53 protein-coding genes, 1 other RNA gene and 1 pseudogene (2 of these 55 cut by a window edge) are annotated in these 56,456 nt (G+C 66.8%); 41 read left to right on the top strand and 14 right to left on the bottom strand.

Annotation, left to right across the window (positions count from 1 at the left end; all coding sequences use genetic code 11):
* Positions 1-751, bottom strand: partial view of a LysR family transcriptional regulator gene (locus WKW82_RS09200; RefSeq protein WP_340341964.1) — the 5' portion only. 164 nt of this gene lie to the left of the window's left edge; only the first 751 of its 915 coding nucleotides appear in the window; the start codon lies at positions 749-751; the stop codon falls past the left edge of the window.
* Positions 752-932: 181 nt separating this feature from the next.
* Between WKW82_RS09200 and WKW82_RS09195 the strand changes: the two genes are divergently transcribed.
* The 4 genes from WKW82_RS09195 to WKW82_RS09180 all read left to right on the top strand — a co-directional run bounded on the left by WKW82_RS09195 (position 933) and on the right by WKW82_RS09180 (position 7,943).
* The gene (locus WKW82_RS09195) at positions 933-1,790 is read left to right on the top strand and encodes an alpha/beta hydrolase (protein WP_340341963.1); all 858 of its coding nucleotides are present in this window, start codon (positions 933-935) and stop codon (positions 1,788-1,790) included.
* 160 nt (positions 1,791-1,950) lie between these two features.
* A complete protein-coding gene (locus WKW82_RS09190; RefSeq protein WP_340341962.1) occupies positions 1,951-3,189 on the top strand; it encodes an efflux RND transporter periplasmic adaptor subunit in 1,239 nt (412 codons plus the stop codon).
* Between the two features lie 31 nt (positions 3,190-3,220).
* Positions 3,221-6,457, top strand: coding sequence for an efflux RND transporter permease subunit (locus tag WKW82_RS09185; RefSeq protein WP_340341961.1), 3,237 nt, complete (start codon positions 3,221-3,223; stop codon positions 6,455-6,457).
* A 19-nt stretch (positions 6,458-6,476) separates the two neighbouring features.
* Positions 6,477-7,943, top strand: coding sequence for an efflux transporter outer membrane subunit (locus WKW82_RS09180; protein WP_340341960.1), 1,467 nt, complete (start codon positions 6,477-6,479; stop codon positions 7,941-7,943).
* Between the two features lie 35 nt (positions 7,944-7,978).
* On the opposite strand, the gene WKW82_RS09175 is transcribed toward WKW82_RS09180, so the two are convergent.
* From WKW82_RS09175 to WKW82_RS09160, 4 genes are all read right to left on the bottom strand, one after another.
* Positions 7,979-9,016 (bottom strand): DctP family TRAP transporter solute-binding subunit, encoded by a 1,038-nt coding sequence (locus WKW82_RS09175; RefSeq protein WP_340341959.1) that lies wholly within the window; start codon positions 9,014-9,016, stop codon positions 7,979-7,981.
* A 28-nt stretch (positions 9,017-9,044) separates the two neighbouring features.
* Positions 9,045-10,343 (bottom strand): TRAP transporter large permease, encoded by a 1,299-nt coding sequence (locus WKW82_RS09170; protein ID WP_340341958.1) that lies wholly within the window; start codon positions 10,341-10,343, stop codon positions 9,045-9,047.
* Positions 10,344-10,562: 219 nt separating this feature from the next.
* Positions 10,563-11,117 carry a TRAP transporter small permease gene (locus WKW82_RS09165; RefSeq protein WP_340341957.1) on the bottom strand — a complete coding sequence of 185 codons (555 nt, stop codon included), beginning with the start codon at positions 11,115-11,117 and terminating at the stop codon, positions 10,563-10,565.
* A gap of 121 nt (positions 11,118-11,238) precedes the next feature.
* The gene (locus WKW82_RS09160) at positions 11,239-11,613 is read right to left on the bottom strand and encodes a GFA family protein (RefSeq protein WP_340341956.1); all 375 of its coding nucleotides are present in this window, start codon (positions 11,611-11,613) and stop codon (positions 11,239-11,241) included.
* 50 nt (positions 11,614-11,663) lie between these two features.
* Here WKW82_RS09160 and pyrC point away from each other — a divergent pair, with 50 nt between their 5' ends.
* From pyrC to htpX, 5 genes are all read left to right on the top strand, one after another.
* Complete coding sequence (gene pyrC / locus WKW82_RS09155; RefSeq protein ID WP_340341955.1) at positions 11,664-12,707, top strand: dihydroorotase; 1,044 nt, start codon at positions 11,664-11,666, stop codon at positions 12,705-12,707.
* Positions 12,704-13,501 carry an NYN domain-containing protein gene (locus WKW82_RS09150; RefSeq protein WP_340341954.1) on the top strand — a complete coding sequence of 266 codons (798 nt, stop codon included), beginning with the start codon at positions 12,704-12,706 and terminating at the stop codon, positions 13,499-13,501. The genes pyrC and WKW82_RS09150 overlap by 4 nt, the downstream gene beginning before the upstream one ends.
* 37 nt (positions 13,502-13,538) lie before the next feature.
* On the top strand, positions 13,539-14,396 hold the full coding sequence (locus WKW82_RS09145) for an NYN domain-containing protein (protein WP_340341953.1): 858 nt from the start codon (positions 13,539-13,541) through the stop codon (positions 14,394-14,396).
* Positions 14,397-14,441: 45 nt separating this feature from the next.
* Positions 14,442-15,200, top strand: coding sequence for a DUF3025 domain-containing protein (locus WKW82_RS09140; RefSeq protein ID WP_340341952.1), 759 nt, complete (start codon positions 14,442-14,444; stop codon positions 15,198-15,200).
* 104 nt (positions 15,201-15,304) lie between these two features.
* Positions 15,305-16,180 carry a protease HtpX gene (htpX, locus tag WKW82_RS09135; RefSeq protein ID WP_340341951.1) on the top strand — a complete coding sequence of 292 codons (876 nt, stop codon included), beginning with the start codon at positions 15,305-15,307 and terminating at the stop codon, positions 16,178-16,180.
* Between the two features lie 123 nt (positions 16,181-16,303).
* Here htpX and WKW82_RS09130 read toward each other — a convergent pair whose 3' ends face one another.
* Entirely contained in the window at positions 16,304-16,867 is a 564-nt protein-coding gene (locus WKW82_RS09130) for a VUT family protein (protein WP_340341950.1), read from the bottom strand.
* Positions 16,864-18,537, bottom strand: coding sequence for an NAD(P)/FAD-dependent oxidoreductase (locus WKW82_RS09125; RefSeq protein ID WP_340341949.1), 1,674 nt, complete (start codon positions 18,535-18,537; stop codon positions 16,864-16,866). The genes WKW82_RS09130 and WKW82_RS09125 overlap by 4 nt, the downstream gene beginning before the upstream one ends.
* Positions 18,538-18,622: 85 nt before the next feature.
* Between WKW82_RS09125 and WKW82_RS09120 the strand changes: the two genes are divergently transcribed.
* Together WKW82_RS09120 and WKW82_RS09115 are read left to right on the top strand one after the other, a co-directional pair.
* Positions 18,623-18,889, top strand: coding sequence for a ribbon-helix-helix protein, CopG family (locus WKW82_RS09120; protein ID WP_340334765.1), 267 nt, complete (start codon positions 18,623-18,625; stop codon positions 18,887-18,889).
* Positions 18,864-19,286, top strand: coding sequence for a type II toxin-antitoxin system VapC family toxin (locus WKW82_RS09115; RefSeq protein WP_340341948.1), 423 nt, complete (start codon positions 18,864-18,866; stop codon positions 19,284-19,286). Before WKW82_RS09120 ends, WKW82_RS09115 begins: the two co-directional genes overlap by 26 nt.
* Before the next feature lie 81 nt (positions 19,287-19,367).
* Here WKW82_RS09115 and cysK read toward each other — a convergent pair whose 3' ends face one another.
* Positions 19,368-20,288, bottom strand: coding sequence for a cysteine synthase A (gene cysK / locus WKW82_RS09110; protein ID WP_340341947.1), 921 nt, complete (start codon positions 20,286-20,288; stop codon positions 19,368-19,370).
* Between the two features lie 65 nt (positions 20,289-20,353).
* Between cysK and rnpB the strand changes: the two genes are divergently transcribed.
* The 3 genes and pseudogenes from rnpB to WKW82_RS09095 all read left to right on the top strand — a co-directional run bounded on the left by rnpB (position 20,354) and on the right by WKW82_RS09095 (position 21,515).
* Positions 20,354-20,695, top strand: an RNA gene (gene rnpB, locus WKW82_RS09105) — RNase P RNA component class A.
* Between the two features lie 119 nt (positions 20,696-20,814).
* Entirely contained in the window at positions 20,815-21,096 is a 282-nt protein-coding gene (locus WKW82_RS09100; protein ID WP_340341946.1) for a type II toxin-antitoxin system Phd/YefM family antitoxin, read from the top strand.
* Positions 21,093-21,515: pseudogene (locus WKW82_RS09095) on the top strand (PIN domain-containing protein). Before WKW82_RS09100 ends, WKW82_RS09095 begins: the two are co-directional and overlap by 4 nt.
* A 2-nt stretch (positions 21,516-21,517) precedes the next feature.
* Here the strand turns inward: WKW82_RS09095 and WKW82_RS09090 are convergent.
* Positions 21,518-22,267, bottom strand: a complete 750-nt coding sequence (locus WKW82_RS09090; protein WP_340341945.1) for an RNA pseudouridine synthase — start codon at positions 22,265-22,267, stop codon at positions 21,518-21,520.
* On the bottom strand, positions 22,264-23,937 hold the full coding sequence (locus WKW82_RS09085; RefSeq protein ID WP_340341944.1) for an MBL fold metallo-hydrolase: 1,674 nt from the start codon (positions 23,935-23,937) through the stop codon (positions 22,264-22,266). Before WKW82_RS09085 ends, WKW82_RS09090 begins: the two co-directional genes overlap by 4 nt.
* 244 nt (positions 23,938-24,181) lie before the next feature.
* Here WKW82_RS09085 and WKW82_RS09080 point away from each other — a divergent pair, with 244 nt between their 5' ends.
* From WKW82_RS09080 to WKW82_RS09070, 3 genes are read left to right on the top strand one after another with little or no spacing between them, the layout of a single operon-like run.
* Complete coding sequence (locus WKW82_RS09080; protein WP_340341943.1) at positions 24,182-24,562, top strand: VOC family protein; 381 nt, start codon at positions 24,182-24,184, stop codon at positions 24,560-24,562.
* Between the two features lie 45 nt (positions 24,563-24,607).
* Positions 24,608-25,795: an amidohydrolase family protein gene (locus WKW82_RS09075; RefSeq protein ID WP_340341942.1), complete on the top strand. Its 1,188-nt coding sequence runs from the start codon at positions 24,608-24,610 to the stop codon at positions 25,793-25,795.
* 10 nt (positions 25,796-25,805) lie between these two features.
* Positions 25,806-26,291, top strand: coding sequence for a nucleoside deaminase (locus WKW82_RS09070; RefSeq protein ID WP_340341941.1), 486 nt, complete (start codon positions 25,806-25,808; stop codon positions 26,289-26,291).
* 109 nt (positions 26,292-26,400) lie between these two features.
* On the opposite strand, the gene dkgB is transcribed toward WKW82_RS09070, so the two are convergent.
* Together dkgB and WKW82_RS09060 are read right to left on the bottom strand one after the other, a co-directional pair.
* Entirely contained in the window at positions 26,401-27,216 is an 816-nt protein-coding gene (gene dkgB, locus WKW82_RS09065; protein ID WP_340341940.1) for a 2,5-didehydrogluconate reductase DkgB, read from the bottom strand.
* 30 nt (positions 27,217-27,246) lie between these two features.
* On the bottom strand, positions 27,247-28,449 hold the full coding sequence (locus WKW82_RS09060; RefSeq protein WP_340341939.1) for an MFS transporter: 1,203 nt from the start codon (positions 28,447-28,449) through the stop codon (positions 27,247-27,249).
* A gap of 97 nt (positions 28,450-28,546) precedes the next feature.
* Between WKW82_RS09060 and WKW82_RS09055 the strand changes: the two genes are divergently transcribed.
* On the top strand, positions 28,547-29,485 hold the full coding sequence (locus WKW82_RS09055; protein WP_340341938.1) for a LysR substrate-binding domain-containing protein: 939 nt from the start codon (positions 28,547-28,549) through the stop codon (positions 29,483-29,485).
* On the opposite strand, the gene WKW82_RS09050 is transcribed toward WKW82_RS09055, so the two are convergent.
* Complete coding sequence (locus WKW82_RS09050) at positions 29,449-30,045, bottom strand: GNAT family N-acetyltransferase (protein WP_340341937.1); 597 nt, start codon at positions 30,043-30,045, stop codon at positions 29,449-29,451. The genes WKW82_RS09055 and WKW82_RS09050 overlap by 37 nt on opposite strands.
* Before the next feature lie 145 nt (positions 30,046-30,190).
* Between WKW82_RS09050 and WKW82_RS09045 the strand changes: the two genes are divergently transcribed.
* Entirely contained in the window at positions 30,191-30,535 is a 345-nt protein-coding gene (locus WKW82_RS09045) for an I78 family peptidase inhibitor (protein WP_340341936.1), read from the top strand.
* A gap of 42 nt (positions 30,536-30,577) precedes the next feature.
* Here WKW82_RS09045 and WKW82_RS09040 read toward each other — a convergent pair whose 3' ends face one another.
* Entirely contained in the window at positions 30,578-31,321 is a 744-nt protein-coding gene (locus tag WKW82_RS09040) for a hypothetical protein (protein ID WP_340341935.1), read from the bottom strand.
* On the opposite strand from WKW82_RS09040, the gene dapF reads away from it, so the two are divergent.
* From dapF to WKW82_RS08930, 22 genes are all read left to right on the top strand, one after another.
* Positions 31,320-32,195 (top strand): diaminopimelate epimerase, encoded by an 876-nt coding sequence (gene dapF / locus WKW82_RS09035; RefSeq protein ID WP_340341934.1) that lies wholly within the window; start codon positions 31,320-31,322, stop codon positions 32,193-32,195. The genes WKW82_RS09040 and dapF overlap by 2 nt on opposite strands.
* Positions 32,192-32,881: a DUF484 family protein gene (locus WKW82_RS09030; protein ID WP_340341933.1), complete on the top strand. Its 690-nt coding sequence runs from the start codon at positions 32,192-32,194 to the stop codon at positions 32,879-32,881. The genes dapF and WKW82_RS09030 overlap by 4 nt, the downstream gene beginning before the upstream one ends.
* Positions 32,878-33,507 carry a YdcF family protein gene (locus WKW82_RS09025; RefSeq protein ID WP_340341932.1) on the top strand — a complete coding sequence of 210 codons (630 nt, stop codon included), beginning with the start codon at positions 32,878-32,880 and terminating at the stop codon, positions 33,505-33,507. The genes WKW82_RS09030 and WKW82_RS09025 overlap by 4 nt, the downstream gene beginning before the upstream one ends.
* Positions 33,508-33,531: 24 nt before the next feature.
* Positions 33,532-34,518 carry a tyrosine recombinase XerC gene (locus tag WKW82_RS09020; protein ID WP_340341931.1) on the top strand — a complete coding sequence of 329 codons (987 nt, stop codon included), beginning with the start codon at positions 33,532-33,534 and terminating at the stop codon, positions 34,516-34,518.
* The gene (locus WKW82_RS09015; protein ID WP_340341930.1) at positions 34,515-35,723 is read left to right on the top strand and encodes a class I SAM-dependent rRNA methyltransferase; all 1,209 of its coding nucleotides are present in this window, start codon (positions 34,515-34,517) and stop codon (positions 35,721-35,723) included. Before WKW82_RS09020 ends, WKW82_RS09015 begins: the two co-directional genes overlap by 4 nt.
* 241 nt (positions 35,724-35,964) lie before the next feature.
* Positions 35,965-37,011: a CobW family GTP-binding protein gene (locus WKW82_RS09010; RefSeq protein WP_340341929.1), complete on the top strand. Its 1,047-nt coding sequence runs from the start codon at positions 35,965-35,967 to the stop codon at positions 37,009-37,011.
* 292 nt (positions 37,012-37,303) lie between these two features.
* The gene (gene dksA / locus WKW82_RS09005; RefSeq protein ID WP_340341928.1) at positions 37,304-38,131 is read left to right on the top strand and encodes an RNA polymerase-binding protein DksA; all 828 of its coding nucleotides are present in this window, start codon (positions 37,304-37,306) and stop codon (positions 38,129-38,131) included.
* Positions 38,132-38,143: 12 nt separating this feature from the next.
* Positions 38,144-39,715 (top strand): STAS domain-containing protein, encoded by a 1,572-nt coding sequence (locus WKW82_RS09000; protein ID WP_340341927.1) that lies wholly within the window; start codon positions 38,144-38,146, stop codon positions 39,713-39,715.
* Positions 39,716-39,762: 47 nt separating this feature from the next.
* Positions 39,763-40,308: an ATP-dependent protease subunit HslV gene (gene hslV / locus WKW82_RS08995; protein WP_340341926.1), complete on the top strand. Its 546-nt coding sequence runs from the start codon at positions 39,763-39,765 to the stop codon at positions 40,306-40,308.
* Between the two features lie 17 nt (positions 40,309-40,325).
* Positions 40,326-41,654, top strand: a complete 1,329-nt coding sequence (hslU, locus tag WKW82_RS08990) for an ATP-dependent protease ATPase subunit HslU (protein WP_340341925.1) — start codon at positions 40,326-40,328, stop codon at positions 41,652-41,654.
* Positions 41,655-41,911: 257 nt separating this feature from the next.
* Positions 41,912-42,343: a division/cell wall cluster transcriptional repressor MraZ gene (gene mraZ / locus WKW82_RS08985; RefSeq protein WP_340341924.1), complete on the top strand. Its 432-nt coding sequence runs from the start codon at positions 41,912-41,914 to the stop codon at positions 42,341-42,343.
* 8 nt (positions 42,344-42,351) lie between these two features.
* Entirely contained in the window at positions 42,352-43,278 is a 927-nt protein-coding gene (rsmH, locus tag WKW82_RS08980; protein ID WP_340341923.1) for a 16S rRNA (cytosine(1402)-N(4))-methyltransferase RsmH, read from the top strand.
* Between the two features lie 7 nt (positions 43,279-43,285).
* Entirely contained in the window at positions 43,286-43,621 is a 336-nt protein-coding gene (ftsL, locus tag WKW82_RS08975) for a cell division protein FtsL (RefSeq protein ID WP_340341922.1), read from the top strand.
* A 191-nt stretch (positions 43,622-43,812) separates the two neighbouring features.
* Entirely contained in the window at positions 43,813-45,561 is a 1,749-nt protein-coding gene (locus tag WKW82_RS08970; protein WP_340341921.1) for a peptidoglycan D,D-transpeptidase FtsI family protein, read from the top strand.
* The gene (locus WKW82_RS08965) at positions 45,561-47,060 is read left to right on the top strand and encodes a UDP-N-acetylmuramoyl-L-alanyl-D-glutamate--2,6-diaminopimelate ligase (RefSeq protein ID WP_340341920.1); all 1,500 of its coding nucleotides are present in this window, start codon (positions 45,561-45,563) and stop codon (positions 47,058-47,060) included. The genes WKW82_RS08970 and WKW82_RS08965 overlap by 1 nt, the downstream gene beginning before the upstream one ends.
* The gene (locus tag WKW82_RS08960) at positions 47,060-48,487 is read left to right on the top strand and encodes a UDP-N-acetylmuramoyl-tripeptide--D-alanyl-D-alanine ligase (RefSeq protein ID WP_340341988.1); all 1,428 of its coding nucleotides are present in this window, start codon (positions 47,060-47,062) and stop codon (positions 48,485-48,487) included. The genes WKW82_RS08965 and WKW82_RS08960 overlap by 1 nt, the downstream gene beginning before the upstream one ends.
* A gap of 18 nt (positions 48,488-48,505) precedes the next feature.
* Positions 48,506-49,684 carry a phospho-N-acetylmuramoyl-pentapeptide-transferase gene (gene mraY / locus WKW82_RS08955; protein ID WP_340341919.1) on the top strand — a complete coding sequence of 393 codons (1,179 nt, stop codon included), beginning with the start codon at positions 48,506-48,508 and terminating at the stop codon, positions 49,682-49,684.
* Between the two features lie 7 nt (positions 49,685-49,691).
* Positions 49,692-51,863: a UDP-N-acetylmuramoyl-L-alanine--D-glutamate ligase gene (murD, locus tag WKW82_RS08950; protein ID WP_340341918.1), complete on the top strand. Its 2,172-nt coding sequence runs from the start codon at positions 49,692-49,694 to the stop codon at positions 51,861-51,863.
* Positions 51,860-53,155, top strand: a complete 1,296-nt coding sequence (gene ftsW / locus WKW82_RS08945) for a putative lipid II flippase FtsW (RefSeq protein ID WP_340341917.1) — start codon at positions 51,860-51,862, stop codon at positions 53,153-53,155. The genes murD and ftsW overlap by 4 nt, the downstream gene beginning before the upstream one ends.
* A gap of 79 nt (positions 53,156-53,234) precedes the next feature.
* Entirely contained in the window at positions 53,235-54,299 is a 1,065-nt protein-coding gene (gene murG, locus WKW82_RS08940; RefSeq protein ID WP_340341916.1) for an undecaprenyldiphospho-muramoylpentapeptide beta-N-acetylglucosaminyltransferase, read from the top strand.
* The gene (gene murC, locus WKW82_RS08935; protein ID WP_340341915.1) at positions 54,296-55,753 is read left to right on the top strand and encodes a UDP-N-acetylmuramate--L-alanine ligase; all 1,458 of its coding nucleotides are present in this window, start codon (positions 54,296-54,298) and stop codon (positions 55,751-55,753) included. Before murG ends, murC begins: the two co-directional genes overlap by 4 nt.
* Positions 55,747-56,456, top strand: the 5' portion of a protein-coding gene (locus WKW82_RS08930) for a D-alanine--D-alanine ligase (RefSeq protein WP_422823448.1). The gene runs 352 nt beyond the window's last position; only the first 710 of its 1,062 coding nucleotides appear in the window; the start codon lies at positions 55,747-55,749; the stop codon falls past the right edge of the window. The genes murC and WKW82_RS08930 overlap by 7 nt, the downstream gene beginning before the upstream one ends.

The following is a 56,456-nucleotide window of genomic DNA, read 5'->3' as shown; positions in this document are numbered from 1 at the left end:
TGTGCGGCACCGCCTGGAAGCTCACGCATTGCGAGATGCCGAAGCCCGCCAGCACGGAAGCCAGGTGCGCATTGCTCTCGTTCACCGACACGCGGTATGTCACCGCCAGCTCGATGCGCTCGTCGCCCTTGTTGAACTCGTGCGGGTAGTTGCGCCGCGAGTTCGACGCGAAGAATCCGACGACATGGTGCCGCTTTTCCAGCTCGCTCGGATGCTGCGGCATGCCATAGCGTGCGATGTACGCCGGTGAGGCGACCGTCACGAAGGGCATCGTGCCGATTCGCCGTGCCACCAGCGACTGGTCCTGCAGGTCGCCGGCACGGATCACGCAGTCGACGTTCTCGCCGATCAGGTCCACCGGCCGGTCGGTCACACCCAGGTCGACCTGGATGTCGGGGTACTGGTCGCAGAAGGTCTGCAGTGCCGGGATGATGATGAGCTTGGCAGTGGATGAGCCCACGTCCACGCGCAGCCGGCCCTTGGGGCTGGCCTGCGCATTGGTCATGCTCGACTCCAGGTCGTCGAAGTCGTTGAGCAGGCGGGCGGCGCGCTCGTAGTAGGCGGCGCCGTCGGGCGTGACCGTGACGCGGCGCGTGGTGCGGTTCAGCAGCTTCACCTGGACGCGCTCCTCCAGCGCCTGAATCTGCTTGGTGACGGTGCCCTTGGGCAGGTCCAGCGAATCGGCGGCGCGGGTGAAATTGCCGGCTTCGACGACGCGCACGAAGGCGCGCATCGCGTGAATGGGGTCCATGGGGTCAGCTCCTGAAACCCAGGCCAGGCGGCCGGGGGAGCGGGATTCTCACACGCAAGAAAACCCGCGATTGTTCGTCGGACGGAAACAGAGTGAGAGGTTTGGTGGTGATTTCAAGCCGCCGCAAGCGCCTAATATTCAAACCATCGCAGTTTCGTATTACCCCTTCACAGGTCCGCCCATGTCACCCCGTTCAACCACTCCCGCCGAAAGCATCGAAGCGCCGGGCGTGGCCGAGTGCGACATGAAGATCGACCTGCCCAAGCGCGATCCGGTCAAGGTGCGCATCTACGGCGAGCGCTCCGGCGTGGCCAATGCGCCGCTGATCCTGCATTTCCACGGCGGCACCTTTGTGTGCGGCGACCTGGACGACGGGCGCATGGTGGCGCGGCTGCTAGCCGACACCGGTGCGGTGGTCGTGTCCTTCGCCTATCCGCTGGCCACGCAGAGCCCGTTCCCCGGCGCCATCGAAGTGGGCTTCGATGTGCTGGAGTGGCTCTACAAGAACCGGACGAAGCTGGGCGGCAAGGGCGCCCGCGTGTTCCTCGCCGGCGAGGAAGCGGGCGGCAACCTGGCCGCCGCGGTGGCGCTGATTGCGCGGGACCGCGGCCATCCGCCGCTGGCCGGCCAGATCCTGCTGTCGCCCATGCTCGACCCCTGCGTCGGCACGCCCTCGCTGCGCAAGGCGACGGACGATGTGCCGCAGTGCAAGTGGGCCGCGGGATGGGCCAAGTACCTCGGCAAGCCGAAGGATGCGATGCATCCCTACGCGGTGCCTGGTGCGTCGTTGCGACTCGGCCAGTTGGCGCCCACGCTGGTGCTGGTCGGGCAGGACGACGCGATGCGCGACGAGGCGCTGACCTATGCGGGCCGCTTGCGCGAGGCCGGCAACGAGGTGCAGAGCATCGTGCTGCCGCCCGCCTCGCAATGGGCCGAAGCCTTGTCGCAAGGTGCGACCGGCGAGTGCCCGTGTGCTGTGACGGTGAAACAGCACTTCCGCGAGTTTTTCAGCGCGACGACGCCGCCCCCGGCGGAGTGACCACGACAGACGACTGAGTTGGCGCAAAAGAGCGCCAGCCGCTGCATTCCCGGCCGACGGAGACCTCGGCCTTTGACATCACAGAACAAAACGCCTTCCGGCGCCATGAGCGCCGGGCGGCCATCGCTTTCCCGAAATTGACCCCAAAGGACGAAACATCATGACCAAGCAACAAATTTCCTCCGCAGCACGCAAGGGTCTCTGGCCGACGGTGACCGCGCTGACCGCGGCCGTGGCCCTCGCCTCGGGCATCGTCTTCGTCGGCCTGCACACCGAGCAGGTGGGCGCCAGCAACCCGCCACCGGCGCCGCAAGCGATTCCGGTGTCGGTGGCAACTGTTGCCAACAGCGAGATCACCGAATGGGACGAGTTCTCGGGCCGCCTTGAAGCGGTGGAGCGCGTCGACGTGCGCTCGCGCGTGGCCGGCGCCGTGCAGGCGGTGCACTTCAAGGAAGGCTCGCTGGTGAAGCAGGGTGACCTGCTCATCACCATCGATCCGGCACCCTATGCGGCGGAGGTCGATCGCGCTGAAGCGCAGGTCGCCGCCGCCCAAGCCCGCGTCTCGCAGGCCACCAGCGAGCAAGGCCGCGCCACGCGCCTGTGGAACGAACAGGCCATCGCGCAGCGCGAACTCGACGAGCGCAGCAACGGCAAGCGCGAGGCTGAAGCGAATCTGCGCGCCGCCCAGGCCGCGCTGCAGACCGCACGCCTGAGCCTTGGCTACACGCAAGTGAAGGCGCCGGTGGCAGGCCGCATCGGCAAGGTCGAGGTGACCGTCGGCAACCTGGTGGCCGCCGGCCCCGGTGCGCCGGTGCTGACCACGCTGGTGTCGGTGAGCCCGATCTACGCGAGCTTCGATGCCGACGAGGGCGTGATCGTCAAGGCGCTGAAGGACATGCCCGGCGGCGCCAGCGCACGCAACCTGATCAGCCAGATCCCGGTGCAGATGGGCACGGCCGCGAGCAGTGGCACGCCCTTCGAAGGCAAGCTGCAGCTCATCGACAACCAGGTCGACGCCAAGAGCGGCACGGTGCGTGTGCGCGCGGCCTTCGACAACAAGGACGGCGCGCTGATCCCCGGCCAGTTCGCCCGCATCCGCATGGGCCAGGCCAAGAGCAGCCATGTGATGCTGGTGAGCGAACGCGCCATCGGCACCGACCAGAGCAAGAAGTTCGTGATGGTCGTCAACGGCGACAACAAGACCGAGTACCGCGAGGTCACGCTGGGTGCGCCCGCCAATGGATTGCGCGTGGTGGCCACCGGCCTGAAGACGGGTGAGCGCGTCGTGGTCAACGGCCTGCAACACGTGCGCCCCGGTGCATTGGTTGCACCGCAAGCCGTGCCGATGGATGCGACCGCTGCCGCACCTGCAACGCCCAAGCTGGCCTCGAATTCGTAAGCGCCTCGCGCGCCTGCCCTGAAAGAACAACATGAACCTTTCCAAGTTCTTCATCGACCGGCCGATCTTTGCCGGCGTGCTGTCGGTGCTGATGCTCATCGCCGGCCTGATCGCGCTGCGCGGCCTGCCGATCTCGGAATACCCCGAGGTCGCGCCGCCATCGGTGGTCGTCCGCGCGCAGTACCCCGGCGCCAATCCGAAGGTGATCGCCGAAACCGTGGCCACGCCGCTGGAGGAATCGATCAACGGTGTCGAAGGCATGCTCTACATGGGCAGCCAGGCGACCACCGATGGCGTGATGACGCTGACCGTGACCTTCCAGCTCGGCACCGACCCCGACAAGGCCCAGCAACTCGTGCAGAACCGCGTCTCGCAAGCCGAGCCGCGCCTGCCGGAAGAAGTGCGCCGCCTCGGCATCACGACCGTGAAGAGCGCGCCCGACCTGACGATGGTGGTGCACCTCGTCTCGCCGAATGACCGCTACGACATCAACTACCTGCGCAACTACGCGGTGCTGAACGTGAAGGACCGGCTCGCGCGCATCCCGGGCGTGGGCCAGGTGCAGATCTTCGGCGGCGGCGAGTATTCGATGCGCGTCTGGCTCGACCCGCAGAAGGTCGCGCAGCGCGGCCTCTCCGCGAGCGACGTGGTCGCCGCCATCCGCAGCCAGAACATCCAGGCCGCGGCCGGCGTGGTCGGCGCATCGCCGGGGCTGAGCGGCGTCGACATGCAGTTGTCGATCAACGCCCAAGGCCGCTTGCAGAACGAGGAAGAGTTCGGCGACATCATCGTGAAGACTGGCAGCGACGGCGCAGTCACGCGGCTGCGCGACATCGGTCGGCTGGAACTCGGCGCGGCCGACTATTCACTGCGCTCGCTGCTGAACAACGATGCGGCCGTCGGCATGGGCGTCTTCCAGGCGCCGGGCTCGAATGCGCTCGACATCTCGGCCAATGTGCGCAAGACCATGGACGAGCTGTCGAAGAACATGCCCGAAGGCGTGGAGTACCGCATTGCCTACGACCCGACGCAGTTCGTGCGCGCATCGATCGAGTCGGTGATCCACACGTTGCTCGAAGCCGTCATGCTGGTGGTGCTGGTGGTGATCCTGTTCCTCCAGACCTGGCGCGCGTCGATCATCCCGCTGCTGGCCGTGCCGATCTCGGTCATCGGGACGTTTGCGGTGCTGCATGTGCTGGGCTTTTCGATCAACGCGCTGAGCCTGTTCGGGCTGGTGCTGGCGATCGGCATCGTGGTGGACGATGCGATCGTGGTGGTGGAGAACGTCGAGCGCAACATCGAGGCGGGGCTGACGCCGCGCGAGGCAACGTATCGCGCGATGAAGGAAGTGTCGGGGCCGATCATTGCGATCGCGCTGGTGCTGGTGGCGGTGTTCGTGCCGCTGGCTTTCATCAGCGGGCTCACGGGGCAGTTCTACCGGCAGTTCGCGGTGACGATTGCGATCTCGACGGTGATCTCGGCGATCAATTCGCTGACGCTGTCGCCTGCACTCGCGGCCTTGCTGCTGCGCGGCCATGACCAGCCCAAGGACGCGTTGACGCGTGGCATGGACAAGGCCTTCGGCTGGCTGTTCCGCGGCTTCAACAAGTTCTTCCACCGCGGTTCGGAGGCCTACAGCTCCGGCGTCAAGGGCGTGATCTCGCGCAAGACGATCATGCTCGTGATCTACCTCGCGCTCATCGGCGTGACCTTCGGCCTGTTCAAGGCGGTGCCGAGCGGCTTCGTGCCGGCGCAGGACAAGCAATATCTGATCGGCTTCGCGCAGTTGCCCGACGGTGCCACGCTGGACCGCACCGAGGACGTGATCCATCGCATGGGCGACATCATGAAGAAGAACCCGAACGTGCAGGACGCGATCGCGTTCCCAGGCCTGTCGATCAACGGCTTCACCAACAGCTCCAACTCGGGCATCGTGTTCGCGACGCTCAAGCCCTTCGACGAGCGCAAGCGCGTCGACCAGAGCGGCGGCGCCATCGCGGGCCAGTTGAACCAGCAGTTCGCCGGCATCCAGGACGCCTTCATCGTCATGTTCCCGCCGCCGCCGGTGGCGGGCCTCGGCACCACGGGCGGCTTCAAGCTGCAACTGGAAGACCGCGGCTCCGTGGGCTACGAGCAGATGGACGCGGCGGTGAAGGCCTTCATGGCCAAGGCGCAGAAGGCGCCGGAGCTCGCCGGCCTGTTCACGAGCTGGCAGGTCAACGTGCCGCAGCTCTATGCCGACATCGACCGCACCAAGGCGCGCCAGCTCGGCGTGCCGGTGACGGACATCTTCGACACGATGCAGATCTACCTCGGCAGCCTTTATGCGAACGACTTCAACAAGTTCGGCCGCACCTACAGCGTGCGCGTGCAGGCCGACGCGCCGTACCGTGCGCGCGCCGAGGACATCGGCCTGCTGAAAGTGCGCTCCAACTCGGGCGAGATGGTGCCGCTGTCGGCGCTGATGAAGGTGTCGTCCAGCTTCGGGCCGGAACGCGCGATGCGCTACAACGGCTACCTCGCGGCCGACATCAACGGCGGCCCGGCGCCGGGCTATTCCTCCGGCCAGGCGCAGGACGCGATCGAGCGCATCGCCGCAGAAACGCTGCCCAAGGGCGTCAGCTATGAATGGACCGAGCTGACCTACCAGGAGATCCTGGCCGGCAACTCCGCCTTCCTCGTGTTCCCGCTGGCGATCCTGCTGGTGTTCCTGGTGCTGGCCGCGCAGTACGAAAGCCTGACGCTGCCGATCGCGATCATCCTGATCGTGCCGATGGGCCTGCTCGCCGCAATGACCGGTGTGTGGCTCTCGAACGGGGACAACAACGTGTTCACGCAGATCGGGTTGATCGTGCTGGTGGGGCTGAGTGCGAAGAACGCGATCCTGATCGTGGAGTTCGCGCGGGAGCTGGAGTTTGCCGGGCGAACGCCGGTGCAGGCGGCCATCGAGGCGAGTCGACTGCGGCTGCGCCCGATCCTGATGACCTCGCTGGCCTTCGTGATGGGTGTGCTGCCGCTGGTGCTGTCGACCGGCGCGGGTTCGGAGATGCGCAGCGCGATGGGCGTGGCGGTGTTCGCCGGGATGATCGGCGTGACGGCCTTCGGCCTGTTCCTGACGCCGGTGTTCTATGTGGTGCTGCGTCGGCTGACCGGCAACAAGCCGCTCAAGCTGCATGGCGAAGTGCCGCACCTTGAAGCCTTCAAGACGGGCAGCGGTGGCGGTGCGCTGCATGCGCAGCCTGCGGCGCCGCATCAGTCGCATGAATGAGTGAGCCAGGAGTCCTGACATGACAACAAGTATTTCTTCCACGCTGCGCGGTGCCTTGCTGCCGCTGGTCGCCGCACTCGTGCTGGCCGGCTGTGCCTCGACGGCGGACCTCTCGTCCGGTGTCACCACGCCGGCGCAATTCAAGGAGCAGGCCGTCGTTGCAGCGCCCAAGGCCGCGACGCCGGTGCAGGCCGACGGTGCCTGGTGGCGTGCCTTCAACGATAGCGAACTCAATGCGCTGGTGGACCGTGCCGCGACCGCCAACACCACCGTGCAACAGGCCGCAGCACGGCTGGCCGAGGCCCGCGCGATTGCACGCTCAGTGGATGCCGATCGCTCGGTGCAGGTGGGCCTGGGCGCGGGCGCTGTCCGCGGCGCCGGTCTGGACCGCGGCGACGGCAGCAGGCGACCCGCCACGCTCATCACGGCGGGCGCGACCGTGTCGTATGAACTCGACCTGTTCGGCCGCCTGTCGGGCGCGAGCAATGCTGCCGCACTCGATGCGCAATCGCGCGAGGCCTTGCTGCAGAGTGCGCGCCTGCTGGTGCAGGCCGAAGTCGCGCAGACCTATCTCGCACTGCGCGCGCTCGACGACGAACGCGCCATCGTGCGCGACACGGTCGAGGCCTATCGCGGCACCTTGAAGCTCATCGAGAGCCGCTACCGCGCCGGCGACCTGGCCGAGCTCGACGTGGCGCGCGTGCAGACCGAACTCGCCTCCAACGAATCCGACGCGCTCGCGCTCGACCGCCAGCGCGCCCAGGTCGAGCACGCGCTGGCCGTGTTGACGGGGGCCGTGGCTTCGCAGTTCAGCGTCAGCACGGTGGCCTGGACGACCGCGCTGCCAACCATTCCCGCCGGCTTGCCATCGACCGTGCTGGAACGCCGCCCTGACGTGGCGGCCGCACAAAGGACGGTCGAGGCCGCGCAGGCGCGCGTCGGCGTGGCCAAGACGGCCTGGTTCCCGACCTTCTCGTTGACGGGGGCGGGCGGCTATGCGTCCGCCGATCTCGGCGATCTGCTGAAGTGGTCGGCGCGCTCCTGGGGCATCGGTGCGCTGGCTTCGCTGCCGTTGCTCGATGGCGGCCGGCGCGAGGCGGGCGTGAAGGGCGCCTCGGCGCAACTCGACGGCGCATTGGCGAGCTATCGGGAACAGGTGCTGGTCGCCTTCCGCGAAGTCGAGGACCAGCTTGCGGCGCTGCGCCTGCTCGACGAGCAGTCGGTGGTGCAGGCCCGCGCCGTGGCCTCGGCCACGCGTGCGACCGTGCTGAGCGACGCCCGCTACCGCAACGGCTACGTCAGCCAACTCGACCTGCTCGATGCGCGCCGAAGCGAACTGCAGAACCGGCGCCAGCAGCTGCAGGTGAAGTCGGCGCAATACCAGGCGACCGTCGGTCTCATCAAGGCCTTGGGCGGCGGCTGGGAGGCGCCGACGGTGGTCGGCGATGCAGATACAAGGCCTGTGATCGCCATCGCACGGCAGTGATTGAACACTCGGGTGAGCATGCCGCCGTGCGTGGCCTACTGCTTGCGCGCGGTGATCGCCTTCTCAGCCTTGTTCACCAAGTCCGCCCCCACAGTCCCCTTCCACTTCGCATAAACCGGCCGAGTCGCCTTCACAAACGCCTCGCGCTCCGCAGGCGTCAGCTGTGTCACCGTCACGCCCATTCCTTCGATCTCCTTCAACAGCGGCTTGCCGGGCTCGACCAGCCCCTTGCGCGCCAGCCCAATCTCCTGCTTGCCCGCATCGATCGCAGCCTGCCGCACGATCGCCTGATCGGCCGGCGTCCACGATGCCCAGATTTCCTTGTTCACCACGAAGATCAGCGGGTCGGCGACGTTGCCCCAGGTCGTCATGTACTTCTGGCCGACGTTCTGCATCTTCAGCACGGTGAACAGGAACAGCGGGTTCTCCTGCCCGTCGACCGCACCGCTGGCCAGCGCGGGTTGCGCATCGGCCCAGCTCATTTGCGTCGGGTTGGCGCCCAGCGCGGTGAACATGTCGGCGAACAGGGGCGAGCCGACCACGCGGATCTTCATGCCCTTCAGGTCGTCCGGCGACTTGATCGGCTTCTTCGAGTTGGTGACCTCGCGATACCCGTTCTCGCCCCATGCGAGCGGCACCACGCCGGCCTTCTCGATGGTCGAGAAGATCTCCTTGCCCACCTCGCCCTGCGTCAGCGCATCGATGGCCGCGTAGTCGGGCATCAGGAAGGGCAGCGAGAACAGGTTGAGCTGCTTGACCTGCGGCGACCAGTTGATGGTCGAGCCGACCGCCATGTCGATCACGCCCTGGCGCAGCGCGCTGAACTCGCGCGTCTGGTCGCCCTGGATCAGCGACACGCCGGGGTACAGCTTGATGTTGATGCGGCCCTGCGTCCGCTCCTTCACCAGGTCCGCCCAGATCTTGCCGGCCTGACCCCACGCGGTGGGCGGCGCCAGCACGAGCGACAACTTGTATTCAGGCTTGTAGGCGGTTTGCGCCGGTGCAGCCACCGAGAAAGTGGCGAGCGCAGTGGCAATGGCGGCTAGGCCGAGCAGTGAGCGACGGAACGTCATGAAAGCAGTCTCCTTCTAGAACCAAAAATCAGTAGCCAAGCTTGGCGGGAAGCCACAGCGCCAGTTGCGGCCAGGCGATCACGGCGACCATCACCAGGAACATCGCGAACAGCATCCAGCCAACCCAGCGCACGGTGTCTTCCATGCGCACGTTGGCGATGCGGCACGACACCATCAGGTTCACGGCCAGCGGCGGCGTGAACTGACCCAGCGCCACCTTCAGCGTGAGGATCACCCCGAACCACACCGGGTCCCATTTGTAGAACTGCACGATCGGCCAGAGCAGCGGCACGAAGATCAGGAAGATCGAGACGCCGTCGAGGAACATGCCGACGGTGATCAGCATCACGATCAGCAACGCCAGCACGCCGTATTCGCCGAGGCCGGAATTGGTGATCGCCTTGGCCACCGGGTCGATCACGCCGAGCGTCGCGAGCGAGTACGCGAAGATGCCCGCGAGCGACACCACCAGCAGGATCACCGCCGACAGTTCGCCCGATTCGCGCAGGATCACGAACAGGTCGCGCACCTTGATCGTGCGGTAGATCACCATGCCCACGAACAGCCCGTAGAACACCGCGACCACGGCCGCCTCGGTCGGCGTGAACCAACCGGCGCGCATGCCGCCGAGGATCAGGACCGGCGCGGCCAGGCCCCAGGTGGCTTCACGAAAACTCTTCCAGAACTCGGGCCGCGGCAGCGTCGCCTCGAGCGCGCCCATCTTGTTCGAGCGCGCCATCCACACCGCCGGGATGATGAGCGCCAGCCCCGCCAGGATGCCAGGGATCATGCCGGCCGCGAACAGCGCCGGCACCGACGCGGCCGGCACCATCACCGAGTACACGATGAAGGCCACCGAAGGCGGGATCAGGATGTCGGTCGCAGCCGCCGCACCGACCACGCTGGCCGAGAACGCAGGCGGGTAGCCGGCGCGCGTCATCGCCGCAATCATCACCGCGCCGACGGCAGCCGCATTGGCCGGGCCCGAGCCCGAGATGCCACCGAGGAACATCGCCACCAGGATCGCGACCAGCGGCAGCATGCCGGGCCCGCGCCCGACGATGGCAATCGCGAAGTTCACCAGCCGCAACGCCACGCCCGAGCGGTCGAAGATCGAGCCGACCAGCACGAACATGGGAATCGCCAGCAGCGGGTACTTGCCCAGGCCCGCATAGAAGTTCTGCGGAACGGCCAGCAGCCCGAACCATTGCGCATCGCCATTGGCCAGCGCGATGCAGCCCGCGCCCGCCAGGCCCAGCGCCGCGCCGATCGGCACGCCGACCAGCATCATCACGACGAAGGCGACGAAGAGGATGGTGGCGATCATTTCGATGCCCGCCCGGCCGCCCGAAGGGCATCGAGCGCCCCCTCGGGGGGCAGCGATACACGCAGTGATGAGCGTGGGGGCTCCAGTTCGTCCCGCCCGGCCGCCCGAAGGGCATCGAGCGCCCCCTCGGGGGGCAGCGATACACGCAGTGATGAGCGTGGGGGCCTCATTGCGATGCTCCATCGATCGGCAGCAGCGAATCACACGAAGCGAACGCGTTCATTCCGCCTCCCCGTCATCACGCCGTCCACGCCGCACGAACAACCCGCAGGCCCGCAACGCGATCGCCGTCGACACGATCGGCAGCCAGATCGAATACCACCACTGCGGCACGCCGATGCCGGGCGATGTCTCCTCGAACTTGTAGTCGTCCCACACCATCCGCAGGCTCAGCCCGGCGATCAGGAAGAACAGCGCCGCCACCATCACCGCGCCGAATTGCGACAGGCGCTTGCGCCGCGCCATCGAGCCGCTCTCCGAGAAGTACTCGATGCGGATGTGCCGATCCCGCGCCACGGCGGCCGAACCGGCCACCATCGCCAGCAGGATCATCAGGAACACAGAGAACTCCTCGGTCCAGGCGAAGGAGGCGTCGGTGACATAGCGCACCACCACGTTCGCGAAGGTGATGCAGGCCAGCAGCCCCATGATGATCACGGTGGCCCAGTCCTCGATGGCCAGCGGCACCTTGACGGGTTCGTCGGCGGCTTTGATCTCGGGGGGTAGGGGGCTGGCGGCGTCCAGCACGGGGCCGGATTCGGTGGGGGAAGACATCAGAGGGAAATGGGGAAGAGCAGTGCCCGCCAGTCGGGCATGTGGGCGCCGAATGCTAACTGCAGTGACATTTCGGGCCCATAGGGCTTACCTTGAACCGGCTTTCCTGCCCTGGTCGCAGCTACTTCAGCTTGCCGACTTCCTGCTCCCAATGGCGCCCGTCGAAGGGCACGATCTCCGGCGATTCGGCCTGCAGGTCGTAGTCGTCCAGGCAGCGCACGTTCACCGTGTAGAGCTCCGGCGCGGCGCGTGGTCGGGTAAAGGTGTGGATGCCGCAGGCGGTGCAGAAATGGTGCTTCGCGACGCGCGTGCCGAACTGATAGGTGCCCAGCCTGGCCTCACCGCCGAGCAGCCGGAAATTCTCCGGCGCCACGCGGTGATGCAGGATGCCCTTCTTCGTACACACCGAGCAATTGCATTGCGTGACGCGATCGATCACGGTGTCGATCTCGAAACGGATGGCGCCGCAATGGCAGCTTCCTTTATAGGTAGGCATGGGCCGATGCTACGTCGCGGCACCGCCCGATGCGATGGGAGAATCGCCCCATGACCCGCCCCGTAGACACCCTCACCATCACCCGCCCCGACGACTGGCATCTGCACGTGCGCGACGGCGCCGCGCTCGAAGCCGTCGTGCCGCATTCGGCGCGCCAGTTCGGCCGCGCGCTGATCATGCCCAACCTGCGTCCGCCGGTGACCACGGCGCAGCAGGCGATGGACTACCGCGAGCGCATCCTCGCCGCGGTGCCTGAAGGCACGAAGTTCGAGCCCGTGATGTCGCTCTACCTCACCGACAAGCTGCCACCCGAGGAAATCGCCCTGGCCGCAGAAGCCGGCGTGCGCGCCCTCAAGCTCTACCCCGCAGGCGCCACCACCAACAGCGATGCCGGCGTCACGGACATCCGCAAGACCTACAAGACGCTGGAGGCGATGCAGAAGCACGGCCTGCTGCTGCTGATCCACGGCGAAGTGACCGACCCGAGCATCGACCTGTTCGACCGCGAAGCCGCTTTCGTCGACCGCGTGATGATCCCGCTGCGTCGCGACTTCCCCGAACTCAAGATCGTGTTCGAGCACCTGACCACGAAGGAGGGCGCCCACTACGTGCGCGACGCCGGTCCGTTCACCGCCGCGACCATCACCGCGCACCACCTGCTGTACAACCGCAACGCCATCTTCACGGGCGGCATCCGTCCGCACTACTACTGCCTGCCGGTGCTCAAGCGCGAGACGCACCGGGTTGCGCTGGTCGAAGCGGCCACCAGCGGCAGCGACCGCTTCTTCCTCGGAACCGACAGCGCCCCGCACGCCGCGCACCTCAAGGAGCACGCGCTCGGTTGCGCCGGCTGCTACACCGCGCTCACCGCCATCGAGCTGTATGCCGAGGCCTTCGACAACGCCGGCGCACTCGACAAGCTCGAAGGCTTCGCGAGCTTCCACGGCCCCGACTTCTACGGCCTGCCGCGTCACACCGACACCGTCACCCTCAAGCGCGAAGCCTGGACCGTGCCGGAGACCGTGCCCTATGGCGATGCCACGCTCAAGCCTTTGCGCGGCGGCGAGACATTGAACTGGAAACTTGTGCAATGAGTGCCCTCGGGGCCGGTGCATCCACGACGGCAAAGAATCTGGCTGTCTTCATCGACGCAGACAATTTGAACGATGCGACTGCGCTCGATCATGTGCTGCTGACGGTCCGCGCCTTGGCGGACCGCGTTGTCTACCGACGAGCGTACGGGCGGCCCGAAAGCCTCAAGAGTATTCATGCGGTTCTGTGGCGCCACGGCGTTCGGCCTGTCGCGAACCTGATCGTCGACAAGACCACGACTGACAGTGCGTTGGTCATCGATGCCGTGGAGGCGGTGTGCACGAATGATATTGATATCGTCGCGATTTGTTCGGGCGATGCCGACTTCGTCCCCCTCGCCACCTGGTTGAGAGAGAAGGGCTGCCGCGTGCTTTGCTACAGCCTGGCCAACAAGATATTCGCCAATTCCGAGAGCTTCTACGACGATGTCGTGCTTCTGGATGTTGTCGAGCCAGAGTCGCCGCCCGACTCGGAGGCGAAGGTAGCAGTGCCGGCCCAGGCTTCGCCAAGGCAAGCCACCGTCGCGTCGGCTGAGCCACTTCCGAATCAAGTGAAGCCAACGCAGCCGGCAGCCCCGTCGGCCGTGGTGGCTGTGCCCTCAGTGAAGAAAATCCTGGCCGTCCTTCCTGAACTCAGGACCAAGGAACCCTTGCATCTCAGCAAGGCGGCGAGGAAGCTTCGCGATGCAGGCGTGCTCGGCGAGAAATCGAGTTCGACGCCGCTCTTCCGGCGTTTTCCCGCACAGTTTGAACTGCTCCCTCCTGAGCAACCAAACACCGTCAAGTACCGAGGCTGACGAACTCCAGGAACTGGATTGCTGAAAAATGAATGCCATGCCCAAAGTGATGCTCCTGATCGACGCCGACAACGTCTCGGCCGACGTGATGGAGCAGGCGGTGCACAAGGTGCTGGCCGAGCACGGCCACCTGCACATACGGCGCGCCTACTGCACGGCCGAAGTCGCCTTGAAGCATCAGATGCTGTTCAAGCGCCTCGGCGTGCGGCCGATGGTGAACCTCGCGGCCGGCAAGAACAGCACCGACATCGCGCTCGCCGTCGATGCGATGGACCTGGCCGTGAACGAGCGTCCGCAAGTGGTGTACCTGGTGTCCTCGGACTCCGACTTCGCGCCGCTGGTGATCCGGCTGCGCGAGAAGGGCTGCCGCGTCTGCGGCATCGGGCAGCAGGGCAAGACCGGCGACGAGACCACCACGGCCTACGACGCGTTCACCGATTTGCAGCATCACGGCAAGGGTGATCGCGCCGGCGCTCCGTCGGTGCCAGCCGCACGCACCGCTAGCCGCAAGACTTCAGCGAAGGCCGCGGCAAGCAGGGCTGCGAGCGGTTCTGCGAGCGGCGCCGCAACCGGCGCTGCAGCTGAAGCCCCGGCGAAGTCGCCGCGCGCCAAGGCCGCGCCCGCCGGCAAGAAGTCCGCTGCCAAGTCCGCTGCGAAGAAAGCCGCAAAGGCATCGGCCGCATCGGAGGCCGCCGAATTCATCCTCCAGGCCGTGCCCGCCTTGCGCGGCGGTACCGAGGTCGCGCTCAACGACGTGGCGCAGGCGCTGCGCGCGGCCAAGCTGCTGGGCAAGCGTGCGAGTTCCATCAAGCTGTTCGAGCAGCTTCCAGCGGAGTTCGCCGTGCTGCAGCACCCCGACCGCATCCGCTGGATCGGCGCGCCCGCACTCCAGTGACCCGTAGCCGTCCGTTCGCAAGGGTCTGCCGCACCGGCGAGGCGCATGGCGGCGCTGACGGCCCATAGCTTGGCGCCCATCGACTGGTCCCGCGAATGGCTGGCACCCTGGCGTGTGCCGGGCGAATCGCTGGAGGCCACCGCCACCCACACGTCAACCGCGCAAGCCTTGCAGGGCGCGGCGCCGCCGGGCTCGCCGCGTTTCGTGCCGCATGACCAACTGCCTGCCGGCGAAGCCTACGAAGCCTTCATCCATCGAACCGGCGCCGTGCCCACGCGCGACAACCTGCACGACTTCTTCAATGGCCTTGTGTGGCTGAAGTTCCCGCAATCCAAACGCCGCCTGAACCAGTTGCAAGCGGCTGAGATCGCGCGCACCGGCATCGGCGCCACGCGCGGGCCCTTGCGCGATGCACTCACACTGTTCGACGAAAACGGCGCCGTGCTCGATGCGCCGCCAGCGCTCTGGCAGGCGCTCGTCGCACGTGACTGGCATCGGCTTTTCATCACCGAGCGCGCGCTGTGGCAGCAAGCGAGGCTGCTGGTCTTCGGCCATGCCCTGATGGAAAAACTGGTCTTTCCGCGCAAGCAGGCCACGGCGCATATCCTGCGCGCACCGGGCCCCGATCCCTCCATTCCGAATGCCGATGCGGCCATCGCCACCGCTCTCGATGCAGCGCACCTCGCGACCAAGCCCTTCGTGCCCTTGCCGGTGCTCGGCGTGCCCGGCTGGTGGGCCGACAACAGGAACTTTTGCTTCTATGATGACCCAGACGTTTTTCGTCCGCGCCGCTCCCCTGAGTAGAAAAAAAACCCACATGGGAAAGGCGTTCAGCGCAACTTGAATCGGGCCGTCCGGCCCTCATCTGCGCGCTGGTGTCACCCGGTGTTCCCCACGGAGAAATCAACTTGAAACGCATCCTTCTTTTTGTGCTGACCAACGTGCTCGTCGTCGCGGTGCTCGGCGTCGTCGCGAGCCTGCTCGGCGTCAACCGCTTCCTCACGGCCAACGGGCTCAACCTCACGGCGCTGCTCGGCTTCGCGCTGGTGATGGGCTTTGGCGGCGCGATCATCTCGCTGCTCATCAGCAAGCCGATGGCCAAGTGGTCGTCGGGCCTGCGCATGATCGACAACCCGCAGAACGCCGACGAAGCCTGGATCGTCGACACCGTGCGCAAGTTCGCCGACAAGGCCGGCATCGGCATGCCCGAAGTCGGCATCTTCGAAGGCGAGCCCAATGCCTTCGCCACCGGCGCCTTCAAGAACTCGTCGCTGGTCGCGGTGTCGACCGGCCTGCTGCAAGGCATGACGCACGAGGAGATCGAGGCCGTGATCGGCCACGAGGTGGCACACATCGCCAACGGCGACATGGTCACGATGACGCTGATCCAGGGCGTGATGAACACCTTCGTCGTGTTCCTGTCGCGCGTAATCGGCTACGCGGTCGATTCCTTCCTGCGCCGCGGCGACGACCGCTCGTCGGGCCCCGGCATCGGCTACATGATCACGACCATCGTGCTCGACATCGTGCTGGGCTTTGCCGCCGCCATCGTGGTGGCCTGGTTCTCGCGCCAGCGCGAATTCCGCGCCGATGCGGGCGCCGCCCAGCTCATGGGCCGCAAGCAGCCGATGATGAATGCGCTGGCGCGCCTGGGCGGCCTGCCGGCGGGTGAACTGCCGAAGGCGGTGGAGGCGATGGGCATCACCGGCAAGATGGGCCAGCTGTTTGCCACGCACCCGCCGATCGAGGAGCGCATCGCGGCGCTGCAGAACGCGAAGGCTTGATCGACGTTCTCGCGCAGCTTGCGCAATGAAAAGGGCTGGGCGGTTGACCAGCCCTTTTTTTCATTTCAACGCGGCGCCTTGCTTCAGGTCCGTCCTCTGTGCGGGAGCCGGTGCCGGTGCGTCTCAGTCTGCTGCAGACACGGCGGCTGGCATCGCCACCTGCCGCCCCATCAACAACCGGAACGGCAGCAGCATCAGCACCCCGACACCCAGCTTGACCATCAGGTCCCCCACGGCCCAACTGAGCCAGGGTCCGCCTTCGCCGGCAAAGGCAACACCCCAGAACACGATGCTGTCGAGCACCGCCGCCACGAGAGTCGCGATCAGCGGGCCGCGCCACCACAGGGCGCGCCGCAAGCGGTCGAACACGCGAATGTCGAGCAACTGAGAGGCGATGAACGCAAGGCCCGATGCCAGCGCGATGCGCATCGGCGCCAGCGCCAGCGAGGCGACGACGGCCACCGCGAAGCCGAACCAAGCCACGCGGCGCGCCATGCCGGGTCCGAAGCGCCGGTTGACCAGGTCGCTCACGAGGTAGGCCACCGGGTACGTGAAGGCGCCCCAGGTCAGCCAGTCGTTGATGGCGAACTGCACGAGGATGTTGGAGGCCAGCACCACAAGGGCCATCGCCAGCGTGGCCGTGGCGAACTGGCCCATGGTCGGGCGCGCGAATGCGACTGGCTTCATGCGACGCTCACTGCCGTTTGGCTCGCCGCATCGGCCAGCACGCCACGCGCCACGGCTTCCGCGACCTTGATGCCATCGACACCCGCCGACAGTATCCCGCCCGCGTAGCTCGCGCCTTCGCCAGCCGGGTACAGGCCGCGCACGTTCAGGCTTTGCAGGTCTTCGCCGCGCGTGATCTTGATGGGCGATGACGTGCGCGTCTCCACGCCGGTCAGCACCGCGTCGTGCAGGTCGAATCCCTTGAGCTTGCGACCGAACACCGGGAAGGCCTCGCGCATGGCTTCGATCGCATATTCGGGCAGCGCCTGGTGCAGGTCGGTCGGCGTCACGCCCGGCTTGTACGAAGGCTCGACGCTGCCGAGCGCGGTCGACGCATTGCCTGCAACGAAGTCGCCGACCAGTTGGCCCGGCGCGCGGTAGTCGCTGCCGCCGAGCACGAAAGCATTCGACTCCAATTCACGTTGCAATGAGATGCCGGCCAATGCATCGCCGGGCGCATCGGCGGACCAGCCCGGAAAGTCGCGCGGGTCGATGCCCACCACGATGCCCGCGTTCGCATTGCGCTCGTTGCGCGAATACTGGCTCATGCCATTGGTGACCACGCGGCCCGGCTCGCTGGTCGCCGCAACCACGGTGCCGCCCGGGCACATGCAGAAGCTGTAGACCGAACGCCCGTTGCTCGCGTGGTGCACCAGCTTGTAGTCGGCAGCGCCGAGCAGCGGATGGCCGGCGTGGCGGCCCCAGCGCGCGCGGTCGATCAGGCCTTGCGGATGTTCGACGCGGAAGCCGATCGAGAAGGGCTTGGCCTCGACGTGCGCGCCGCGCTCATGCAGCATCGCGAAGGTGTCGCGCGAACTGTGGCCGAGCGCCATCACGACATGGTCGGCGCGCATCTGGCTCGACACGCCCGTGGCCTGGTCGAGCACGGTCAGCCCGCGGATGTGGCCGTCCTCGATCAGCACGTCGGTCACGCGCTGCTCGAAACGCACCTCGCCACCGAGCGCAATGATCTCCGCGCGCATGTTCTCGACCACCTTCACCAGCTTGAAGGTACCGATGTGCGGATGCGCGACGTAGAGGATCTCCGGCGGCGCGCCGGCCTTGACGAACTCCTCCATCACCTTGCGGCCGAGGAAGCGCGGGTCCTTGATCTGGCTGTAGAGCTTGCCGTCGGAAAACGTGCCGGCGCCGCCTTCGCCGAACTGCACGTTCGACTCAGGGTTCAGCACGCTCTTGCGCCACAGGCCCCAGGTGTCCTTGGTGCGCTGGCGCACCGTCTTGCCGCGCTCCAGCACGATCGGCTTGAAGCCCATCTTGGCCAGCATCAGCGCCGCGAAGATGCCGCAGGGGCCGAAGCCGACCACCACCGGACGCACCGGGACGTCCGCGGAGGCTTGCGCAGGCACGCGGTAGACCATGTCCGGCGTCGGCATCACGCGCGGGTTGCCGGCCAGCTTGGCGAACAGCTGCGCCTCGCGCGACGGGTCGGCCAGCGTCACATCGACGATGTAGACCTGCAGCAGGTCGACCTTGCGGGCGTCGAAGCTGCGCTTGAAGACGTGGATGTTGGCGATCGCGTCGGCGTCGACGCCGAGCAGGCCCTGCACCGCACGAGGCAAGGCGTCGGAGGGCGGATCGAGAGGGAGCTTGATTTCGGAGAGGCGGATCATGGCGAGCGGCCCGTGGTGATCGGGCAGGTGGCGGCAATCGGAACCCGCATTGTATTACACTCGTGTAATACGCCATGCCGATGCCATGACCCTCTCCATCCGATTGCCCGCCGAGGACGAAACGCTGCTCGAACGCGCGGCCGCGGCGCTGCGCGTCAGCAAGTCCGAATTCATCCGGCGCAGCATCGCGGCCTATGCAAGCAAGGTCCTGCCGGCCGAGCAGTTGGTGGCCGAGATCGACGCGATGTACATCGGCAAGGGCGGCGGCCTGCGGCAACCCGAGAGCGTTGCCAACCCGACCAAGCGCGCCGTGCTGGAACGTCTTCGTGAAAAGCACGGATACGCTCGCTGACGCCGGCTTCCTGGTCGCCTTGTTCAACGATGGCGACGCGCACCATGCAGGCGCGGTGGCCATGCTCCGGCAATTGGCGGGCCAGCGGCTTTACACCTGCTGGGAGGTGCTGACCGAGGCCGGCCATCTGCTCGACGACACGGCTTGGCTCAACCTGCTGCGCTGGGCCGCGGCGGGGCGGTTGACTGTTCTGTCGAGCGATCCGGCCGCCCTAGCGGACATCGCCGATTTCACCGATCGCTACCGCGACGGCGGCGCCGATCTGGCCGACGTGGCGCTTGTGTTCGCCGCGGACCGGACTGGCATCTACAACGTGCTGACTGTCGATCGCCGGGATTTCGATCGCTACCGCACGCCACTCGGCAAGCGTCTCAAGCGACTCTGGCTCAAGGATTGATTCGCGGCACAAAAAAGGCCGGACAACGCTCTCGCGTTGCCGGCCCGATCAAGCGATCTGGCGAAAACCAGGCGGCCATGACTACACGGGCAGGAAGCCCTCCACCGACAGATAGCGCTCGCCGGTGTCGTAGTTGAAGCCCAGCACCACCGCGTTGGCCGGCAACTCCGGCAGCTTCTGCGCAATCGCGGTCAGCGTGGCGCCAGAAGATATGCCGACCAGAATCCCTTCCTCGCGCGCACAGCGGCGCGCCATCTCGCGGGCCGGTTCGGCATCGACCTGGATCACGCCGTCGAGCAGGCTGGTGTCGAGGTTCTTCGGGATGAAGCCGGCGCCGATCCCCTGGATCGGGTGCGGCGACGGCTGGCCGCCCGAGATCACCGGCGAGGCCACCGGCTCCACCGCGAACACCTTGAGCTTGGACCACTTCTTCTTCAGGACCTGCGCGCAGCCGGTGATGTGACCGCCGGTGCCGACGCCGGTGATGAGCACGTCGACGCCCTCCGGGAAGTCCTCGGCGATTTCCTCGGCCGTGGTGCGCACGTGCACATCGATGTTGGCCGGGTTGTTGAACTGCTGCGGCATCCACGCGCCGGGCGTGGAGGCAACGATCTCCTCGGCGCGTGCAATGCACGCCTTCATGCCGCCGGCGCGCGGCGTGAGGTCGAAGCTGGCGCCGTAGGCCAGCATCAGGCGGCGGCGCTCGACCGACATCGAATCGGGCATCACCAGCACCAGCTTGTAGCCCTTCACGGCGGCGACCATCGCCAGGCCGATACCGGTGTTGCCCGAAGTCGGCTCGACGATCGTGCCGCCGGGCTTCAGCGCACCGGACTTCTCCGCGTCCTCGACCATCGACAGCGCGATGCGGTCCTTGATCGAGCCACCCGGATTGGCGCGCTCCGACTTGATCCAGACCTGCTGCGTCGCATCGCCGAACAGGCGCTGGATGCGGATGTGCGGCGTGCGGCCGATGGTGTCGAGGATGCTCTGGGCTTTCATGAAATCGGGCTCCTGGAAGGTCAGCGAAAGATGGACCGCCATTGTGGCGAGATAATCCACGCTGTGAAGCACGCCGGACCGCCGCTGGTGCAAGTCTCGAAAGAGCGCACTGGAGGAACGTCCGGACTGCACAGGACAGCGCAGGAGTTAACGACTCTCCACCGTGAGGTGAGGATCAGAGCAACAGAGACGAGTCGGTGTCGGGGCAACCCGGCATCGGGTGAAACGGGCAATCTCTGCGCGCAGCAACACCAAGTAGGCCAGTATCGAGGTGGTTCCGCTGAGCTGGCGGGTAGGTGGCATCGAGCCGTCCGGGTGACCGGCGGCCCAGATTAATGGCGGTCACGCCGGGTGCGTCGCAAGATGCATCCGGTGCACAGAATCCGGCTTACAGGCGTGCTTCACACTTTTCCTCGATCTGAGACCCCTTCGCGCGCACGGATTGGCGTACCGGATCTTGCGCGCCTAGAATGTGTACACACAGATCCACAAATTGCGCTTCAGCCACTGCGCCAAAAGACCCACCATGGAAACCACGAAGGTCGGCATCCGGGAGTTTCGGGCAGACCTTGCCGAATACATCGCGTCCAACACGCCCGTCGCCGTCACGCGCCATGGGCAGACGGTGGGCTACTTCATTCCGGTGCACGGCCAGGATGATGCCGACGTGGCATCGCTGAAAAAGGCAAGCAAGGTCCTGGACCAACTGCTCGCGGCCAAGAGCGTCGATGTCGAAGAAGTGGTCGCCGAATTCAAGACGGCTAGGAAGCAGGGCGCTGCCGCCAGCGGAAAATCGAAAACCAGGTGAGCGACCGGGCGATCGTCCTTGACGCCAACATCCTGATCCGGGCCGTGCTCCGCAAGAGGGTTCGCGAACTTGTCCTGGAGCATGCGGCGAGCGTCCAGTTCTTTGCGCCTGATGTCGCCTATGCCGATGCTGGAAAGTACCTGCCCGCCCTGCTGGAGAAGCGCGGTGTCGATGTTGCACCGACGATGAAAGTCCTCGATCGGCTTCGAAGCGTCGTCCAGCCAATCAACCAGGATTTCTACAGCGGCATCAAAGCGCAAGCGCTGCAGCGTATTGCGATCCGCGATGCCGATGATTGACCCGTCTTGGCCTGCGCGATGGTCATCGGCTGCCCGGTGTGGACGGAGGATGCTGACTTCTTCGGCACCGGCGTCGCCACGTGGACCACCGACCGCGTCTCGCTTTATCTCGCCGGCTGAACCTACACCCGCTCGCCGGGCGTCATGAAGCGCCATTCGCCGACTTCCAGCCCCGCCAGCGGCAAGCGCCCCACGCGGATGCGCTTCATCTGCAGGATGCGCAACCCGGCCATGTCGCACATCTGCGCAATCTGGCCCGGCCAACTGCCCTTGATGGCGAAGCGCAAGCCTGCGCGAGTCTCGGTCTGGCGGCCGATGCTGACCTTGGCGGGCAGCATGGCCCGGCCGTCGATGACCGGCGACTGGTTCAGCCGGTGCAACGCCGCGGCGTCCACCGTGCCTTCCACATCGACCATCACCTCGTTCTCGATCAGCCCGGCATCCTCGACCAGCTTGCGCTGCACGCGCGGCTCCTGCGTGAACACGATCAGGCCGCTGGCGCCGGTTTCGATGGGCGTGAAGCATTGCTGCCCGAGGAAGTGACGCTGCAAGGCGGGCCGCCGGTCGCTCTCGCTGTGCTTCTTCGCGATCAGCAACTTGGCCAGCGGCGCGTCGAAAGCGATCCCGGCAGGCTTGTGCAACAGCAGCGTCACAGGCTCGACGGCCACCGGACGGGCGCCGCTGGCAATCTCGACCTGCTGCTCGTCGCGCACGCGTCGGGCCGGCACTTCCACCACATGCCCATCGACGCGGACCGCGCCGTTCTCGATCAGCAGTTCGGCCTCCCGGCGCGACACATTGGCCATCGCGGCGACGCGCTTGGCCAGGCGGATGCCTTCTTCCTCTGCCTGGGCCGCACCGGCATGCTTCATGTCTGCTCCAGCGAGCGAATGCGCTCCACATGCGCTTGCAGCGACCGCGCCGCGACCGGCCACATGCGCGAGGGCACGTCGTCGTAGGCGATGGGCAGCCAGTCGTCGGATGTGCCGTCGGGTTGCTGGCGCATCGCGGCGGCGATCTTGGCCTCGCGCTTCAGGCGGTGCGCCTTGAGCCGCGCGATGGCGGTGCGGGCCTGGCCCAGCACGTAGCCGTGCGCCGGCAGGATGAACTCGACCGCATGCGCCACGCAGGCCTCGTCGAGCAGGTCGAGCGAATCGAGGTAGGCCGTCATGTTGCCGTCGGGGGGGTCGATCACGGTGGTGCTGCCGTTCAGGATGTGGTCGCCGCTGAACAGCAGGCCGTCCTCTTCGAGCAGCAGGCACAGGTGGTTGGCGGCGTGGCCGGGCGTGTGGATCACGCGCAGCGTGTGCGTCGGGGTGGGGACACCGTCGGCAGGCAGCTCCTGTGCGGACAGCGTGATCCGCTCGTCGTTCGCCAGCGTGCGGTCCGGCGTGAAGCGCGCCGCCGGGCGTGCGCTCAGCGCCGAGGGAAGGCCGAGGATCGGCGGGCGTTGCTTCTTGCACAGCGCCTGCAGCGGCAGCGCGCCCGGCGAATGGTCGGCGTGCGAATGGGTGCAGACGATGGCGCGGATGTCGCCCTGGGTGATGCGCCACAGGCGGCCGATGTGGTCGAAGTCGTTCGGGCCAGGGTCGATCACGATATAGCCCGTGGCGGTGTCGCCCACGATGTAGGTGTTGGTGCCCGGCCCGGTCATGGCGCCGGGGTTGGGCGCGGTGAGGCGCATCACGTTCTTCAGCAGGCGCACCGGCTCCCCGGATTGCCAGTCGAGCGCATGCAGCATCTGGCCGTCCGGGCAGACCAGCGCGAGCTCGCCGAAGGGCGATTCATGCTCCATGTAGCGCATCTCCTTGCCGCCCAGCAGGCCGCCGCGCGGGCAACTGGTCCACAGCGGCTGCTCGGCGGCGCAGGCGGCAAGCACGGCGTCGACAGTGTCGAAGGCGGCCAGCTTCTCCAGCGTGCGCACGGTCGGGAAGATCATGAAGAAGCGCTTCTTCGCGTGGCGTTCCAGCGCATCGGCGGGGCGTACCCAGCAGGGCTCGAACTGCTCCGATTCGTCCGCCACCGCGACCTGGCCGTCGGGCATCCGCGCGACGAGGAAGGGCACGTCGAAACGCTTGGGCAGGTCGCGGTCGGTGATCCAGTGCGCGAAGGTGAAGACCTCGTCGGCGGCCAGCCGCAGGCCCTTCACCGCGCATTGGGCGGCCAGCGTCATGGCGGGCGGATTGCCGCGGTCCATGGTGGCCACCTCGGCGCCGCTGACCATGCGGCCGTCATCGGTGTGGCGCGCCAGCAGGATGCCCAGTTCCTCGAAGCACTCGCGGATGGCCGCGATCGATTGCGTCAGCTGGAGCTGGCTCTGCGTGCGCCGCTGCGCGGCGATCGGGCGCGACGCGACGTCGTTGTCATCGATGCGCCCGCCCGGAAAGACATAGGCGCCCGGTGCGAAGCTGGCAGTGTCGGAACGCCGCGTCATCAGTACTTCGAGGCCGGCGGGCGTGTCGCGCAGCAGCAGCACGGTCGCTGCGGGCAGCAAGGGGGCGGGCTGACGTGACGGGTGGATTTGTTGGCTTGAGCGGACCATCGCAGCATTATCGGGAGACTGGCGCGGGCGTGCTGTCCCGCCCGGAAACCAGGCCTGCGGATAACCCCGATGCCCAAGGTGAAGCCGGAGAACCCTCACCCCAACCCTCTCCGGCTTTGCGGGAGAGGGAGTGACAGCCAGGGCATGCGGTGCGGTCCGGATCTTGCGACGGGCCAAGCTCCGGAACGTTTTGCCGGCGCGGACGCTATGCTCCCCCACGAGCCAAGTCAAAGGAGAAGACGACATGCTGAAAAACAGCAAGGCCTTCAGCGGTTATTCGGTCGACGACATGACCATTGCGTTGTCGTTCTACGGCGAGACGCTGGGCTTGGACGTGTCGGAAGACGACGGCCTGATGACGCTGCATCTGGGCAGCGGCACCAAGGTGCTGGTGTACGTGAAGCCGAACCACGCGCCGGCCACCTACACCGTGCTCAACTTTCCGGTGAAGAACGTCGACAAGACCGTGACCGCGCTGAAGGAGCGCGGGGTGCGTTTCGAGTCGTACGACCTGCCGGGGCTGGAGACCGATTCGAATGACATCTGCCGAGCTTCGGGTGGTCCGGTCATCGCCTGGTTTCGCGACCCGGCGGGGAACATCATTTCGGTGCTGGAAGAGCACTGAGGTGTCCCTGGTCGAAAACCTTGCGGCGAATTTCCGGCGCGAAGCATGAATTCCCTGTGGATCCGCAACGTACGCCCGATGGCTGGTGCGCCGCTCGACGTGCTGGTGCAGGGCGGGCGCATCGCCGCGCTCGGCCCTTCATTGCAGGTGCCGCCTGATTGCGCGATCGAGGAGGGCGGCGGCGCCTTGCTGCTGCCAGGCCTGGTCGAAGGCCACACCCACCTCGACAAGACGCTGTGGGGCATGGACTGGTACCGCAACGAAGTCGGCACGCGGCTCAGCGACAAGATCGACAACGAGCGTGCGTTCCGCCATGCCAGCGGCCATGATGCGGCGGGCCAGTCGCTGGCTTTGGCCCAGGCCTTCCTGGCGCTGGGCACGACGCGGCTGCGCACCCATGTGGACATCGACACGCAAGCCGGCCTGCGGCACCTCGACGGCGTGGTGTGCACGCGCGAGGCGATGGAGCGCCTGGGGCAACAGATCCAGATCGTCGCCTTTCCGCAATCCGGCCTGCTGATCCGTCCGGGCACTGCCGAGTTGCTCGACCAGGCCATGAAGGCGGGCGCGAACGTGCTGGGCGGCCTCGACCCCTGCGCCATCGACGGCGACCCGGTGCGCTCGCTCGATGTGCTGTTCGGCTTGGCCGAACGCCACGGCTGCCCGCTCGACATCCACCTGCATGAACCCGGCGCGATGGGCGCGTTCTCGCTCGACCTGATCCTGGACCGCACCCAGGCGCTGGGCATGCAGAACAAGGTCGCGATCAGCCATGGCTTCTGCCTCGGCGACCTGGCGCCGGCCGAGCGCGATCCGCTGCTCGCGCGCATGGCGGCGCTGGGCGTGGTGCTGGTCACAACCGGGTCGGCTTCGCGCAACGTGCCACCCCTGATGGTGTGCCGCCATGCCGGCGTGACCGTGCTCGGCGGCAATGACGGCATCCGCGATACCTGGTCACCCTACGGCAACCCCGACATGCTGGAGCGCGCGATGCTGATCGGCCTGCGCTACAACCTGCGGCGTGATGATGAACTCGATGTGGCGCTGGATTGCGTCACGCATGCCGGCGCGCGCGGCTGCGGCTTCGAATCGTATGGACTGGTGCCGGGCGACCGCGCCGACCTGGTGCTGGTCGATGCGCAGACCGTGGCGCAGGCCATCGTGGCAAGGCCGGTGCGCAAGCTTGTCGTCGCCGGTGGCCAAGTCGTCGCGCGCGACGGCATGCTGAACTGAGGACAAAACCGTGTACGACGAAACATTCATGCGACGCGCCCTGGCCCTGTCGGCCCGCGCACTCGACACGCCCGGCACCGAGCCCTTCGGCGCGGTGGTGGTGAAGGACGGCGCCGTGGTCGGCGAAGGCTTCAATCATTCGGTCGCGCATTTCGACCCCACCTCGCACGGCGAAGTGGAAGCCATCCGGGATGCGTGCCGGAGGCTGAAGACGGTCGACCTGTCGGGCTGCGACCTCTATACCTCGTGCGAACCCTGCGCGCTGTGCGCGGCGGCGATGCACATCGTGGGCATTCGCAAGCTCTACTACGCGGCGTCGCTGGCGCAGTCGGGCGAAGCCTTTGCCCATGTGTCGGCGGCCGACCGGCATCCCATCGATGTCGAGACCCTGCGTGCCGAAGCCGGCGCGCCGCTGCACGAACGGGCGCTGCCGGCGGAGCAGAAGCTGGACGCAGAGGCGATCCCGATCTTGCGGGCCTGGGCTGCCTCGCGCTAGCCCATCTTCCTCAACTGGGCGAGGGACACGGTGAACAGGTCACCGCCGCCGCGCGCGGATGCGTGGCGGCACGACGCGCGAGGGCTTGCGGCGTTGCCCCGAGGAAGCCTCAATCCCAGAGTGGCGCCAGACCATCCGGGCTGACCAGGCGCTCGCCGCGATCGAGCGCAACGATCTGCGCCATCTCCTCGTTGCTCAGCTTGAGCGCCTGCGCCTTCAGGTTGCTCTCCAGGTTCGCCGGCTTCGTCGAAGACGGAATCACCGCATGGCCCGACTGCATCGCCCAGGCGAGCGCCACCTGCGCCGTCGTCGCGCCATGCGCCAACGCGATGCGTTGCAGTACCGGGTCGCCCAGCACCTTGCCGTAGCCCAAGGTCATGTACGAGCTGATCCCGATGCCCTCGCTGCGTGCGAAGTCCACCAGCTTGCGGTTCTGCAGGTACGGATGCAGCTCGACCTGGTTCGTCGCGATCTCCTGCGCGCCCACGGCATCGATGGCCTGCCGCATCAGCTCGATGTTGAAGTTCGACACACCGATGCGCTTCGTCAGCCCTTGCGCCTTGGCCTCGGCCAGCGCGCCCATGAACTCGGCCACTGGCACCGCGTTGGCCGGCGAGGGCCAGTGGATCAGCGTCAGGTCCACATGGTCGGTGCGCAGTTTGGTCAGGCTTGCCTTCAGGCTCTGCCCAAGCTTGGCCTTGGGATAGTTGTCGGTCCAGATCTTGGTGGTGATGAAGATGTCCTTGCGCGCCACGCCGCTCCCGGCAATGGCCCGGCCCACCTCGGCCTCGTTGCCGTAGATCTGCGCCGTGTCGATGAGCCGGTAGCCGAGTGAAAGCCCGGTCTTGACCGAGTCGATGACGGTCTGGCCGGTCAAGCGGAAGGTGCCGAGACCGAAAGCGGGGAGGGTGTTGTTCGTGTTCATGGTTTCAATGATTGAAGTGATAAGAGAAATTCAGTGGCCGACCGGGATCGGACCATGCGTGCGCATCGGGATGCCGGAGCGGCGATCCAGTACGCCGCTCCATTGCGTCAATGCCAGCGAGACCAGCACCACCAGCGCGCCGATCCACGGCGTGTGCATCAGCCCCAGGTGCGTGACGATCAATCCACCGACCCACGCCGCACCGGCAATGCCGAGGTTGAAAGCCGCGATGTTCAGGCCCGAAGCCACGTCGACCGCCTGCGGCGTGAAGCGCTCGGCTTGCTTGACGACGTAGACCTGCAGCCCCGGCACGTTGCCGAAGGCGACTGCACCCCAGGCCAGCACGGTGAGCAACGCCAGCCACTTGTGCGGCGCCGTGAAGTTGAAGACCAGCAGCACCGCAGCCAGCAGCGCGAAGATGATGCGAAGCGCCGGGATCGGGCCCATGCGGTCGGCCAGCTTGCCGCCCCAGATGTTGCCGACAGCGACCGATACGCCATACACCAGCATCACCCAGCCCACCGCGCCGGCGCTGAAGCCCGACACGTCCGTGAGGATCGGCGCGAGGAAGGTGAACGGAATGAAGGTGCCGCCGTAGCCGATGGCCGTCTTGGCATAGACCAGCAGGAGGCGCGGCTCGGCCAGCACCTTGGCCTGCTGGGCCAGCGAGGCCGGCGGCGTGTGGCGGATGTCCTTCGGCACGAACAGCCAGCTTCCGACGAAGGCGATCACGCCGAGCGCCGACACGGCCAGGAAGGTCTCGCGCCAGCCGAAGTGCTGGCCGATGAAGGTGCCCAGCGGCACGCCCGTGACCAGCGCCACGGTGAGCCCGGTGAACATGATCGCGATGGCGCTGGCGGCCTTGTCCTTGGCGACGAGGCCGGTCGCGATGGTCGAGCCGATCGAGAAGAACACGCCGTGCGCAAGCCCGGTGAGCACGCGCGCGGCCACCAGCGTTTCATAGCTCGGCGCCTGCCAAGCCAGCAGGTTGCCCGCGGTGAACAGCGCCATCAGCCCGAGCAGCAACAGCTTGCGCGGCACCTTGCCGGTGAGCGCGGTCAGCACGGGTGCGCCGATCGCGACGCCAAGGGCATAGAGGCTGACCAGCAGGCCAGCCGAGGGAATATCGATTCCGAGGTCCGCGGCAACGGTGGGGAGCAGGCCGACGATCACGAACTCGGTCGTGCCGATGGCGAAGGCGCTGAGCGTCAGCGCGAAGAGGGCAATGGGCATGGAAGGCAACTCCTGTGGGATTGGCACGGAGTGTCCGCCGATCGTCTTTGCAGAAAAACCCGTCAGTCGGCACAATTCTGTTGACTGCGAGTCAACAATGAAAACCACCCTCGAGGAATTGCAGGCCTTTGCGGCCGTGGTCGGCACGGGCTCCATCACCGCCGCGGCCGACCAGTTGGGGCAGACGGTCTCCGGCGTGAGCCGCGCACTCGGCCGGCTGGAGAAGAAGCTCGACACCACCCTGCTGCGCCGGACCACGCGCCGCATCGAGCTCACTGAGGAGGGTCATGCCTTCCTCGTCCACACCCGCGCCATCCTGGCGTCCATCGACGATGCCGAGGAGCACATGGCCGCGCGCCGCCAGCAGCCCGCCGGGCGCTTGCGCGTCAATGGCGCCACGCCCTTCATGCTGCATGCCGTCGTGCCGCTGGTGCCCGAATTCCGCCGCATCTACCCGCAGATCACGCTGGAGCTGAATACCGACGAACTCAACATCGACCTGCTGGAGCGCCGCACCGATGTCGCGATTCGTATCGGCGAACTGCGCGATTCCACGCTGCATGCGCGGCCCCTTGCGATCAGCCGGCTGCGCGTGCTCGCCAGCCCGGTTTACCTGAAGGAACAGGGCCGTCCGAAGACGGTGGCCGACCTGAGCAGGCACTCGTTGCTCGGTTTCACGCACCTCGATTCGCTCAATCGATGGCCATTGCGCGGCGCGCACGGGGACGAGTGGCCCATCACGTCGACCATTGGCGCCTCGAATGGCGAGACGCTGCGCCTCCTGGCCTTGCAGGGCTCCGGCATCGTCTGCCTCTCGGACTTCATGACCACCGGCGATCGCGCGCGGGGCGACCTGGTGCAGGTGCTGGCGAAGGACACCGTCGATGTGCGGCAGGCGATCAACGCCGTGTACTACCGCAACACGCAGCTGGCGGCGCGCATCGCGTGCTTCCTGGACTTCCTCGCCGCGCGCTTCGCCACCGGGGCAGGGTGCTGGTCTCAGGCGTCCGGCAAGGAATCGAGCTCGATGCGATAGCGCAGCTCGCGGTTGCCGCCGAAGGCCGGCACGGTGATGAACTCCTCGACCAGCACGCCGCCATTGCGAGCGATCACGCGTTGCGATGCCAGGTTGTCCGGCCTCGTCGTGATCTCGACGTAGCGCAAGCCCTCCGCGGGCGCATCGCGCAAGAGCAGTCGCAAAGCTTCGGTGGCATAGCCGCGACCGCTCTTCCACGGCACGACGCTGTAGCCGATGTGGCCCAGGCAGTACGGCGGCAACGCATTGCTTCCGTGCTGCCAGCGTAGGCCGATGGTGCCGCAGAACTCGCCGTCCCAGATCCAGCGCCGATAGCCGGGCAGCTTGGGCACCGTGGAGCCGTCGGGCGTGGTCACGGGCGGGCCGGCACCTTCGCGATCGACCAGGCCGGTCAGGAAGGCATCGGCGTCGCGCCATATCTGTTCGATTTCGTCGCGCCAGGCTTCGGGACGGAGGTTGTTGGGTGACCAGCCACGTTCTAGCGCCGCGAGGTACCCGGGCAGGAACTCGCGGCCCGGCCAGACCAGGCGGGGCAGGGATGAAAGGACACCGGTGTTCATCGCGCTACGGTAACCGCTGCGCGCCTGAGACCTTGGCAACTGAACTTCCGGCCTATCTCATGTTGCGCAGAGGGTCGCGCCGCCAGCGGGACGACAGGGGGCTACCATGCAAACCATCGAAAAAATGGGCATACGGAGGTACTCCATGAACTGGCTGCAATGCACGCGATTCACATTCGGGCTGCTGCTCGGTGCGGCCGGCCTGGCCGGTTGCCAGATGCGTGGCGACGTACGACCCCTGTCGTCCGAACTGGCGCCGCCGCCTCGTTTCGCCGAAAGCATGCCGGAGGAATGCCGCTCCACCGAAGCCCGCTTTGCGCTGGGTAAGCAGGTCGACGCTCAGTTGCTGGAGCAGATGCGCCAGCGCGCCGGCGCTCGCAGCGCACGCAGCGTGCTCCCCACCGATCCACCTGCGCGCGACTCCGACGCGACGCGCCTGAATGTCGATATCGAAGCCAGCGGTCGCATCGTCGGTGCGCGTTGCGGCTGAGAGCTGGGCAGCAGGGCAGCAGCAGGGCGGGATCAGGTCCCCTCAGTCGCTGATCTCCCTCGCGTTCGGCGCCAGCCTGCCCGACACCCCGATCGGCGTGCGCATGGCAATGCGCGAGCGCGGCATGTACCTGTGCAGCAGGTGCTCGATGTCGATGTAGCCACCCGCGTTCAGGCGCTCAACCATGCGCTCGATCATCTGCCCGTAGACGCTGCGCACCGTCGGCAGCAGGCAGGCATCGAAGGACCACAGTCGCGACATCAACTGGAAGTTGTCCGCCGCGTCATTGCCCGTGACGTCCGGCGTGAACTGGCTCGCGAACCTGCCAGAGAAGACCATCTGCCCGCGGTACCGCGGATCGTCGTAGTCGCCAATGGAGAAGCGCTCGTCCAGCCGATACCGCCCCGACAGCTTGAAGACCCGGTCGACCCCCGCCAGCAGCGCTTCTTGGCTGTGCAGGAAGTGATGAAAGCAAGTCATCTCGGTCAGGTTCTTCACGACGTCGAGGTTGGGCACCTTGTAGATCGCCTGCACGTCATGCAGGCCCGAGTAGTCGAACAGCCGCGTCACCTGCGAGGACAGCAGGCGGGCCTGCGCCGGTTGCAGGCCGTCGCCGCACATGTCCAGCACATGAATGGCCGCATCCGGCACGCGCTGGCGGATCGAATCGATCGTGCCGAGCGTGTCCCGCAGCCTCTCCTCCGGCGAGAACATGCCCGCGCTCGAATTGATCGCGCTCGACACGATGAAGGCAGTCCGCATGGCGCGCAGGATAATCGCGCCCATGCGAATTCGCTTCACCAAGATGCAAGGAGCCGGCAATGACTTTGTCGTGCTCGACGAGACCCGCGGATCGCTCGGGCTTACGCCTGCGCAATACCGCTTCCTCGGCAACCGCCACTTCGGCGTCGGCGCCGACCAGATCCTGACCGTGCGGCCCTCGCCGGCGCCGGACATCGACTTCCAGTACGTCATCCACAACTCGGATGGCGGCGAGGTGGAGCAGTGCGGCAACGGCGCGCGTTGCTTCATGCGCTTCGTGCGCGAACGCGGCCTCACCACCAAGGATGCGGTGCGCGTGCAGACGCTCTCAGGCGTGATCGAGCCCCGCATGGGCGCCGATGGCCGCGTGACCGTCGACATGGGCGCGCCCGTCTTCGAACCCGACAAGGTGCCTTTCGACACGGCCGGCCTCTCGCCACAGCCCGAGGGCAAGTGGCACACCTGGCACCTGGCCATCAGCACCCATGCCGAGAGCGCCATCCTCCCCGTCACCGTGCTGTCGATGGGCAACCCGCACGCCGTGCAGGTCGTGTCCAGCGTCGACACCGCGCCGGTCGCGACGCAGGGCCCGCTCATCGAGCACCATCCGCGCTTCCCGCAGCGCGTCAATGCCGGCTACATGCAGGTCGTGAGCCGTTCGCAGATCCGCCTGCGCGTGTTCGAGCGTGGCGCGGGCGAGACGCTCGCCTGCGGCACCGGCGCCTGCGCGGCGGTGGTGTCGGGCATCCGGCTTGGCCTGCTCGAAAATCGCGTCGACGTGGAAACGCGCGGGGGGCTCCTTACCATCGAATGGGCGGGCGTCGGCCAGCCCGTGTTCATGACCGGCCCGGCCGTGACCGTATTTGAAGGCGACATCGAGGTACCCGAGCAGCCATGAAACCCACCCATTCCGACGCCATGAATCCGATCACCGAAGACGACATCGCCGACTACCTCGCCAACACGCCGGATTTCTTCGAACGCCATGCGCAACTGCTCGCGCAGGTGCAACTGACCAGCCCGCACGGCAACCGCGCCGTCAGCCTGCAGGAACGCCAGGCCGAGATGCTGCGCGAGAAGATCAAGGCGCTGGAACACCGCGTGATGGACATGGTGCGCCACGGCACCGAGAACGTCGTCACCGCCGACCGGCTGCAGCGCTGGACACGCGGCCTGCTCACCACGCGCGACGCGCGCGGCCTGCCCTGGCAGATCGCGGCCGACCTGCAGACGCTGTTCATGGTGCCGCAGACCGCCATCAAGGTGTGGGACTGCGACGTGCCCTACTGGAGCGAGGGCTATGCGCAGTGGGTCACCGACGACGTGAAGACGCTTGCCACCTCGCTGACCGCGCCGTACTGCGGGCTCAACTCCGGTTTCGAGGCCGCCAACTGGCTGGGCGATGCGCGCGCCGCCGTGTCGATTGCGCTGATCCCGTTGCGCGCCGAGCCGGGTGCGCCGGCTTTCGGGCTTCTGGTGCTCGCGTCGCCCGATGCGCAACGCTTCAACCCCGAGATGGGCACCGACTTCCTGGAGCGCATTGCCGACCTGGCTTCGGCCGCGCTCTCGCGGCTGCGGCCTTGAGCCTGCTGCTGCGCGCCAAGGCCTGGCGCTGGCGCCTGCTGGCCGCGGCACTCGCACTGTGCGCGCTGCATGCGGCGCTGGCCGCCGTGATCTGGCAGCACGCGAGCGATCGCATCGCACATCCGCCCACTGGCACGGCCGACGCCGCGCTGATCCTGGGCAACCGCGCCTACCTCAGCGGCGAGATCAACCCCTGTCTCACCAACCGCGTCGACCGGGGCATCGAGCTCGCGCGCAGCGGCCAGGTGCGCCAACTTGTCGTGTCGGGCGGCAAGGACATCGAGGACGCGCGCATCGAGGCCCAGGTCATGGAAGCCTACGCGCGGGAGTCGGGCTTCACCGGCAGCGTGCTGAAGGAGGCGCAATCGTCCTCGACGCGGCAGAACCTCGCCATGTCCTGGCCGGTGCTGGAAGCGGCCGGCGTCAAGCGCGTCATCGTGGTGTCCGACCCGTACCACCTCTGGCGCATCGAGCGGCTGGCGCGCGCAAGCGGTTTCGATCGCGCGTTCGACGTGCAATACGCAGCGGCCTCGCCCACCTGCGGGAAGCGCCCGTACCTGTTCTTCAAGGGCGTGGTCCGCGAGCCGCTTGCGATCGTCAACAATGCGCTGGCCGGGCATTTCTAACCCCGATCCGGAAGGAAGTTCGCTGTGGGTTCGGACCTGATCGAGCGCTATCTTGAGCATGTGCGCGTGGAGCGCCGGCTGGCTGCGCGCACGGTCGAGCTGTATGCGATCCACCTGCGCACGCTGGCCGAGAAGGCCGCGGCCGCGAACTTGCCGCTCGACCAGGTGCAGACCGCCCACGTCCGACGTTGGATGGCGCAGTTGCACGGGGCAGGGCGCGAATCGCGCGGCATTGCGTTGGTGCTTTCGTGCTGGCGCGGCTTCTATCGCTGGCTGGGCAACGAGCGGCTGGTCGACGCCAACCCCGTGCAGGACGTGCACGCGCCCAAGGCCGACCGCCCGCTGCCCAAGGCATTGGCCGTCGACGACGCCGTGCGACTGGCGGAGCACCACGATGCCGACGCCGATCCGTGGACCGAGGCGCGGGATCACGCGATCGTCGAACTGCTCTATGGCTGCGGCCTGCGCGTCAGCGAACTGGTCGGGCTGGACGCGCGGGCAAGCACTGTCGCGCGCGGCTGGGTCGACCTGGCCGCGGGCGAGGCGCAGGTGCTGGGCAAGGGCGGCAAGCGGCGCAGCGTGCCGGTCGGCGCCAAGGCCAGCGAGGCGTTGACCGCCTGGCTTGCGGTGCGCGAAGACTGCGCGGCGCTGGAGGCGGCCAGCCTGCGCGACCCGGCCAGCGCCGCGGCCCTCTTCATCGGCCGCAACGGCACGCGATTCTCCGCGCAGGCCGTATGGAAGGCCTTGCGCCTGCGCAGCCTCAAGGCTGGCCTGGCGGCGCCCGTCCATCCCCACATGCTGCGGCACTCCTTCGCGAGCCATTTGCTTCAATCGAGCAGCGACCTGCGCGCGGTGCAGGAGCTGCTCGGCCACGCCAACATCACCACCACGCAGGTCTACACGCGGCTGGACTTCCAGCATCTGGCCAAGGCGTATGACGCGGCCCATCCGCGCGCCAAGGTGCGCTCCGAGACTCGGCCGAAAGCAAAGGCCACCAGGGAACCCAAATGAAAGCATTGCGGCTGCGGCCGGGCAAGGAGCGGTCGCTGCTGCGCCGCCACCCATGGATCTTCGAATCGGCAATAGCCAAAGGCGGCGGCGATGCGGGGGAGACGGTGCGCGTCGAGTCGCACGAAGGCAAGTTCCTCGCGTGGGCAGCATTCAGCCCGGCGTCGAAGATCCGTGCCCGCGCCTGGAGCTTCGACGAGGCGCAGCGCATCGACGCTGCCTTCTACGCCGGACGTGTCGCCCGGGCTGTGAAGGCGCGCGGCCTGTTCGACCTGCAGAGCGACGGCGTGCGGCTGATCCACGGCGAGGCCGACGGCCTGCCCGGCCTGATCGTCGACCGCTACGGCGACACGTTGGTCGCGCAGTTCCTGTCGGCGGGCGTGGAACGCTGGAAGGCGGCGTTGGCCGATGCCTTGCTGGCCGCGACCGGCTTGGCAAAACTCTACGAGCGCTCCGACGCCAGCGGTCGTGAGCGCGAAGGCTTGAAGCCCACCACCGGCTGGCTGCGCGGCGAAGGCCCGACCGAACTCACCATCCGCGAGCACGACTGGCAACTGTCGCTCGACATCGCCACCGGCCACAAGACCGGCTTCTATCTCGACCAACGTGACAGCAGGCAGCGCTTCGCGGAGATCGCGGCGCATCGCAAGTTCCGCCGCGTGCTGAACTGCTTCTGCTACACGGGCGGCTTCACGGTCGCCGCCCTGGCCGGCCTGCGCGCCGCGGGCGCCCTGGAGGGTGCGGAACTGACCTCGGTCGATTCCTCCTTGCCCGCCCTCCAGCGAGCCGAAGCCCACGTCGCCCTCAATGGCTTCGCGGGTGCCAGCAACCAGTACCTCGACGCCGACGTCAACGCCACGCTGCGCCGCTTCATCGCCGAAGGCAAGACCTTCGACGCCATCGTGCTGGACCCGCCCAAGTTCGCCCCGACGGTGGCCCATGCTGAGCGCGCCGCCCGCGCCTACAAGGACATCAACCGCCTCGCCCTGCAATTGCTGGTGCCCGGCGGCGTGCTGCTGACCTTCTCCTGCTCCGGCGGCATCAGCGCCGACCTGTTCCACAAGATCGTCGCCTCCGCAGGCCTGGACGCCGGTGTCGACGGCTACATCAGCGAGCGCCTCGGCGCCGCACCCGACCACCCGATGACCATCGAATTCCCGGAGGGCGAGTACCTCAAGGGGTTGGTGGTCGTGCGCAGGCCGTCCTGAATGCGGACTTGACCGTACGCGAAGGACGCGAAGGTTCCGCGAAGATCGCGAAAGAACAAAGAAAAAAAGTTCTTGGCATTCCTTTCTGGTTTCCTTTCGCGTCCTTCGCGAAACCTTCGCGTCCTCTGCGTACGGAAGTTCGATCCCGATTCCGTATTCAGGCCCAGCCCTACTGAAGCAGGCCCATTCCCAGCCCGCTAAACTTCCCGCCCTTTCCCTGTTTTCGCGACCGGAGCACCCTATGGCCCTCATCCCCGCCACCATCCTCACCGGCTTCCTCGGCTCCGGAAAAACCACCTTGCTCAAGCGCATCCTGACCGAGGCCCACGGCCAAAAGATCGCGGTCATCGAGAACGAGTTCGGCGAGGAAAACATCGACAGCGACATCCTCGTCACCGAGTCGAAGGAGCAGATCGTGCAGATGAGCAACGGCTGCATCTGCTGCACCATCCGCGAGGACCTGCGCGAGGCCTTGCAAGTGCTGGCTGCCAAGAAGCGCAAGGGCCTGCTCGACTTCGATCGCGTGGTCATCGAGACCACCGGCCTGGCCGATCCCGGCCCGGTGGCCCAGACCTTCTTCATGGACGACGAGATCGCCGAAAGTTACCTGCTCGACTCGATCCTCACGCTGGTCGATGCCAAGCACGCACCCCAGCAACTCAACGACCGCCAGGAGGCCCGCCGCCAGGTCGGTTTCGCCGACCAGATCTTCATCAGCAAGAGCGACCTGGTCGCCGCCGACGAAACCGAAGCGCTCATCCACCGCCTCAAGCACATGAACCCGCGCGCCCCGCAACAGAAGGTGCATTTCGGCGAGGTGCCGCTGTCATCCGTGTTCGACCTGCGCGGCTTCAACCTCAACGCCAAGCTCGACATCGACCCCGACTTCCTCAAGGAAGACGACCACGACCACCACGACCACGAGCATGGCGAGAACTGCGACCACCCCTCGCACGCGCACGAAGGCCACGGCCACCATCACCACACGGACGACGACGTCAAGAGCTTCGTCTACCGAGCCGACCGCGCCTTCGATCCGGCCCGACTGGAGGACTTCCTCGGCGCCATCGTCAACATCTACGGCCCGCGCATGCTGCGCTACAAGGGCGTGCTCAACATGAAGGGCACCGAGCGCAAGGTGATCTTCCAGGGCGTGCACCAGCTGATGGGCAGCGACCTCGGCCCGGCTTGGGGCCCCGACGAAGCCCGCCAGAGCCGCATGGTGTTCATCGGCATCGAACTGCCGCGCGAGATCCTGGAGCAGGGTCTCGATCAGTGCCTGGTCTAGGCTTCCGGGGCTGAAATACCTTCGGGGGAGGGCTGCTTGCGACAACTTGACACTTTCGTCTATACAATCGCGCGCCTGTTCCGGGAGCCGCTTTCACTTGCCATGGCAGAAGAAGTCACTACCGGCACAGTAGAGAGCGCGTTCGTGGCCTGAATTCGGGGGTATAACCCGTGGTCGCTGCTGGCGAGCTTGCACTGAAAATCGGGAACCCGCGAGGCATGTGTTCGCCAACGTTCTTGCGGGTACAGACTATCTGTAGAACGCGATCCAGCCCGTCCTAGGAGCCAGTACCGTGAAGAAACCCGCCGCCGAGGCCGCGTCTGCCACACCGGCCGTCAAGAAGACAGCTGGCAAGCAGGCTGCGCCAGAAGCGTCCAAGCCTTCCGCCACGAAACCGGGCTCCGCCGCGCCCCCCCTCGCCGCAAAACCGGCCAGTCCTTCCGCCGATCCTTCCGCTTCTGTCACGACCCCCATGAAAAAAACGGCTGCCGCCCCCACTCCCGCTCCGGCTCCTGTCACGCCGGCCCCCCGCGTTGGACGCGTTTCGCGCCTGTCCCAACTGACCGTGCCGTCGATGGCCCAGTCCGTGGCATCCACCGCCGCCAAGTCCAGCTTCACCCAGGTCGCTTCGACCGCGCTGGTGCCGCCGCCGCACGTCGCGCTCAAGAAGGATCCCAAGCTCGCCAACAACTGGAAGACCAAGACGCCGGAGCAACTGCTCGACGCCGAAGTCATCGCCATGCCCGACAGCGAGTACATGAACGACAAGCAGATGGCCTTCTTCCGCCTCAAGCTGGTCGGCCTCAAGCAAGGCATCCTCGAGAACGCCGGTGAAACCACCGAGCACCTGCGCGAAGACACGGTCGTCGTGCCCGACCCGGCCGACCGCGCCACCATCGAGGAAGAGCATGCCCTCGAATTGCGCACCCGCGACCGCGAGCGCAAGCTGCTGAAGAAGATCGAACAGTCGATCCAGCGCATCGACGCCGGCGACTATGGCTACTGCGACGAGACCGGCGAACCGATCGGCGTCGGCCGCCTGCTGGCCCGCCCGACCGCCACCCTTTCCCTCGAAGCGCAACAGCGCCGCGAGCTCAAGCAAAAGATGTTCGGCGACTGAGGGGCTTCCGACATGCCCAAAGAGGAGCCCGGCCGGCTGCTGGCGAAGGTAGCCAAGTTCGTGCGCAACCCGCTCAAGGATTGGGCGGAACTGGACGAGCTGGACGCGGGCTCTTCTGACACCGGCTACAGCCGGGAGATGCTCAAGGAAATGATCGAGCGGCGGCAGCGCAACGATTTCGTGCGCCGTCGCGAGTTCGACATGCTGCGCAAGCTCCGCCAGCGCGAAGCCGCCAGCTCGCGCGACGCCTCGCCGTCCACCTTCAGCGTCAGCAGCACCGGCGGCAAGGTGGCCGGACGTGCGCTCACGCTCAAGAAAATCGACGAGATCGAAGAGCAGATGTCGCAGCAATGGTGGAAGAACCGGCAGCCGGGCGCCAACGGCGAGCCCATGACGCCGGCCGCCATGGCTGCGCAGCAGGCGCGGGCCTATGCCGACACCGAGCCGGGCCACGCGCCACCCGTCCCTGCCCCCGGCGAGCCGAGCCTGCCCCGTCCCCCGGGCATCGACAGCGCCCTCGAGGAAGCCGCGATCCGGTTCGCGCATGGCGACGATCCCGGGGCGGAGGCCATCCTGCTCCAGGCACTGGCACCCGAAAGCCCGCAGGCCGACAACGTCGAGATCTGGCGTGCCTTGCTCGACTTCTACCGGGCCACCGCCGACTTCGACAAGTTCTCGCAGACGGGCATGCGCTACGTCCAGCGCTTCAAGCGCGCGGGCCCCGAATGGATTTCACTGCGCGCATTGGCGCGCGACGTGCAATTGGCTGGCGCAGCCAGACTCGAAAGCCGCGGCGCTGGCGGGCCGGAGGGGGCGGACTGGTTCTGCCCCGAGCAACTCACCCGCGGCGGCCTCGCCGGCCTCACTCAAGCCCTCGCCAGCGCCGGTCCGGCATGGACGCTCGACTGGCGCAACCTGTCGGGCATCGATGCCGATGCCGCCGGCCCCTTGCGCGCGCTGATGGAGCATTGGGCTGCGTCACCCGTGCAATTGCGATTCGTGGGTGCAGCGCACTTGCTGAAGGTGCTGGTGGCAGCGACCCCCACCAATAACCGCGACACCGAGCCGGTCTGGTGGCAGTTGCGGATGGCCATCCTGCGCGTGATGAACGATGTCGACGGTTTCGAACTGGCGGCGCTCAACTACTGCATCACCTACGAGGTGTCGCCACCCCCTTGGGAAGACCCGGCAGGCAGCTATGCGGCGGTGGATTCGGCCGCGCCCGCGCCCCCGCCAAAGCCGTCGTCCGGCATCGAGCGCATGGGGATCGGGCCTTCGGCCGAGGTGGCCCCGACACCGGCCATTGCAGGTCACAGCCTGCTGGTTGGCGAACTCAGCGGTGAATGCCACGACGTCCTGCATGAACTCGATGCAGAGCTGGTCAATGCTGAAGTGCCGACCGTCTCGTGCGCCGCCCTGGTCCGCATGGACTTCGCGGCGGCAGGGACCTTGCTTAACTGGGCGATGGCGCGCGCCGCGCGCGGCCAGCGTGTCGAGTTCGTCGACGTGCAGCGCATGCTTGCCGCCTTCTTCAAGGTGATAGGCATTGCCGACCACGCATCTGTCGTCGTGCGCGCGAATTAAAACCTTGGGGGCTTGCATCGCCCCTGCAACCAACCCATATGGCTTCGATGGAACAGTTTCACGGAACGACGATTGTCAGCGTGCGCCGCAAGACCCCGGATGGCGACCAGGTCGCGATCGGCGGCGATGGCCAGGTCACCCTCGGCAACATCGTCATCAAGGGCACCGCGCGCAAGGTGCGGCGGCTCTATCACGGCAAGGTGCTGGTCGGCTTTGCCGGTGCCACGGCCGACGCCTTCACCCTCTTCGAGCGCTTCGAGGCCAAGCTCGAGAAGCACCAGGGCCAACTTGCCCGGGCAGCCATCGAGCTCACCAAGGACTGGCGTACCGACCGCGTGCTGCGCCGCCTTGAAGCCATGCTCGCCGTGGCCGATGCCACCACCTCCCTGATCATCACGGGCAACGGCGACGTCCTGGAGCCGGAGGGCGGCATCGTGGCCATCGGATCGGGCGGCGCCTACGCGCAGTCGGCGGCCAAGGCCCTGCTGGACCACACCGACATGCCGGCCGACCAGATCGTCAAGCGTTCGCTCGAGATCGCGGGCGAACTCTGCATCTACACCAACATGAACCACACCGTCGAAACGCTCTGAGGCTGCGCCGTCCCACCATGTCCATGACCCCTCAGGAAATCGTCTCCGAACTCGACAACCACATCGTCGGCCAGCCGCAAGCCAAGCGCGCCGTGGCCATTGCGCTGCGCAACCGCTGGCGCCGGCAGCAGGTGGACGACAAGCTGCGCGCCGAGATCACGCCCAAGAACATCCTCATGATCGGCCCGACCGGCGTCGGCAAGACCGAGATCGCGCGCCGCCTGGCTCGCCTGGCCGACGCGCCCTTCATCAAGGTGGAGGCGACCAAGTTCACCGAGGTGGGCTATGTCGGCAAGGACGTGGATTCCATCATCCGCGACCTGGCCGAAATCGCCGTCAAGCAGACCCGCGAATCCGAAAGCGCCAAGGTGCGCATGCGCGCCGAGGACGCGGCAGAAGACCGCATCCTCGACGTCCTGCTGCCATCGGCCCGCAACGCCGAGGGCGTGGTCGAGGCGGACAGCAACAACGCCACCCGTCAGGCCTTCCGCAAGAAACTGCGCGAGCATCAGCTTGACGACAAGGAAATCGAGATCGACCTGGCGGAGGCGCGCGCGCCGCTGGAGATCATGGGCCCGGCTGGCATGGAGGAGATGACCGAGCAATTGCGCGGCATGTTCGGCCAGCTCGGCAACCAGAAGCGCAAGACCCGCAAGCTCAAGATCTCCGAAGCCATGCGCCTCCTGGTCGACGAGGAAGCCGGCAAGCTGCTGAACGAAGACGAAGTGCGCGCGCAGGCCATCACCAGCGCGGAGCAGAACGGCATTGTCTTCATCGACGAGATCGACAAGGTGGCCACGCGCAGCGAATCCGGCGGCAGCCCCGACGTGTCGCGCCAGGGCGTACAGCGCGACCTGCTGCCGTTGGTCGAAGGGACCGCCGTCAGCACCAAGTACGGCGTGGTGCGCACCGACCACATCCTGTTCATCGCCAGCGGCGCCTTCCACCTGAGCAAGCCGAGCGACCTGATTCCCGAGCTGCAGGGGCGCTTTCCGATCCGGGTGGAACTGTCCTCGCTCTCGGTTTCCGATTTCGAAAGCATCCTCACGCAGACCCGCGCCTCGCTCGTCAAGCAGTATCAGGCGCTGCTCGCCACCGAGGGCGTCACGCTGGAATTCACGCCCGAAGGCATCACGCGACTGGCCAGCATCGCGTTCGAGGTCAACGAGCGCACCGAGAACATCGGCGCCCGCCGCTTGTCGACGGTGATGGAGCGCCTGCTCGACGAAGTCAGCTTCGACGCGACCAGGCTCGAAGGCCAGACGGTGCGCATCGACGCCGCCTATGTCGACGCCCGCCTGCAGGCATTAAGTCACGACGAAGACCTTTCCCGGTTCATCCTGTAAGCCTCAAGCGGCTGTGGCCGCTTCACGCATCACATTCAGTGCGTGTGCTAAGTGCTTCATTTGCAACGATATTAGCGCTTTCAAGCCTTTGAAAACGCCGCTAAGTCGTTGATTCCATTGCAAAAAATAGCCGCAACCGTGTCTTGCGGTGCACTTGTTTCCTGCTACAGTGCAAAAAAGTGCAGTTAAGTGGGAAAAAGTGTCTGTAAAGACCCCATTCGGAGGTTTTTCACCGTCTCACAACCAGGGTTGTTTTCGTGTTTCAAGGCGCTTCATCGCTCAGTCTGGATGCCAAGGGGAGGCTGTCGGTGCCGACCCGGCACCGTGACGTCCTGAACGCGACCGCGGGCGGCCAACTCACGATCACGCGCCACCCGCACGGCTGCCTGATGATTTTCCCGCGCCCTGCGTGGGAGCAGTTCCGCGAACGCATCGCCGCCATGCCGCTCAAGGACCAATGGCTCAAGCGCCTTTTCCTCGGCAATGCGATGGACGTCGACATGGACGGCACCGGCCGCGTCCTGGTCTCGCCCGAACTGCGCGCGGCGGCCGGTATCGGCAAAGACACCTTGCTGCTCGGCATGGGCAGCCACTTCGAGCTCTGGGACAAGGCCACGCACGATGCCAAGGAAGCCGAGGCACTGGCCGCCGGCATGGCCGAAGGCGCGTTCCAGGACCTGGCCTTCTGAAAGCGATCGTGGACAACGAATGGACCCACAAGACCGTCTTGTTGAACGAAGCGGTCGACGCCCTGTTTGCCGACGCCTCGGCAACAGCGGGGGGCACATACGTGGACGCCACCTTCGGGCGAGGTGGGCACTCCCGCCTCATCCTTTCAAGGCTGGGGCCGGAGGGCCGCCTCATCGCGTTCGACAAGGACGCGGAAGCGGTCTCCGAAGCAGCGCGCATCACCGATGCGCGTTTTTCCATCCGTCACCAGGGCTTCCGGGACTTGGGCGAGTTGCGCCCGGGCAGCGTGTCGGGCCTGCTGATGGACCTGGGAATCAGCTCGCCGCAGATCGACAACCCGGCGCGCGGATTCAGTTTTCGATTCGACGGCCCCCTCGACATGCGCATGGACACCACGCGCGGCGAGAGCGTGGCCGACTGGCTGGCGACAGCCGAACAACAGCAGATTGCCGAGGTAATACGTGACTATGGCGAAGAACGGTTTGCTGTTCCGATTGCAAAGGCGATTGTTGCTCGCCGACAGGAACGGGGCCCAGTTTCAACCACCACCGAACTGGCCGAGCTCGTGGCTGGCGCGGTCAAAACCCGCGAGCAGGGCCAGAACCCTGCAACGCGCACATTTCAGGCTCTTCGGATTTTCATCAACGCCGAGCTTGAAGAACTGCAACAGGCGCTAGAGGCGAGCATCACCGTGTTGCAACCCCGTGGCCGCCTTGCCGTGATCAGCTTCCATTCGCTGGAAGACCGGATCGTCAAGCAGTTCATCGCAAGGCACTCGCGCGAGGTCTATGACCGCCGCGCGCCCTTTGCCGCGCCGGTGGCCATGAAGTTGCGCTCGGTGGCCCGCATCTTCCCGTCGGATGCCGAAGTGGCGGCCAACCCGCGCGCCCGCAGCGCGGTGCTGCGCGTGGCCGAGCGCACCGAGACCATCTAGACCCAAGATGGCCCGCTTCAACCTGCTCCTGCTGATCGCCGTCCTTGCGACGGCGCTGTTGCTCGTGCACACGCAGTACAGGTCGCGCCAGCTCTTCACCGAATTGGAGAGGGTCAACGCCGAGTCGCACCGGCTCGAGGTCGAGTTCGACCGGCTCCAGGTCGACAAGCGGGCGCAGGCCACGCCGTTGCGGGTCGAGAAGCTGGCCAAGGAACAACTCAAGATGGCGACCACCACCCCCGCCATCACGCTCTACGTCCGCCAGGACGGCAGCGTGATCCCGGCCGTGGTGTCGCCGGTGGCGCCCGTGCCTGCGGGCGGCGCGCCGAAGAAGGGGCACTGAATGAAGCCCACCCTTGAATGCGCCTTCGGCGTTGCCTCTCAAGGGGGCGCATGCAGCGACCCGGCCCAGCCGGTTCCGCGGGCTCTCGCGATGACTGCCGCTGGCGCTCCAGCCGCCAGCGGCTCCCGCGGGAGCAGGTTGCCGCGGGCTTGGCTTGCAGCGGCTGGCGTGCAGCGCCATGGGAGGCTGAAATGACCCGTCGCAGCGTTCAATACACCACCAGCCCCCTGCTCGCGAGCAAGACACCGCTGTGGCGCAGCAAGTTCATCGTGGCCGCCGTGGCCTTCGGCTTTCTCGCGTTGGCGGGGCGCGCCGCCTATGTGCAGGTGATCAACAACGCCTTTTTCCAGCGCCAGGGCGAAGTGCGCTACGCCCGCACGCTGGAACTGCCCGCCAACCGCGGCCGCATCCTCGATCGCAATGGCCTGATCCTCGCGTCGAGCGTCGTTGCGCCGAGCATCTGGGCCATTCCGGAGGACATCGAGCGCGACGACCCCGAGGTGCGCGCCAAGCTCAAGCAGGTGGCCAAGCTGCTTGGCATGCCGCAGAAGGACTTCGACAAGAAGCTGGCCGACGAGGACAAGACTTTCGTCTGGATCCAGCGGCAGGTCGACGAACCGATTGCCAAGCAGATCGCCGCGCTCAACATCGAAGGCATCTACCAGCGCAAGGAATACAAGCGCCAATACCCGGAGGGCGAATCGGCCGCGCACATCGTGGGCTTCACCAACGTGGAAGACCACGGGCAGGAAGGCATCGAACTCTCGTTCGACAAGGACCTGGCCGGCAAGCCCGGCTCGCGCCGCGTGATCAAGGACCGGCTCGGCCGCGTGGTCGAGGCCGTGGGTGATTCGATCCCGCCGGTCGACGGCAAGGACATCCAGCTCAGCATCGACAGCAAGGTGCAGTTCTTCGCCTACCAGAAGCTGCGCGACGCGGTCACGGCCAACAAGGCCAAGGCGGGCAGCGTGGTGGTGCTCGATTCGATCACCGGCGAAGTGCTGGCGCTGGCCAACTACCCGAGCTACGTGCCGGACAAGCGCAAGAACCTGACCGGCGAGATGCTGCGCAACCGCGCGCTGACCGACACCTTCGAGCCCGGGTCGACGATGAAGCCGATCACCATCGCCGCCGCGCTCGAACTCAAGCGAGTGACGCCACAGACGCTGATCGACACCTCGCCCGGCCGGCTCACCATCACCGGCTCGACCATCAGCGACACGCACAACTACGGCACGCTGACCGTCGAAGGCGTGATCCAGAAGTCGAGCAACATCGGCGCCACCAAGGTCTCGCAGAAACTCGCGCCGCGCGAGATGTGGGAGTCCTTTAGCTCGCTCGGCTTCGGCCAGAAGCCGCAATTGACCTTCCCCGGCGCGGTGACCGGGCGGCTGCGTCCGTGGAAAAGCTGGCGGCCGATCGAGCAGGCGACCATGTCGTACGGCTATGGGCTGTCGGCTTCGCTGTTCCAGATGGCGCATTCGTACACCGCCTTCGCGCACGACGGCAGCCTGATCCCGGCGACGATGCTCAAGAGCGACCAGCCTGCGGTGGGTGTGAAGGTGTTCTCGCCCGAGAACGCGAAGGCCGTGCGCCGCATGCTGCAGATGGCGGCCGGCCCCGGTGGCACGGGTCCGCTGGCGCAGACCGTCGGCTACTCGGTCGGCGGCAAGTCCGGCACGGCGCACAAGCAGGTCGGCAAGGGCTATGCGAGCAACAAGTACCGCTCCTGGTTCACCGGCATGGCGCCGATCGAGAAGCCGCGCATCGTCGTCGCGGTGATGCTCGACGAGCCGAGCGCGGGCAGCTATTTCGGCGGCATCGTGGCTGCGCCGGTGTTCAGCGAAGTCGTGCAACAGACGCTGCGCATGATGAACGTGGCGCCAGACCTGGCGGTGAAGCCGGCGGTGGTGACCAAGGGCGTGGAGGAAAGCTTCTGATGGACGACATCCGCTTCAAGTCGCCCAACGAAGCCGGCCACTGGCTGCGCTCGCGCGTCGGCGGGCACCTGCATGCGGACAGCCGGCGTGTCGGCGATGGCGATGGCTTCATCGCCTGGCCGGGTGCTGCGACCGATGGCCGCGTGCACGTCGAGGCAGCGCTGGCGCAGGGCGCAGTGGCTTGCCTGGTCGAGCGCGAGGGTGTGGAGGCCTTCAGCTTCGAGAGCGATTCGGTCGCGGCTTATGAAGGACTGAAGGCGGCCACGGGGCCGATCGCCGCATCGTTCTACGGCTGGCCGTCGACCCAGCTCGCGCTGCTGGCCGTGACCGGCACCAACGGCAAGACCTCGACGGCCTGGTGGCTCAGCGAGGCCCTGGCGGCGCATGAAAAACTGGGCCCCTGCGCGGTGGTGGGCACGCTGGGTATCGGCGTGCCGCCGGACCTGGCCTATACCGGCCTCACCACGCCCGACCCGGTGATGCTGCAGCGCGAGTTGCGCGGCTTCGTTTCGCGCGGCTTCGGCGCCTGCGCGATCGAAGCCTCGTCGATTGGCATCGCCGAGCGACGCCTTGACGGCTGCGAAATCCGCGTGGCCGTGTTCACGAATTTCACGCAGGACCACCTCGACTACCACGGCAGCATGGATGCCTATTGGCAGGCCAAGGCCGAGCTGTTCCGTTGGCCGGGGCTGCGCGCTGCGGTGGTCAACATCGACGACGTGCATGGCGCCAGCCTGGTCGGCAACCTGCTCGATGGCGGCACGGGCTCGCTCGATGTGTGGACGGTCACCGCCGCGGGTGGCCCGGCGCGCCTGGCCGCGCATGACATCGGCTATGGCCCGGAAGGCCTGCGCTTCTCGGTGACGGAGCAGGGCGGCGGCACGCAGAGCCTGTCGACGCGGTTGATCGGCCAGTACAACGTGTCGAACCTGCTGGGCGTGATCGGCACCTTGCGCGCGCTGGGCCTGTCGCTGGCGGAAGCGGTGAATGCCTGCCGTGGCCTGGGCAGCGTACCGGGACGCATGGAGCGCGTCGCGGTCGAGGGTCAGCCGCTGGTGGTGGTCGACTATGCCCACACACCGGACGCGCTCGACAAGGCGCTGGAAGGCCTGCGGCCCCTCGTGACCGAGCGTGGCGGCAAGCTGTGGTGCCTGTTCGGTTGCGGCGGCGACCGCGACCCGATCAAGCGGCCGATGATGGCGGCGGTGGTGGAGAAGGCGGCGGACCGCGTGGTGGTGACCAGCGACAACCCGCGCACCGAGAAACCGGCCGCGATCATCAGCCAGATCATGCTGGGGCTCGCGCAACCTGAGGAAGCGCAGATCGAGCCCGACCGGGCCAAGGCCATCGCCGACACCATCGCGCAAGCCGCGCCGCAGGACGTGGTGCTGCTGGCCGGCCGTGGCGACGAAGCCTGGCAGGAAGTGGCTGGCGAAAAGATCGCGTTTTCGGACCGCGTGCATGCGGCGGATGCGCTGGCGCGGAGGGCGGTCGCATGATGATGACGCTCGCGCAAGCCCAGGCCTGGATTGCGGGTGCACGCCTGGTTGGTGATGCGGCCAAGGCCATCGCTCGCGTGCACACGGACACGCGCACGCTCGCGGCCGGCGACCTGTTCGTGGCGCTCAAGGGCGAGCGCTTCGATGCCAATGAATTCCTGGCCGATGCCAAGGCGAGCGGCGCCGCAGCAGCCATCGCGCATGGCGGCCTGGAAGCCGCGGGTCTGGCGGGGCTGGAAGTCGAAGATTCACTGGCCGCGCTCGGCGCGCTGGCGGCTGGATGGCGCAATCAATACACGCTGCCGCTGATCGCGGTTACCGGCAGTAACGGCAAGACCACGGTCACGCAGATGATCGCGAGCATCCTGCGCAATGCGGCCGGCGAGGACGCGCTGGCAACCGCTGGCAACTTCAACAACGAGATCGGCGTGCCGCTCACGCTGTTGCGCCTGCGCGCGCAGCATCGCCTCGCGGTGGTCGAGCTTGGCATGAACCATCCGGGCGAGATCGCACGCTTGTCCGCCATCGCGCGGCCAACGGTGGCGCTGGTCAACAACGCGCAGCGCGAGCACCAGGAGTTCATGGCGACGGTGGAAGCGGTGGCGCTGGAGAACGGTGCGGTGCTGACGGCGTTGCCGGCCGATGGCACGGCGGTGTTTCCGCACGGCGATGAATTCACGCCGCTGTGGACGCGGCTCGCCAGCGAAGGCGAAGGCGCGCGGCGCCACTGCCTGACCTTCGGCGAAGACCCCGCGGCGAGTGTTTCGCTGGTGGCGGCCGAGTGGCTGGGCCAGGCCTGGCGGGTTACGGCGCGCACGCCGCTGGGCGAACTGCGATTTACGCTGCGCATCGCTGGCCGTCACAACGTGCTGAACGCCTTGGCGTCGGTGGCCTGCGGGCTCGCGGCGGGCGTATCACTGGACCACATCGCCCACGGCCTCGATGCCTTCGAGCCGGTCAAGGGTCGTTCGCGCGCCAGCACACTGCAGTTGGCCAATGGCCGCAGCGTGACGGTGGTGGACGACAGCTACAACGCCAATCCCGACTCGGTCCGCGCGGCCATCGACGTGCTGGCCACGCTGCCCGCGCCGCGCCTGCTGGTGCTGGGCGACATGGGCGAGGTGGGCGATCAGGGCGAACGCTTTCACGCGGAAGTGGGCGACTGGGCCCGCGAACGTGGCATCGACATTTTTTTTGCGCTCGGCGCGGCCACGACCCACAGCGTCGCGGCCTTCGGCCAAGACCCGGCCCGGGCGCGCCATTTCGAAAGCATCGACGCGCTCAACGCGGCGGTGCTGGCACTGCTGCCGCAAGCCGGCAGCGTGCTCGTCAAAGGATCGCGCTTCATGCGCATGGAGCGCGTGCTGCAGGCGATGGCCGAAGCCGCGGCCCCATCACAACAAGAGGAGACCGGTCATGACCATTGAAACGCTCGGTTTCAACACATGCTGCTGAGCCTCGCCCAGTGGCTGCAAACGCTCACACCCGAGTTCGGGTTCCTGCGCGTGTTCCAGTACCTCACCTTCCGTGCGCTCGCGGCGTCGATGACGGCGCTCGTCGTGGGGCTGGCGGCCGGCCCCTATGTGATCCGGCGTCTGGCCGCGCTGAAGATCGGCCAGCCGGTGCGGGGCTACGGCATGGAAACGCACCTGAGCAAGAGCGGCACGCCCACCATGGGCGGCGTGCTGGTGCTGTTCTCGATCGCGCTGGCAACGCTGCTGTGGTTCGACCTGTCGAATCGCTTCGTCTGGATCGTGCTGTTCGTGACGCTGGGCTTCGGCGCGATCGGCTGGGTCGACGACTGGCGCAAGGTGGTGCGCAAGGACCCGGAAGGCATGCGCTCGCGCGAGAAGTACATGTGGATGTCGGTGGTCGGCCTGCTGGCGGCCTTCTACCTGCTGTTCAGCATCTCGGAGAGTTCCAACTGGCGCGTGCTGCAGTTGTTCTATGCCTGGGTGCGCTCCGGCTTCGACCTGAACTTCCCGCCAAAGACCAACCTGCTGGTGCCCTTCTTCAAGGAGATCAGCTATCCGCTCGGCGGCATCGGCTTCGTGATCCTGACCTACCTGGTGATCGTGGGCGCGAGCAATGCGGTGAACCTTACCGATGGGCTGGACGGGCTGGCGATCATGCCGGTGGTGATGGTGGGCTCGGCGCTGGGGGTGTTCGCCTACGTGACGGGCAGCGTGGTGTATTCGCGCTACCTGTTCTTCCCGCACATTCCGGGCTCGGGCGAACTGCTGGTGTTCTGCTCGGCGATGGCCGGCGCGGGCCTTGCCTTCTTGTGGTTCAACACGCATCCGGCGCAGGTGTTCATGGGCGACGTGGGTGCGCTCGCGCTCGGTGGGGCGCTCGGCACCATCGCGGTGATCGTGCGGCAGGAGATCGTGTTCTTCGTGATGGGCGGCATCTTCGTCGTGGAGGCGATCTCTGTGATGATGCAGGTCAGCTACTTCAAGTACACGAAGAAGCGCTTCGGCGAAGGCCGGCGCATCTTGAAGATGGCGCCGCTGCACCATCACTTCGAGAAGAGCGGCTGGCGCGAGACCCAGGTGGTCGTGCGCTTCTGGATCATCACGATGCTGCTGTGCCTCGTGGGTCTTTCCACGCTGAAGCTGAGGTGAGCCGAGCGTGAAGCATCTCAAAGACCTGCCCGTCCTGATCCTTGGCCTTGGCGCCTCGGGGATGGCGATGGCGCGCTGGTGCGTGCGCCATGGCGCGGTCGTGACCGTGGCGGATACGCGCGAGGCACCGGCTTTGCTGGACACGTTGCGCGAGGAAATGCCGGGCGTGGGGTTCGTCGGTGGGGCATTCGTTGCCGGGTTGGTGGAAGGGACTGCGATCCGTGCGGTGTATCGCTCGCCGGGGCTGGCGCCAGCGACGATTGCGCCGGTCGTGGATGCGGCGCGGGCGATGGGGCTGTCTGTTGGCGGCGAATTGGACCTGTTTGCGCGGGCGCTGCTGGACATGCGGACGGTGGACGTGCCGGTTGTTGCAGAGCAGGGGCCGACTGCTGAGGCGGAAGCCCAGGCGGACCTGCCGTTCGATGCAGCTTCGGAGCCCGTGGCTTCGGTCGCGTCGTCGATCGAAGCGCCGCAAGCTCCGGCTGCGGTCGAGGCGGTGCCTGCGGATGACGCTGTCGCTATCGACACACAGCCTGAATCGGCTGGTGCGCCGGAGATCGAAGCGGAACCTGTCGCCCAGGCGGCCGACGCCGGGACGGAGCCACTCCCTGAAGCGGAGCCCGTCGCCGCGGCAGCGGACGCAAGCCCGGAGCCAGTCGTCGATGCGGAACACGGCGAAGCAGCGGCGCAAGACGAGACCACGTTGAGCGCGCCCGCTGAGTCCTCTTCGGCGCCAGTCGAACCCATGTCTGCGCCAGTTGAGCCCTCATCGGCCCCAATCGAAACTGCGTCTGCGACAGTCCGTCCCACACCCGAGCACGGCGAGCCACTGGCGCCAAAGATCAGCGCGCCAACGCACCAGCCAGGCAAGCCCTACGTCCGCACCGCCGCCAAGGAAGCGGCCGAATTCGTCGCGCGCATCGCCGAACTCTCCGTCCCTGTCGCACTGACGGCGCCCGAGGAAGAAGCGCCGAAGCCGGTGCTTGTTGCAGAACCCGTGGCGCCCAAGGGCTACACGCCATCGGTCCTCGCCATCACCGGCACCAATGGCAAGACCACCGTCACTTCGCTCACCGGCCAGTTGGTCGAACGCGCAGGCAAGACCGTCGCCGTCGCCGGCAACATCGGCCCGACGCTGCTGGACACGCTGAGCGCGCACATCGATGCCGAAACGCTGCCCGATGTCTGGGTGCTGGAACTCTCGAGCTTCCAACTGGACGGCGTGCAGGGCTTCGAGCCCACGGTCGCCACGGTCCTGAACCTGACACAGGACCACCTGGACTGGCACGGCGACATGGCCGCCTACGGCGCCGCCAAAGCACGCATCTTCGGCAGCAAGGGCCTGCTGGTCCTGAACCGCGACGACGACGCGGTGATGAAGATGCTGCCCGCACCGATCCGCGTCAAGCTACAGCGCCCGCAGCACCGGACCTACATCAGCTTCGGCGCGGGCATGCCGCTGCGCCCGGGCGACTTCGGCATCGAGCGTGTCAACGGCATGGCCTGGCTGGTGCGCGCGCTGGAAGCCGACGAAACACAGAAGCGCAAGCGCGGTGCGGCGCAGGTGGAAGAAGAGATCTTCGTGCAGCGCCTGCTGCCGGCCAATGCGCTGCGCATTCGCGGCCAGCACAACGCGCTGAATGCGCTTGCCGCGCTGGCCCTGGCCAGCGCCGCCGGCTGCCCGCTGGGCCCGATGCTCTACGGCCTGCGCGAATACCGCGGCGAGCCGCATCGCGTCGAGCCGGTCAACATCGTGCATGACGTCGAGTACTTCGACGACAGCAAGGGCACCAACGTCGGCGCCACCGTGGCGGCGCTGATCGGGCTGGGCGTGGACCGGCGCATCGTCCTCATCCTCGGTGGCGAGGGCAAGGGCCAGGACTTCTCGCCGCTGGCCGCACCGGTGCGGCAGTACGCACGCGCGGTCGTGCTGATCGGTCGCGACGCGCCGATCATCGAAGAAGCCTTGGCGGGCACCGGCGTCGCGGTGGCTCATGCCGCATCGATGGAAGAAGCGGTGCACGCAGCCGCCAAGCGCGCCCACCCCGGCGATGCGGTGCTGCTGTCGCCGGCCTGCGCCAGCTTCGACATGTTCAAGGACTATGCGCACCGTGCCGCCGTGTTCTGCGAGGCGGTGGAAGACCTCGCGAACGCATCGGGGGAAGGAGACGCCGAATGAACCAGGACGAACCCGGCACCCCGCGCAAGAAGGGCGGTCGCTTCAGCGGCTGGTTCCGCCGTGCCAAGACCGGCCTCGATGCGTTGCCGGTGCACCTGCCCGTGCGTCTGGGCGGCGCCGATATCTCCCAGACCAAGGCCGCGCCGATGCGTGTGCTCGGCTTCGACCAAGCCTTGCTATGGGTCACGCTGGCGCTGGTGGTGTGGGGCCTGGTGATGGTCTATTCGGCCTCCATCGCGCTGGGCGACAACCCGCGCTTCTCGCGCATGAGCTACAGCCAGTCGTACTTCGTGCTGCGGCATGCATTGTTCCTCGGCGTGGCCTTCGTGGCCTCGCTGCTGGCCTTCCAGGTGCCAATGAAGACGTGGGAGCGCGCCGCGCCCTGGTTGTTCATCGCCGCCTTGCTGCTGCTGGTGGCGGTCCTGATTCCGCATGTGGGCCGTAGCGTGAACGGCGCGCGCCGCTGGATTCCGCTCGGCTTCATGAGCTTCCAGCCGTCGGAACTGGCCAAGCTCGCGATGGTCTTCTATGCCGCCAGCTACATGGTGCGCAAGATGGAGATCAAGGAACGCTTCTTTCGCGCCGTGCTGCCGATGGGCGTGGCGGTGGTGGTGGTCGGCATGCTGCTGCTGGCCGAACCCGACATGGGCGCCTTCATGGTGATCGCGGTGATCGCGATGGGCATCCTGTTCCTGGGCGGCGTGAACGCGCGCATGTTCTTCGTGATCGCGATGCTGGTGGTGGTCGCGTTCGGCATGATCGTGGCCTCGTCGCCGTGGCGGCGCGAGCGCATCTTTGCGTACCTCGATCCGTTCGGCGAGGCGAATGCGCTCGGCAAGGGCTACCAGTTGTCGCATTCGCTCATTGCGATCGGGCGGGGCGAGATCTTCGGCGTGGGCCTTGGCGGCAGCGTCGAGAAGCTGCACTGGCTGCCTGAGGCGCACACCGACTTTTTGATGGCCGTGATCGGCGAGGAGTTCGGCCTGGTCGGCGTGCTGCTGGCCATCGTCCTGTTCTTCTGGCTGACGCGCCGGATCATGCACATCGGCCGGCAGGCGATTGCGCTGGACCGTGTGTTCTCCGGCCTGGTCGCACAGGGCATCGGCATCTGGATCGGCTTCCAGACCTTCATCAACATGGGCGTGAACCTGGGCGCGTTGCCGACCAAGGGGTTGACGCTGCCGCTGATGAGCTTTGGCGGGTCGGCCATCCTGATGAACCTGATTGCGCTGGCGGTCGTCTTGCGTATCGACTACGAGAACCGCGTTCTCATGCGCGGAGGTCGCGTATGAGCGCCGCGCTGGGCCGCCCCGAGCAAGCTCGCACCCCCTCGCGGGGCAGCGAGGACACGTCAGTGCCGAGCGTGGGGGCATGTTCATGAAGACGGCACTTGTCATGGCGGGCGGCACCGGCGGGCACATCTTCCCGGGACTGGCCGTGGCTGAAGAACTGCGCACGCGTGGCTGGCAGGTCCATTGGCTCGGCGCGCCGGGCAGCATGGAGCAACAGTTGGTACCTCCGCGTGGTTTCGCCTTCGAGCCGGTTCAGTTCGGCGGCGTGCGCGGCAAAGGGCCGATGACGCTGGTGTTCCTGCCGCTCAAGTTGCTGCGCGCATTCATGCAGAGCATCGCCGTGGTGCGCCGCGTCAAGCCCGATGTCGTGATCGGCCTCGGCGGCTACATCACCTTCCCGGGCGGCATGATGAGCGTGCTGCTCGGCAAGCCGCTGGTGCTGCATGAGCAGAACTCGGTCGCGGGCATGGCCAACAAGGTGCTGGCCAGCGTGGCGGACCGCGTGTTCAGCGCCTTCCCCAACGTGATGAAGAACGCGAAGTGGGTCGGCAATCCTTTGCGCGCTGCATTCCTGTCGCAGCCGGGTCCGCAAGAACGCTTTGCCGGACGCAGCGGACCGCTCAGGCTGCTCGTCGTCGGCGGCAGCCTTGGCGCGAAGGCGCTCAATGCGGTGGTGCCCAAGGCGCTGGCCTTGATCGCCCCCGCGCTGCGCCCGGCGGTCACGCACCAGGCCGGCAGCAAGCAGATCGACGAACTGCGCGCCAACTACGCAGCCGCCGGCGTCGAGGGCAACCTGACGCCGTTCATCGAAGACACCGCCAGCGCCTATGCCGACGCCGACCTCATCGTCGCGCGGGCCGGCGCCAGCACCGTCACTGAAATCGCAGCCGTGGGCGCTGCCACGCTGTTCGTTCCCTTTCCCTCGGCGGTCGACGACCACCAGACCACCAACGCCCGCTTCCTCGTGGATGCTGGCGGTGGATGGCTGGTGCAGCAGACCGAACTGACGCCTGAATGGCTGGCTGATTTGCTACAGAAGACATCCCGCGACGAACTCGTCGCCCGGGCCCTCAAGGCCGGCACGATGAAGAAAACAGAAGCGGTCGACGAAGTCGTCCGCGCGTGTGAGGAGCTCGCCAAATGAAGCATGCGATTCACCACATCCACTTCGTCGGTATCGGCGGTGTCGGCATGAGCGGCATCGCCGAGGTCCTGCTCAACCTCGGGTACACGATCTCGGGCTCGGACCTTGCCGACAGCGCCACGCTGCGCCGGCTCGCCGGCCTGGGCATCCACACCTACGTGGGCCATGCCGCGGCCAACATCGCCGGCGCCGATGCGGTCGTCACCTCGACGGCGGTGCAGGGCGGCAGCAACCCCGAAGTGCTCGCCGCCCGCGAAAAGAAGATCCCGGTGGTGCCGCGCGCCATGATGCTGGCCGAGCTGATGCGCCTCAAGCAGGGCATCGCCATTGCCGGCACGCACGGCAAGACGACGACCACCAGCCTGGTGGCGAGCGTGCTCGCTGCGGCCGGCCTGGATCCGACCTTCGTCATCGGCGGCCGCCTCAACAGCGCGGGCGCCAATGCGCAACTGGGCAGCGGCGACTACATCGTGGTCGAGGCTGACGAATCGGACGCCTCCTTCCTGAACCTGCTGCCCATCATGGCGGTGGTCACGAACATCGACGCCGACCACATGGAGACCTACGGCCACGACTTCGGCAAGCTGAAGAAGGCCTTCGTCGACTTCCTGCACCGCATGCCCTTCTACGGCGTCGCGATCCTGTGCACCGACGATCCGGCCGTGCGCGACATCGTGCCCGAGGTGTCGTGCCCGGTGACGAGCTACGGTTTCAACGAAGACGCGCAGGTACGTGCCATCAACGTGCGCGCGGTCGGTGGGCAGATGCACTTCACGGTGCAGCGCCGCAATGGCGTGACGCTGCCCGACCTCGACATCGTGCTGAACCTGCCCGGCGAGCACAACGTGCTCAACGCGCTGTCGGTGATCGCGGTGGGCGTCGAACTGAATGTGCCCGACGAAGCGGTGCAACGCGGGCTGGCCGAATTCACCGGCGTAGGCCGTCGCTTCCAGCGCTATGGCGAAGTCTTGACGCGTGGCGCGCAGCCGGACAGCGCCTTCACGCTGATCGACGACTACGGCCATCACCCGGTCGAGATGGCGGCCACGATCGCCGCGGCGCGCGGCGCATTCCCGGGCCGTCGCCTGGTGCTGGCCTTCCAGCCGCACCGCTTCACTCGCACGCGCGACTGCTTCGAGGATTTCGTCAAGGTCATCGGCAATGCCGATGCGGTGCTGCTCGGCGAGGTCTATGCGGCCGGCGAACAGCCGATCGTGGCGGCCAATGGCCGTTCGCTGGCGCGTGCGCTGCGCGTGGCCGGCAAGGTGGAGCCCGTGTTCGTCGATGACATCGCGGCCATGCCGCAAGCCATCCTCGACAACGCGCGCGATGGCGATGTGGTGATCTGCATGGGTGCAGGTTCGATTGGCGCCGTGCCAGCCCGGGTCGTGGAACTCGGCGGCGCGGCGTCGCAAAAGACAGAGCGCTGGACGCGCGAAGGGCGGGCATTGTGAGCGTCGATGTGAAATCCTTGGGCAAGGTGGCCGTGTTGTTCGGCGGCAGTTCCGCCGAGCGCGAAATCTCGCTGCTGTCGGGCAACGGCGTGCTGCAGGCCTTGCTGTCGCGTGGGGTCGATGCGCATGCCTTCGATCCGGCGCAACGCGACTTGGCCGACCTCAAGCGCGAGGGCTTCGCGCGCTGCTTCGTCGCGTTGCATGGCCGGCATGGCGAGGATGGCACGGTGCAGGGCGCGCTCGAATTGCTCGGCGTTCCCTACACCGGCTCCGGCGTGCTGGCCTCGAGCCTGGCCATGGACAAGGTCATGACCAAGCGCCTGTGGCAGGCCGACGGCTTGCCCACGCCCAAGTACGTGCGCCTCGCGCATGACCAGCAGAGCCGCGAGCAGATCCGCGCCGTGCCCGACGTGCTGGGCCTGCCGCTGATCGTCAAGCCGCCGCGCGAAGGTTCGTCGATCGGCGTGACCAAGGTGCAGGGCTATTCGCAGATGCAGGACGCGGTCACGCTGTCCGCCAGGTACGACGCCGATGTGCTCTGCGAGGAGTTCATCGATGGCGAGGAAGTGACTTGCGCGGTGCTCGGCCAGGGCCTCCAAGCCGTGGCCCTGCCGGTGGTGCGCATCGCTGCGCCCGAAGGCGCCTACGACTACCAGAACAAGTACTTCACCGACGACGTGAAGTACCACTGCCCGAGCGGCCT

Source organism: Variovorax rhizosphaerae, from assembly GCF_037889975.1.
In the GTDB taxonomy this organism is placed as follows: Bacteria; Pseudomonadota; Gammaproteobacteria; order Burkholderiales; family Burkholderiaceae_C; genus Variovorax; species Variovorax rhizosphaerae.
Note: the sequence above shows the minus strand (reverse complement) of the source record. Positions and strands in the feature narration are given on the sequence as shown.

Bases quoted from the DNA above. Each gene is read 5' to 3' on its own strand.
- WKW82_RS09195 (WP_340341963.1), top strand. From the start codon at position 933: ATGTCACCCCGTTCAACCACTCCCGCCGAAAGCATCGAAGCGCCGGGC.
- WKW82_RS09190 (WP_340341962.1), top strand. From the start codon at position 1,951: ATGACCAAGCAACAAATTTCCTCCGCAGCACGCAAGGGTCTCTGGCCG.
- WKW82_RS09185 (WP_340341961.1), top strand. From the start codon at position 3,221: ATGAACCTTTCCAAGTTCTTCATCGACCGGCCGATCTTTGCCGGCGTG.
- WKW82_RS09180 (WP_340341960.1), top strand. From the start codon at position 6,477: ATGACAACAAGTATTTCTTCCACGCTGCGCGGTGCCTTGCTGCCGCTG.
- WKW82_RS09175 (WP_340341959.1), bottom strand. From the start codon at position 9,016: ATGACGTTCCGTCGCTCACTGCTCGGCCTAGCCGCCATTGCCACTGCG.
- WKW82_RS09170 (WP_340341958.1), bottom strand. From the start codon at position 10,343: ATGATCGCCACCATCCTCTTCGTCGCCTTCGTCGTGATGATGCTGGTC.
- WKW82_RS09165 (WP_340341957.1), bottom strand. From the start codon at position 11,117: ATGTCTTCCCCCACCGAATCCGGCCCCGTGCTGGACGCCGCCAGCCCC.
- WKW82_RS09160 (WP_340341956.1), bottom strand. From the start codon at position 11,613: ATGCCTACCTATAAAGGAAGCTGCCATTGCGGCGCCATCCGTTTCGAG.
- pyrC (WP_340341955.1), top strand. From the start codon at position 11,664: ATGACCCGCCCCGTAGACACCCTCACCATCACCCGCCCCGACGACTGG.
- WKW82_RS09150 (WP_340341954.1), top strand. From the start codon at position 12,704: ATGAGTGCCCTCGGGGCCGGTGCATCCACGACGGCAAAGAATCTGGCT.
- WKW82_RS09145 (WP_340341953.1), top strand. From the start codon at position 13,539: ATGCCCAAAGTGATGCTCCTGATCGACGCCGACAACGTCTCGGCCGAC.
- WKW82_RS09140 (WP_340341952.1), top strand. From the start codon at position 14,442: ATGGCGGCGCTGACGGCCCATAGCTTGGCGCCCATCGACTGGTCCCGC.
- WKW82_RS09130 (WP_340341950.1), bottom strand. From the start codon at position 16,867: ATGAAGCCAGTCGCATTCGCGCGCCCGACCATGGGCCAGTTCGCCACG.
- WKW82_RS09125 (WP_340341949.1), bottom strand. From the start codon at position 18,537: ATGATCCGCCTCTCCGAAATCAAGCTCCCTCTCGATCCGCCCTCCGAC.
- WKW82_RS09120 (WP_340334765.1), top strand. From the start codon at position 18,623: ATGACCCTCTCCATCCGATTGCCCGCCGAGGACGAAACGCTGCTCGAA.
- cysK (WP_340341947.1), bottom strand. From the start codon at position 20,288: ATGAAAGCCCAGAGCATCCTCGACACCATCGGCCGCACGCCGCACATC.
- WKW82_RS09100 (WP_340341946.1), top strand. From the start codon at position 20,815: ATGGAAACCACGAAGGTCGGCATCCGGGAGTTTCGGGCAGACCTTGCC.
- WKW82_RS09090 (WP_340341945.1), bottom strand. From the start codon at position 22,267: ATGAAGCATGCCGGTGCGGCCCAGGCAGAGGAAGAAGGCATCCGCCTG.
- WKW82_RS09085 (WP_340341944.1), bottom strand. From the start codon at position 23,937: ATGGTCCGCTCAAGCCAACAAATCCACCCGTCACGTCAGCCCGCCCCC.
- WKW82_RS09080 (WP_340341943.1), top strand. From the start codon at position 24,182: ATGCTGAAAAACAGCAAGGCCTTCAGCGGTTATTCGGTCGACGACATG.
- WKW82_RS09075 (WP_340341942.1), top strand. From the start codon at position 24,608: ATGAATTCCCTGTGGATCCGCAACGTACGCCCGATGGCTGGTGCGCCG.
- dkgB (WP_340341940.1), bottom strand. From the start codon at position 27,216: ATGAACACGAACAACACCCTCCCCGCTTTCGGTCTCGGCACCTTCCGC.
- WKW82_RS09060 (WP_340341939.1), bottom strand. From the start codon at position 28,449: ATGCCCATTGCCCTCTTCGCGCTGACGCTCAGCGCCTTCGCCATCGGC.
- WKW82_RS09055 (WP_340341938.1), top strand. From the start codon at position 28,547: ATGAAAACCACCCTCGAGGAATTGCAGGCCTTTGCGGCCGTGGTCGGC.
- WKW82_RS09050 (WP_340341937.1), bottom strand. From the start codon at position 30,045: ATGAACACCGGTGTCCTTTCATCCCTGCCCCGCCTGGTCTGGCCGGGC.
- WKW82_RS09045 (WP_340341936.1), top strand. From the start codon at position 30,191: ATGAACTGGCTGCAATGCACGCGATTCACATTCGGGCTGCTGCTCGGT.
- dapF (WP_340341934.1), top strand. From the start codon at position 31,320: ATGCGAATTCGCTTCACCAAGATGCAAGGAGCCGGCAATGACTTTGTC.
- WKW82_RS09040 (WP_340341935.1), bottom strand. From the start codon at position 31,321: ATGGGCGCGATTATCCTGCGCGCCATGCGGACTGCCTTCATCGTGTCG.
- WKW82_RS09030 (WP_340341933.1), top strand. From the start codon at position 32,192: ATGAAACCCACCCATTCCGACGCCATGAATCCGATCACCGAAGACGAC.
- WKW82_RS09015 (WP_340341930.1), top strand. From the start codon at position 34,515: ATGAAAGCATTGCGGCTGCGGCCGGGCAAGGAGCGGTCGCTGCTGCGC.
- WKW82_RS09010 (WP_340341929.1), top strand. From the start codon at position 35,965: ATGGCCCTCATCCCCGCCACCATCCTCACCGGCTTCCTCGGCTCCGGA.
- WKW82_RS09000 (WP_340341927.1), top strand. From the start codon at position 38,144: ATGCCCAAAGAGGAGCCCGGCCGGCTGCTGGCGAAGGTAGCCAAGTTC.
- hslV (WP_340341926.1), top strand. From the start codon at position 39,763: ATGGAACAGTTTCACGGAACGACGATTGTCAGCGTGCGCCGCAAGACC.
- hslU (WP_340341925.1), top strand. From the start codon at position 40,326: ATGTCCATGACCCCTCAGGAAATCGTCTCCGAACTCGACAACCACATC.
- ftsL (WP_340341922.1), top strand. From the start codon at position 43,286: ATGGCCCGCTTCAACCTGCTCCTGCTGATCGCCGTCCTTGCGACGGCG.
- WKW82_RS08970 (WP_340341921.1), top strand. From the start codon at position 43,813: ATGACCCGTCGCAGCGTTCAATACACCACCAGCCCCCTGCTCGCGAGC.
- WKW82_RS08965 (WP_340341920.1), top strand. From the start codon at position 45,561: ATGGACGACATCCGCTTCAAGTCGCCCAACGAAGCCGGCCACTGGCTG.
- WKW82_RS08960 (WP_340341988.1), top strand. From the start codon at position 47,060: ATGATGACGCTCGCGCAAGCCCAGGCCTGGATTGCGGGTGCACGCCTG.
- mraY (WP_340341919.1), top strand. From the start codon at position 48,506: ATGCTGCTGAGCCTCGCCCAGTGGCTGCAAACGCTCACACCCGAGTTC.
- ftsW (WP_340341917.1), top strand. From the start codon at position 51,860: ATGAACCAGGACGAACCCGGCACCCCGCGCAAGAAGGGCGGTCGCTTC.
- murG (WP_340341916.1), top strand. From the start codon at position 53,235: ATGTTCATGAAGACGGCACTTGTCATGGCGGGCGGCACCGGCGGGCAC.
- murC (WP_340341915.1), top strand. From the start codon at position 54,296: ATGAAGCATGCGATTCACCACATCCACTTCGTCGGTATCGGCGGTGTC.